This is a genomic window from Nocardia sp. NPDC127526 (assembly GCF_042672265.1).
Taxonomy (GTDB): Bacteria; Actinomycetota; Actinomycetes; order Mycobacteriales; family Mycobacteriaceae; genus Nocardia.
On sequence record NZ_JBHXVO010000003.1, the window covers coordinates 341,786 to 399,456 of the forward strand.

Consider the following 57,671-nt stretch of genomic DNA (forward strand, 5'->3'; position numbering starts at 1 on the left):
GCGCGCCGAACTCCATCGCCCAGGTCTCCTGCGGCTATGTGGCGCTGTCGCAGTGGGCGGCCATCGTGGACGCCGACTCCATCGACTCCCCCGAGGGCGCGCGCGAACTGCCCGAGGGCCGGGTCGGCGAGATCTGGCTGCACGGCAACAATGTCGGCATCGGCTACTGGGGCCGCGCCGAGGAAACCCAGAAGACCTTCCGCAACAAGCTGGCCGACCGCGTCGAGGGCAGCGTCCACACCGAGGGCGTTCCGCTGGACGGCAACTGGCTGCGCACCGGCGACTACGGCGTGTACGTGGACGGCGAGCTCTACATCACCGGCCGCGTCAAGGACCTGGTCATCGTGGACGGCCGCAACCACTACCCGCAGGATCTGGAGTACTCCGCGCAGGAGGCCTCCAAGGCGCTGCGGCCCGGCTTCGTGGCCGCCTTCTCGGTGCCCGCCAACCAGCTGCCCGCCGAAGTCTTTGCCTCCGACAGCCATTCGGGCATCAAGTACGACGCCGACGACGCCTCCGAACAGCTGGTCATCGTGGGCGAGCGCGGCCCGGGCGCCGGCAAGGCCGACCCGCAGCCCATTGCCGACGCGGTGCGCGCGGCCATCTCCACCCGCCACGGCGTCACCGCCCGGGACATCCTGCTCGTCCCGGCCGGCTCGATTCCGCGCACCTCCAGCGGCAAGATCGCGCGTCGCGCCTGCAAGGCGGCGTACCTGGAAGGCACACTGCGTGGTGGTTACACGCAGCAGGCTTTCCCCGATGCTCCCGACGAGGAGTGAGAGGCGAACGCCTCGATGCGAATGGCGCGGGCCGGCTCGGCTCGCGCCATTCACTGCTTGAATCACTGCCGAATCATTGCCGCGCACCGTACACCGACAGGTAGCTTGAGGAACTGATGGCTGAGAACGAGGGCATGACCCCCAACCAGACGACCGAGAACGCTCCAGCGGTGTCCGGCGACGCCGACGCCAAGCCCGCAGGCACCGATATGACGGTGACCGAACTGCGGGAGTGGCTGCGCAAGTGGGTCGCGGACGCGACCGGCCAGCCATTGGAGAACATCACCGTGGACCGGCCGATGGAGGAGTTCGGCCTGGCCTCGCGGGATGCGCTGGCGCTCGGCGGTGATATCGAGGAGCTGACCGGGGTCGTATTGAACGCGACCATCGTGTACCAGCACCCGACCATCGGTTCGCTGGCGGAGCGAATCATCAACGGGGAGCCCGACGTTCCGGCCGAGGCCGCCGACGACTCGTTCTACACCGCGGGATTCACGCCGGACGAGGCGCACGATGTCGCGATTGTCGGGTTGTCCACGCGTTTGCCGGGGGCCGGGGACACGCCCGAATCCACCTGGGAATTCCTGATCAACCGTGGCGACGCCATTCGTGAACTGCCCGAAGGCCGCTGGGACGAATTTACCGGCGACCCGCAGATCGCCGCCGCCGTCGAAAAGGCCAATACCAAGGGCGGCTACCTCGATCAGGACGTGATCAAGGGCTTCGACGCTGAGTTCTTCGCCATGTCGCCGGTCGAGGTGGAGCGCGTCGATCCGCAGCAGCGCCTCATGATGGAGCTGACCTGGGAAGCGCTGGAGCACGCCCGGATTCCCGCCAACACGCTCAAGGGCGAAGCGGTCGGCGTCTTCATCGGCAGCACCACCAATGACTTCGGCTTCATCGCCGCCAACAGCCTGGGCGCGCCGCGCGATCCGAACGTGCCGCTGTCCGCCGAGGCGTACGCGCTGATGGGCTCTTCCACGGCCATCATCCCCAACCGCGTCTCCTACTTCTACGACTTCCGCGGCCCGTCGGTGGCGGTCGACACCGCCTGCTCGTCCACGATCGTGGCCGTGCACGAGGCGGTCCGCTCGCTGCGCAGCGGTGACGCCGATCTGGCCCTGGCCGGCGGCGTGAACATGATCCTCGCGCCCATGGCGACGCTCGGCTTCGAGGCCAATGGCGCCATCGCCAAGGACGGCCATCTCAAGGCGTTCTCCTCGGACGCGGACGGTTTCGTCCGCTCGGAGGGCGCGGGCCTGGTGGTGCTCAAGCGCCTCGCCGACGCCGAGCGCGACGGCGACAAGATCTACGCCGTGATCAAGGGCTCCGCCGTCAACAATGACGGCCGTTCCAACGGCCTGCTGGCCCCGAACCCGGACGCACAGGCCGATGTGCTGCGCCGCGCCTACCGGGATGCCGGAATCGCCCCGTCCACAGTCGATTACATCGAGGCGCACGGCACCGGCACGCTGCTGGGCGACCCGATCGAGGCGGATGCGCTGGGCCGGGTCGTCGGCCGCGGCCGTGAGGCCGACAAGCCGGCCCTGCTCGGTTCGGCCAAGTCCAACTTCGGCCACCTGGAGTCGGGCGCGGGCGCGGCCTCGCTGGCCAAGGTGATCATGGCGTTGCAGAACAACGTCATTCCGCCGAGCGTCAACTTCGCCGGCCCGAACCCGTACATCCCGTGGGAGCAGGCGCACCTGCAGGTCGTCGCCGAGCCCACCGAATTCCCGCGCTACAGCGGCAAGGCCACCATCGGCGTCTCCGGCTTCGGTTTCGGTGGCACCAACGCGCACGTGGTCATCCAGGAGTACGTGCCCACCGCGCCCGCTCCGGAAGCCGCCCCCGAATCCGATTCCATCGCCGAGGCCACCGGACTCGATGCCGAGACCACCGATGTGGTCGCCGAGGCCGAGCGCATCGTCGATGCCGCCGCCCCGGAACCGGAGTGGGGCCACCGCGAAGAGCCGCTGCCGCTCATCCTGCCGGTGTCGGCCTACCTGCCGTCGCGCCGCAAGCGCGCCGCCGCCGACCTGGCCGACTGGCTGGAAAGCGAAGCGGGACAGGCGACTCCGCTGGAGAATGTCGCCCGCTCGCTGGCCAAGCGCAATCACGGCCGCTCCCGCGGCGTGGTCATCGCCAAGAACCACGACGAGGCCATTGCGGGCCTGCGCGCCATTGCCGAGGGCAAGCCGGGCAATGGCGTGTTCACCGCCGACGCCCCCGCCGCCAAGGGCGCGATGTGGGTGATGGCCGGTTTCGGTGCGCAGCACCGGAAGATGGGCAAGCAGCTCTATACCGAGAACTCGATCTTCCGGAAGACAGTCGACCAGGTCGACGAGCTCGTCATGGACGAGGCCGGTTATTCGGTCAAGGAGCTCATGCTCGATGACGCCCAGGATTGGGATCTGGGCACCTCGCAGGTCGGCACCTTCACCATTCAGGTCGGCCTGGCCGCCATTCTGCGCGCGCACGGCGCGGAGCCGGAGGGCGTGGTCGGCCACTCGCAGGGTGAGGTTGCGGGCGCGTACATTTCGGGCGGTTTGAGCCTGGAGGAAGCGGTTCGCGTAATCTGCGCCCGCTCGCGGCTGATGGCCGAGGGCGAGGCCATGATCACCGATGATCAGGTCCGCAATATGGCCCTGGTCGAGTACAGCGCCGAGGCCATTCAGGAAGCGCTGGCCGACTACCCGGATATCGAGGTCGCGGTGTACGCCGCGCCCACCAATACCGTCATCGGCGGCCCGCCGGATCAGGTGGCCGCGATCGTCGCCCGCGCGGAGGCCGAGGGCAAGTTCGCGCGCGTGCTGCAGACCCGCGGCGCGGGCCACACCTCGCAGATGGATGTGCTGCTGGGCGAGCTGGCCGCCGAGCTGGCGGGCATCGAGCCCACCAAGCTCAAGCGCGATCTGTACTCGACCGTGCACAAGGACACCGTGTACCGCGCGGGCCACGCGCCCGTGCACGATGTCGACTACTGGGTCACCAACATGCGTGGCTCGGTGTACTTCACCAATGCCATCCGGCAGGCCGTGGACACCGGCATCACCACCTATCTGGAGCTGGCCCCGAACTCGGTGGCGCTCATGCAGGTGCTGGGCACCACCTACGCGGCGGGCGTCCACAATGCCGCGTTGATCCCGACGCTCAAGCGCAAGGAAGACGAGTCGGCGGGCGTCATCTCCGCGCTGGCGCAGCTGTACGTGCAGGGCCACAAGGTGGATCTGTTCTCGCTGTTGCCCGCCGGTGAGTTCGCGGACGTGCCGCGGACGGCGTTCCTGCGCAAGGAGTACTGGCCCAAGGTCGCCGGTTTCGGCGGCGGCTCCGGGAACACCCGGGTGCCGGGCGCGCAGGTGTCGCTGCCGGACGGCCGCCACGTGTGGGAGGTGCAGGCCGCCGCGGTCACCGACCTGGCCGCGCTGGTGCATGCCGCTGCCGCGCAGGTGCTTTCCGATGTGACCGTCGGCGCCTCCGTCGCGCACGGCGCGATTCCGGCGACCGGCACTCTGACCACCACGCTCACCCCGCATCCGGGCGGCGCGTCGGTGTCGGTGCACGCCAAGGAGGGCAATGCCTTCCGGCCGCTGTTCGACGCGGTCGTCACTTCCACCTCTAGTCATCCCGGCGTGCTTTCGGCCGGGATCCAAGAAGATTCCGGCCAAAAGCACGCCGGAATGACGGAGGCAGCTGCCGTCGCCGAGGTCGCGGTGGCGGAGAATCCCGGTGAGCGCTGGGATCCCGCCGGCAAGCAGACCATCGAGGAGCGCCTGGCGATCATCGTCGCCGAGTCCATGGGCTACGCCGTCGAGGATCTGCCCATGGAGATCCCGCTCATGGAGCTGGGTCTGGACTCGCTGATGGCCATGCGCATCAAGAACCGCGTCGAATACGAATTCGACATCCCGCAGCTGCAGCTGCAGGCGGTGCGCGATGCCAGCCTGCTCGAGGTCGGCAAGGTGCTGCGCTACGCCATCGAGCACCGCGAGGAGCTGGAGGCCGTGGCCGCGCGCCAGGCCGCCGGCGAGGACATCACCGTCGACGCCGATTTCGTCTCCGCCGCGCGGGCCGCCATGGCCGCGGGCACCGATCCGCTGGCGGCGCTGCCGCAGGCGGCCAAGGACAAGCTGGCGCAAGGCTCCGGCGACGCGGTGCCGACCGTGGCGGATCGCCTGGATGTGGTGACCGATGACGTGGTCGCCGAGGCCACCGAGATCACCGAGGACGTCGTCGAGGCCGAAACCGCCACCACTGCGGCCGATTTCGAGGCCGCGCCGCCGGTCACCGAGACCGACAAGGACAATGTCCCGCCGCGCAATGCTCCCGAGCGACTGGTGTTCGCGACCTGGGCGCTGGTGACGGGCAAGTCGGCGGGCGGCATCTTCAACCCGCTGCCGAAGCTCGGCGACGAGCAGTTCGACAAGCTCGTCGCGCGGCTGTCCGAGCGGGCCAAGGCGCAGATCGATCCGGAGGAGATCCGGGCCGCCGCGACCATCGAGAAGCTGGCGGAGGTCGTGGCGAGCTACCAGGAGCACGGCGATGACGTCGAGGGCTTCGTGCGCACGCTGCGCGCGAAGGACGCGGGCTCGGATGCCACGCCGGTCTTCGTGTTCCACCCCTCGGGCGGCAACACTTTGGTCTACGAGCCGCTGCTGAAGCGTCTCCCGGCCGACACCCCGATGTATGGCTTCGAGCGTGTCGAAGGCAGCATCGAAGAGCGTGCGCGCCAGTACATTCCGGAGATCCGCAAGCGGCAGCCGGAAGGCCCGTACGTCTTCTACGGCTGGTCGCTGGGAGCCGTGTTCTCGCTGACCGTCGCCCAGATCATGCGCGCCGAGGGCGCGGATGTGCGCCTGGTGGGTCTGATCGATCTGGCGATTCCGGTTGAGCCGGAGATCAATACGCCGGAGGAGCGGATCGAGCGGATGCGCCGCTACCAGGCGTTCGCTCAGAAGACCTACGGGTTCCAGGGCGAACTCGATGACGAGCAGCTGGAAGAGCTGGCCGCGGCTTCCGATGAGGAGCAGATCCAGATCATCACCGAGCTGGTCAAGTTCGCCGGGGTGAACATCCCGGGTGGTGTGCTCGAGCATCAGCGCACGTCGTTCATCGAGAACCGCGAACTGCAGAAGCTGGAGCTGTCCGACTACGACGGACCGGTGGTGCTCTACCTGGCGGACCGCTACCACGACGGTCTGATCGAACTCGAACCTCGGTTCGGCGATCGCCGCCCCAATGGTGGCTGGGACGAGCACATCTCGGATCTGGAGATCATTCACATCCCCGGTGACCACCTGCAGATCATCGATGAGCCGCGCATCGCGACCATCGGCGCCGATCTCACCAAGAAACTGAACGTGATCAACACGGCCGCGAAATAGCGCCACAGCGAAACGGGTTCTGCGAAAGTAGGTTTTGCCGAAAGGAGTCCAGTTGAGCACCACTGCCGAGAAACTCGCCGACCTGCGCCAGAAGTTGGACATCGCGAGGGAGCCGGCAGGTGAAGCGGGAGTCGCGAAGCGGGCCAGGAAGGGCATTCCCTCGGCCCGCGACCGGATCAATATGCTCCTCGATCCGGGGACGTTCGTGGAAATCGGTGCGCTGGTCCGGAATCCGGGCGACAAGACCGCGCTGTACAGCGATGGCGTGGTCACCGGCCACGGTCTGGTGGAGGGCCGCCCGGTGGCGGTCTTCTCCCACGACCAGACCGTCTACGGCGGTTCGGTCGGTGAGATGTTCGGCCGGAAGGTCGCGGGCATCATGGAATTCGCGGCCAAGGTCGGCTGCCCGGTGGTGGGCATCAACGACTCCGGCGGCGCGCGCGTGCAGGAGGCCGTGACCTCCCTGGCCTGGTATGCCGAACTGGGCCGCCGCCAGGAACCGTTGTCCGGCTTGGTGCCCCAGATCTCCATGATCCTGGGCAGCTGCGCCGGCGGCGCGGTGTACGCGCCCATCAATACCGACGTGGTGGTGGCCACCGAAGAGGCCTACATGTTCGTCACCGGCCCCAAGGTGATCCGCGAGGTGACCGGTGAGGATGTCAGCCTCGAGGAGCTGGGCGGGGCGCGCAGCCAGGCGGAGTACGGCAATATCCACCATGTGGCCAAGGACGAGGCCGCGGCCTTCCAGTGGGTGCGCGACTATCTCGGCTATCTGCCGTCCAGCTGCCAGGAACTGCCGCCGATCGTGAATCCCGGTCTGGAGCCGGAGATCACGGAGTCGGATCTGGAACTGCGCGGCCTCGTGCCGGATGCCGACAATGCCGGCTACGACATGCACGACGTGCTCATTCGCATCTTCGACGACGGCGACTTCCACGAGTTCGGGGAGTCCGCGGGCCGCAATGTCATCTGCGGCTTCGCCCGCGTGGACGGCCGCAGTGTGGGCGTGGTGGCCAATCAGCCCATGGTCTACGCCGGGGCCCTGGACGCGCGCGCCTCCGACAAGGCGGCCCACTTCGTGCGGCTCTGCGATGCCTTCGAGATCCCCTTGGTCTTCGTCGTGGACACGCCCGGGTTCCTACCCGGTGTGGAACAGGAGAAGATCGGCGTGATCAAGCGCGGCGGGCGCTTCATCTTCTCCTTCGTGGAGGCCACCGTCCCCAAGGTCACCGTCGTGATCCGCAAGTCCTACGGCGGCGGCTACGCGGTCATGGGTTCCAAGCAGCTGGGCGCCGATGTGAATCTGGCCTGGCCCACCGCCCGCATCGCGGTCATGGGCGCCGAGAGCGCCGTGACGCTGATCGGCGCGAAGGCGCTGGAGTCCGCTCCCGAGGAGCAGCGGGCCGCCATGCGCCAGCAGATGATCGACTTCTACAACGCCACCATGGCCACCCCGTGGGTGGCGGCCGAGCGCGGCTATATCGACGCCGTCATCGACCCGGCCACGACCCGCCTGGAGATCCGCAAGGCCCTGCATGTGCTGCGCGACAAGAAACTCCCGCGCAATCCCCGCAAGCATCACCTGCTGCCGCTGTAGGCGCGCCCGCACCTGCTGCGGCTCGCCGATTGTGGCGAATCGATCGGGTGCATTGGGTGGGTATGAGAGTCTTCAGCTATGAGTAGCTCACCGAAGGCATTGCTCGAAGGCGGGCCGGACGGCCTGAAGCAGCGGATCGTGCCGATTACGCCGCCCGGGATCGAACTGCGGGTGGCGCACGGGGGCGGGTACGAGCGGTTCAAGGTGACGCCCAGGTGGCAGGAGACGCCCGAGGGAAGCCTGCCGGTGTACGAGTGGGTTGCGCACGTCGACGCCTGAGGGCGCCGGCGAATCAGGAGTGTGCGGCGCGGCGGATGGGCTGGCGCGTCGGAATGGGGTCGCCGGCGAGGAAGTCGGCGACCACGGTGTAGACCTCGGCCGGTTTCTCCATGATCAGCAGGTGTGAGGTGCCGGGGATGACGGACAGTTCGGAGTCGGGAATGGCGCGGTACATCGCGAGGGTGTGCTCCAGCGAGACCGCGTCATCGTCTCCGGACATGACCAGCGTGCGGGCCGTGACGGCCCCGAGGTCGGCGGGGGTGAAGGCGGGCTGGGTGCGGCCCATCTCCAGCAGCTTGGCGGCGACCACCGGGAAGTGGTCCTCGCCGTCGGGGGAGACCTCGGCGTAGCGGCTGCCCAGGAAGCCGATGGTGTCCGCGTCGCCGAAGTCGTCCAGGACGCCCGGCAGCACGCCGTCGTGGTGGAAGTTGCCGCTGATCAGGACCAGTTTGCGGACCAGATCGGGGCGGCGCAGGGCCACGGTCAGCGCGACATTCGCGCCATCGCTGTGGCCGACCAGGTGGGCGGGCTCGCCGACCACCTTCTCCAGGAACGCGATGGTGTCCGCGGCCATCTGCTCATAGGAGAAGGGGCCCTCGACATCGGGGGTGTGGCCGTGCCCGCGGCGGTCGGTCTTGTACACGCGGAAGCGGCCGACCAGGGAGGGCATGGCGGGGGCGAACATGCGGGAGTCGACGAAAGCGCTGTGCAGCAACACCACCGGTGCGCCGTCCCCGTGGACGTCGTACCAGGTTGCCACTTCACCGAGCTGAATATTCGCCATGGGGAACATCCTGCCGGTACCCGCCGCGATCTTCACAGCGGGTACCGGTGTGGTGTGAGCCGCAGCCGGACTCAGACGCGCATCTTGCCCGGCGACCACAGACCCGAGCGGGTCTCGGTGCCGGTCTCGATCTGTGCGGGCTTGGCCGGGTAGTACTGGTCGTACTGCTCCAGCGAGCCCCAGTCCCGATCCCAGTTGTCGTTCAGATAGGTCGGAATGGTCTTGGAGGCCGCCAGCATCTGCGAGAAGCCGAGCGGGCCGCCGAACTCCTCCGCCTGCCAGGTATTGGTGGAGCTGACCGCCAGCGGCCGGTCCGGCAGGATGCGGTAGTTGGGCACCTCGGCCACGCCGTAGCGGTGGTCGAAGGGCCGCTGGCACGGGAACTGCAGGCCCACGGCCCAGTCCAGCAGGATCGGCTGGGTGCGGCCGAGGTAGCTGTCGATGGTCTGCAGCTTCGGCACTCGCGGCGGGGTGAAGGCCAGCCACTGGTCACCGATCAGGATCTGATCGCTGGCGTGGATGCGCACCGTGTCCGCCTCGGCGGGCAGGGCGTCCATGGGCACCCGCAGATTGCGCCACGACGGCGCGGGGCCGATGTCGTAGGGCCGGTATTCGCCCAGCTTGGTGACGCTGCCGTCGGCTTCCTTGTGCCCGTATTCGACCAGCAGCTGCTGCCCGTAGGTCATATTGCCGGTGTCGTCGAAGGACATGATGCGACCGGCGGCCGAGATCACCACCAGCGGGGAATCCGCTGCGCGCGGCGGCAATTCGTACCAGCTGGAGTACATTTCGGCGGGCTGCTGCACGCCGTCCTGCCAGCTGCCCATGACCGGCGTGGTGGCCGGGTCCAGGCCGAAGGGCAGGGCCACGGTGGAGCCGTTCACGCCCTCGGCGCCCTTGCCGCCGCCGGTGCCCGCGCTCTCGCCGTCGGCGAAGGCGGGGCCCACGGTCTGGGTGGAGGTATTGCCGGTGCCCGGCTTCACCTCGACGCTGTCGGCGTCCAGTTTTTCGGGAACACCGTTGGGGGAGAAGCCGATCGGGTTGGCTCCGGCCAGTGCGTCGCCGTCCTTCGGCGGGTTGGCCGGGTCGATGATCGGGGTCAGATTGCCGCCGTTGGGGTCTGCTTCGACCAGGACGTCATTGGCGAGACCGCACGAATTGCCGCTCACCGCATCGAAGTTGGACCGCGCCAGCGAGTAGGCCGGATACTGCGAGGCCGCGCCCTTCACCAGCGACAGCACCTCGAACGCCACCATGAGCGCGGCGACCACGGTCAGCGGAATGGCCGCGAATTTGCGAATCCGCCGCCCGCGCTTGGTCTTCCCGTTCTCCAGCGGTTTGGCGTAACCCTCGCGCAGTGATTGCCACGCGACCACCGCCAGCGCCAGGCCGAACAGCATGAGCATGAGGGTGTTGGACTGATAGCCGTGCAGCGAGACCCGCTTGTCGAACCACGGCACGCCGAAGCTGGACACGTACCAGTAGCCGTTGATGCCCGAGAAGGAGACGGCGAGGGTGAACAGCAGGCCCGCCAGGAAGACCGACCGATTCTTCCTGGACCGCAAGGCCGTTGCCGACACCGCGACCGCGGTCACCGCCGCCAGCGAGCCCGCGATGCCCGCGTACGCGCCGAAGTGGTGGGTCCACTTGGTCGGGTTGAACATCATGAAGAAGATGGTTCCGAACACCACGCCCATGAGCCGCCAGGTCGGCGCGCTGGCAATGCCCGGCACCTGCCGCCGGCGCAGCAGCACCAGCATGGTGGTGATGAGGCAGAGGATCATCACCAGGAAGGCGAAGCGCCGCGACAGCGAGCCGTCCACGGTCTCCACGAACAGGTAGTAGTACCGCAGATAGTCCTCGTACCAGGCCAGATTCGGCCCGGTCGCCTGCCGCACCCGGTTGGCCTCCATGATGCCGGCGAAGGTCTGATCGCCGAAGACGACCACCAGCACCAGGAATCCGGCCGCGGCGATGGGCGCCAGCAGGGCGGTGGTGCCGAATTCCTTGTGGCGGCGCACCACGATGCGAACCAGCGGGCGGATACCCGCCAACAGGGCGGCCACACACATCAAGCCGGTCGGCGCGGCGGCCAGCGTGAACGCCGCGACCAGCACCGCCACGGCGGCGGGCAGCAGGCGCGCGGTGGCAATGGCCCGCTCGATGGACACCCAGGTCAGCAGCGCGCCGAGCGCCACGATCGGCTCCGAGCGCAGGCCGTTGTCATAGGGCAGCCAGAACGCCAGGAACACCAGGCCGCCGGTCCACAGCGCCACCTTCGAGGTGGCGACCCCGCGCCCGAGCCGCGGCACCACCTCGCGGCTGATCACCAGCCAGCACAGGATTCCGCACAGCAGCGCCGGAATGCGCACCCAGGGGCTCGCGGTGGAGATCTCGGCGAAGGCCTGGATCACGTAGTAGTACCAGCCGAACGGCGCCTCCGGCACGCCGAACCAGCGGAAGTAGTTGGCCATGTATCCGGCGTGCGGGGCCACCCGCACCATACTCAGGATGTAGCCGTCGTCGGAGGTGTTGGCGCCCACGAAATGCCACAGCACGAGCGTGCCGATAATGCCGCCGTCCGCCCAGGTCGGCTTGAGCCAGTGCCGGGGGAAGATGCGCCGGTGCCCGCGCCCGTCACTGGTGTCGAGCACCGCCAGCGCGCCCATGGCCAGCAGGGTCAGCAGCACCGCCGCCACAATGGCGCTCAGCTTCAGCACGGTCGGCGTGGAGGAGAACCGCGAGTCCACGTCCATGTGGAACGAAAGACCCTCGGGGACAGCGCCCTTCAGGTCGGTGAAGACGCCCACCACCTGCGGCCGCAGATCGCCGAGCAGCTGCCCCTCGACCGGCACGGTGACGAGCTCGCGCCCGCCGTCCGCGGTCGGCTGCTCCACGGTCCGGGTCAGGCCCTCGAACCGCGCGTAGGTCCGCTTGTTGTCGGAGGTGATCGTGATGGCGGTGCAGTTCGCCATCTCGGCGCGCGGGGCCGTCGCCACCACGGCATTGCGATCCAGCACGTCGACGGTGTCGCCCGACACCCGCACGAACATGGCCTGCAGATCGGCTTCCTTGCCCTGCGGCGGCGCGGTCGAGAGCAGAATGCCGCCGCGCGGATCCAGCTGGTCCACCGCCGAACACGGGATGGTGATCGCCAGATCGGTCGGCACCTGCGACATGAGCGGCGCCTGAATATTGTCCAGCGTCCCGCCCTGCGGCCAGTTCACCACCGCGGTGGTCTGCTTCACCGGCAGGAACGGCGCGGCAATGGCGAAGACCGCCCCCAGCACACCGGCGACGATCGCGATGAGCTTCGCGATCCGGTAGTCGCGCGGCGTCGCCGGTTCAGCGGCGGCCGGGGGATTCGGCTTGGTCAGGACAGCGGAGGCGTCGGGCACGGTTGCTGATGGTATCGGTAGGAGCTGTGAGTGGCGCTCTTCACTCTCGCGCCACGCAGCGTATGCCGAGTCTCAGCGAATTCCGGGTGCGGACCGGCTCACGAAGCGGGCTTGACGAGCCGGTCCGCACACCAAGATCACTTGGCCCGGATGGGGTCGTCCTTGGCCAGTCCGGAGCGGGTTTCGACCGTCACCGACAGCTTCGCCGGATCGGCATCCGGGACATACGGCGTGAACTTCTCCAGCGAGCCCCAGTCCCGGCCCCAGTCGTCATTGAGATACGACGGAATGGTCTGGGACTTCAGCAGCAGACCGGTCCAGCCGAGCGGGCCGCCGCCGATATCGTCCTGCCAGGCATTGGAGGCGTCCGCGCCGACGCGGTCGGGCAGGATGCGCCATTCCGGGACCTCGGCCACGCCGTCGTGGTGGTCGAAGGGCCGCTGGCAGGGGAAGGCCAGGCCGACGTGCCAGTCCTCCAGCACCGGAGCGGTATGCCCGACAACGGAATCCAGAGTGGCCAGCCGCGGCAGGCGCGGCGGGGTGACGGCCAGCCACTGCTTGGGGGTGATGTCCGGGTCATTGGCGACCAGGCGAATGGCATTGGCGCCCACCGGGATCTGATCCAGCGGGACGCGCAGATTGCGCCAGGACGGGGCCGGGCCGATATCGATGGGGCGGACCTTGCCGACATTGCTCACGGTGCCGTCGGCCGCGCGGGTGCCGTATTCGACGAACAGGTCCTGGCCGTAGGTTTCGACGCCGTCCTTGTCGATGGCGCGAATGCGGCCCGCCGCGGTCACCACCAGCACCTTGTAGGCCGGATCGGCGCGCATGCCGTCGGTCAGGTCGAGGCGGTACCACTCGGTGGTGAGCTTGGCGGTGGCCTGCTCGCCCTCGGTGTAACTGCCCATGACCGGCGTGCGCGCCGGATCCAGGCCGAAGGGCAGGGCCACGGTGGAGCCGTTCACGCCGGCCTGGGCGGTGGTGCCGCCGCCGGTGCCGGCGCCGGTGGTGTTGGTGGTCTTGTTGTCGGAGTCCTTGTCGACGGAGTTGGCGCCGCCGGTCACGGTCTCCTCGGCGTCGGCGGTGAGGTCGGAGGCCACGCCGTCGGGGGTGAATCCGGTGTTCTCCGCGGCCAATCCGTCGGCGACCGAACCGGTCCAGGGTTGCAGCAGCGAATCGGCGGTATCGGTCTCGACCAGCACCTCGTTGGCAAGGGCGCACGAATTGCCGGTCAGCGCACGCAGATTGGATTCGGCGACCGAGTAGGCCGGGTACTGGGTGACGGCCGCTTTAGCCAGCGACGCCACCTCGAACAGCACCAGCACGGCGGCCGCGATGGTCAGCGGCATGGTCGCGAACTTGTCGAAACCACGCACCGGCTTGGGCGTCGTGTACGGCTCGCGGTAGTGCTGCCAGGCCGCGATGAGCAGGCACAGCACCGCCAGGCCGAGGAACAGCGTGGAGAAGCCCTTGCCCGCGACCAGCGGCGCCTTGTCGAACCACGGCACGCCGTAGGACGACACGTACCACCAGCCATTGGGGCCGGTGAAGGTGATGGCGAGCAGGAAGAACACGGCCGCGGTGAACAGCGTCCGATTGCGCGGCGAGCGAATCCCGTTGACCCCCACCGCGACCGCCGCCAGCGCGGCCACCGAGCCGGCCAGCCCGGCGTACACGCCGAAGTGGTGGGTCCACTTGGTGGGCGTGAACATCATCAGGAACAGCGACATGAAGACGATGCCGAGAATCCGCACCGCCGGGCCGCGCGAGGTGCCCGGGATGCGCCCGTTCTTGCGCAGCATCACCATGACGCACACGAACAGGCACAGCAGCATGGCGAGAATGCCGAAGCGGCGGGCCAGCGAGCCGTCGGGAGAGAGCATGAGCAGCGAATCCCAGCGCGTGCGCTCGTCGAACCACGCCACATTGGGTCCGATGAGGGTGCGCACCCGGGTCGCCTCCATGATCGAGGCAATGGTCTGGTCCGCGAAAACGACCACCAGCACCAGGCTTCCGGCCGCGACCCCCGGCGCGAGCAGCGCGGCGTAGCGCAGCAGCGCCGCGCCCTGCCCCTTGGCGCGTTTGATGATGACCTGCAGGACCGGCCGGGATCCGGCCACCAGGGCGGCGATGCAGATGAGCCCGGTCGGCCCGGCCGCCAGCGAGAAGGCCGCGATGAGCACCGCCACCGCCGCGGGCAGCAGTCGCCCGGTGGCAATGGCGCGTTCGATGGAGCACCAGGTCAGCAGTGCTCCCGCGGCAATGAGCGGTTCGGGGCGCAGCCCGTTGTCGTAGGGCAGCCAGACGGCCAGGAACACCAGCGCCCCGGTCCAGATGGCGACCTGATCCCGGCGCACCCGGGCGCCCAAGCGGGGCAGCACTTCCCGGCTGATCACCAGCCAGCAGACAATGCCGGCCAGCAGCGACGGCAGCCGCATCCACGGGCTGGCATCACTGATCCGCGTCATCCACGCCAGCAGTTCGTACGGCCAGCCGAACGGCGCCTCGGCCACGCCGAACCAGCGGTAGTAGTTGGCCATGTACCCGGAAGCCTTGGAGGCGCGGGCCATATTCAGGATGTAGCCGTCATCGGAGGTGTTGGCGCCGATGAAATGCCACACCACCAGCGTGCCGAGCACCGTCACGTCGGCCAACCGGAACCGCCACCAGTGCGCGGGCAGGAAGCGGCGGGCGCGGCGGCCGTCGCTGGTGTCGAGCAGGTGCAGGGCGAACAGCGCGATGAGGGTGAACACCACCGCGCCGAGGATCGCGGCCCGCTTGAGCCAGCTCGGGCTGGAGGTGAAGCGCGCGTCGATCTGGGCGGAAGCCGTTGCGGTCCCGAGCTGTTCGCGGGTCAGATCGGTGAACATGCCGACCACCTGCGGGCGGTTGTCGCCGCTGACCTGGCCGGTGAACGGGGTGCCGTCCTGCCGGGTGACGCCGGTGAACTCGACCCGGGTCTGGTTCACGTCCGAGTGCAGCGTGAGCGCCGCGCAGTCCTGGACCTCGGCCAGCGGGGCGGACAGCAGCGGGATGAGCCGATCGATCACCGACACCGTGCGCCCGGTCCCGGCCTGGTCCTCGATCTTGATGACCACGCCCTTGTCGGCCGCCTGCCCGGAGGCGGCCGGGATGGTGGAGAACAGCGTCCCGTCCGGCGCGTCCCGCAGCACCTGGCAGGGCAGGTTCACACCCAGGCTCAGCGGCACGTACGACACCAGCGGGGCGTCGATATTCGCCGTCTCGCCCTGCGGCCAGTCCAGCGTGGGCCGATCCTGCCGCACCGGCAGGATCGGGGTCAGCACCGCCAGCAGGAATCCCAGCAGCCCGGAAACAATGGCCACCAGCCGGATGCGATGAAACCCTCGAGTGTCTGCGCGCACGGGTCCCGACTCTATCGACCGGATCCGGTCGACCGGTCCACGACTCGACGTCCGGCCCTCGAACACCTCGTAGGATGGGGGTTATCCGAACTGGGCGAGGGGCCGGGCCGGGAGAACGTACGAGGAATCAATGACCGAGCTGCGACCGGGCGAAGTGCTCGCCGGGTATGTCATCGCGCGGCGAATCGGGTCCGGGGGATCGGGCGTTGTCTATGCGGCGCGGCATCCGCGCCTGCCCAGGCTGACCGCGCTCAAGGTGCTCGAGCGCGATGAGGCGCGCGGTGACGACGAGGTGTGGCGGCGCTTCGAGCGCGAGGCCGATATCGCCGCGCACTTCGATCATCCGAATATCGTGCAGGTCTACGACCGGGGCGTGGCCGAGGACCGGTTCTGGATCTCCATGCAGTACATCGACGGCTCGGATGCCGGTGACCTGCAGGGCATCTCACCGGATCGGGCGCTGCGCATCGCCGGGGAGATCGGCGCGGCGCTCGACTACGCGCACGGGAAGGGCGTGCTGCACCGGGATGTGAAGCCCTCCAATATCCTCATCGCCGATCCCGACAGCGGCCGCCCGGAACGGGCCCTGCTCACCGATTTCGGCATTGCCCGGCTGCGCGACGAGACCACCCGGCTCACCCACACCGGAAATATCTCCGCCACTTTCGCTTTCGCGTCGCCCGAGCAGGTGTCGAGTAAGCCGGTCGGGCCGCGCTCGGACCAGTATTCGCTGGCCTGCACGCTTTTCGTGCTGTTGACCGACCGCCGCCCGTTCACCGCGGATACGCCGATCGGCTGGGTGCACGCGCACACCCAGGAGCCGCCGCTGCGGGTCAGCACGGTGCGCCCGGATCTGCCCGAGGCGCTCGACTCGGTGCTGGGGCGCGCCCTGGCCAAGGATCCGGAGGACCGGTTCCCCAGCTGCGCCGAGTTCGTGACGGCCGCTACCCAGGCCTATTACGCGGACCCGGCCATGGCGGTGACGGCCCCCGCCCGGCCGATCCCGGCGCTGCCGCCGCCCGTCGAGAAGCGGCGAAAGCGGCTGGGGCAGCGCCTGTTCCGCAGGCAGCTCCTCATTCCGGCGATCGTCGCCGCCCTGGTCGGCGCGGGTGTGGGATTCGCGCTCTCCCGGCACGATTCGCCCCCGCCGCCGGAAAGCCTGGTGCCGGACGAATTCCTCGGCACCTGGCTGGCCACCGAAGGCCAGACCAACTATCGACTGGAGCTGGATCAGGGGCGGCCCGGCGATCACGTGCTGTCCAGCATCGTGGACGGGGTGCTGCCCAATGGGTCCGCCTTCCACTGCGAGTTCTCCGCGCCACTGGTCGCGGTGCCTTCCGAAGGCGACCGGCTGCTCATCGGGCCCTCCGAAATCATTACCAGCGATCCGGCGAATGCCTGCCGCGCCAATCGGCCCACCACCCTCACCTTGCTCGACGACGGGCGGGTGAGCCGGAAAACCGATGTGAGCGGGCTGATCACGTATACGAACGCGGACGAGCTGGCGAGCTCCTGGGGTGACGGGCACGCCGCCATCGCACAGGCCTTCCCGAGCCTGGTGGGGCAGCTGGCCTCCAATGGCCGCTCGGTGGGCTGGCAGGGCGCGGGCTGCCAGAAGCGCGATCCGGGTCCCGGCGATGCCGAGACCGCGCAGGGTGCGCGGCGCATCCTCTGCAATGCCCAGGACGACACCGGGCAGGTGCGCTTCGACTTCTTCGACTTCGGCACGCGCCCACCGCAATCCGCCGGTGCGCTGTTCTTCGGCGGTACCGCGGACGCCACCACGGTCACCCATCAGGATGTGGCGGGCGCGCTGACCGTCACCACCGACAGCGGCATCGATGCCGACCAGCCCGATACCGAGGCGCGCCGGATCCTGACCGCCGTCACGTTTCCCGATGGCGATCCGAGATCTCGTTTCGTCCTGGTGGTGCGCTGGCCGGAGCACACTGTAAATGCGGTACTGAGCGAATGGCTTTCGCGTGCGCCGTTGAAGTAGGAGTGCGGACCATGGCCGACCTGGCACCGGGTGCGGAGATCGCCGGATACGTCATCGTGCGCCGGGTCGGGTCCGGTGGTTCGGGAACGGTGTACGTGGCGCAGCATCCGCGCCTGCCGCGGCTGGCCGCGATCAAAGTGCTCGATCCCAGTGGGGTGACCATAGATCGGGAGGCGTGGCGGCGCTTCGAGCGGGAGGCCGATCTCACCGCGCGCTTCGACCATCCGAATATCGTCTCGGTCTACGACCGGGGCGTGGACGCGGGCCGGCTGTGGATCGCCATGCAGTTCGTGGAGGGCGCGGATGCCGAAACCCTCAGGGGCATACCGCCGGACCGGGCGCTGCGGATCGCCGGCGGGATCGCGTCGGCGCTGGACTACGCGCACGGCAAGGGCGTGCTGCATCGCGATGTGAAACCGTCCAATATCCTGCTCTCCCCGGCCGAGGACGGCCGCGCCGAGCGAGCGTTGTTGACGGACTTCGGGATCGCGCGGCTGCGTGACGAATCCACCCATCTGACCCGGACCGGGAATATCGCGGCCACCTTCGCTTTCGCCTCGCCGGAACAGATCCAGGGCCTGCCGCTCGATCCGCGCACCGACCAGTACTCCCTCGCCTGCACGCTGTTCGTACTGCTCACCGATCAGAAACCGTTCGTGGCCAATGACCTGTTCAGCTGGATCCACATGCACACGCAGGTGCCGCCGCGGCGCATTACCGAGGTGCGGCCGGAGCTGCCCAGAAGTTTCGACGCCGTCTTCGAGCGGGCGCTGGCCAAGAGTCCGGACCAGCGATTCGGGGGCTGCACCGAATTCGTGAACACCGTGTGGCAGGCGTGGGATGCCGAATTCGGGCGGGCCACAACGGGTCCCGTGCATTTCACGGCCGGGCCCGGGACGAGAGCGCCGACGACGGTTCCGGCCCGGCCGCCGAACGAGGTGCTCCAGCCGCCGCCGGATGCCCGTCCAGCGCATCGGGCGCCACCGCCCGCGCGCGACCGCGCCGGCGGGCGGATGGTCGCAGCGATCCTGTTCGGGGCCGCCGCGGTACTGCTGGCCGGGGCCGCGTTCCTGGTCACGGTGAAATTGGAAAGCGGTGGGAAGCCCAGTGGCGCACAGACCACCGGCGGGGTGACCAGTGTGGTGGCTACGGGATTCCCGCAGCCGGGCAGCACCACGACCGTGGCGACCGGTCCGGTCGTCACGGTCCCGCCGGTGGCGGCGGGGCAGGTTCCGGCGGGCTATGTGGGCACCTGGTCGGGCACCAGCAGCAGCAACAGCGACGACTACCGGCTCACTATCTGGCAGGGGAATCTGAACGAGGTGATCATGACCTCGACCGTCTTCCGGGGCGGAAGCGTGTTGTGCACCATCGATTATCGGCTGTTGGACGTGTCCGCCTCGGGCGCTGTCACCGTCGGCGACGGCGTCCTGCAGGCCGGGGTCGCGGGCTGCGTTGTCCAGGGGACGCAGACGCTGTGGTTGACCGACGGCACCATAGTGCGCGATCTGTCCGTCAGCGGCCGGGTGACCTATTTCCGGGTGGGCTGAACCGCGCTCAGATCAGGGCGCGCACATCCCACACCCATACGCCGTCCACCTGCTGCGCGGGGAAGCCGAGCAGCTGATCCATGGTGAGGCGCAGCGCCGTGCTGTTGTCGGTCGGCGGCAGCACCACCACATCGGCCTGCCAGTAGCGCAGATCGGCGAAGGCCTGATCGCGCATGGCCTGGTCGATGACCGGAACCCGGTTGGCGCGCTGCGCTTTCGCCAGCAGGCTCGCCGTCGGGCGATCGTCGGGACCGTAGCGGCCCTTCTTGTCGGTGCCGGTCGGTCCGACGAAATAGCCGCCCGCGAGCGGGAAGTCGAAACCGGAGTCGAGCTGCCAGCGCAGGGCGCGGGCATCCGGCGGCGTGGGCGGCGGCACGATCACCACCGAACCGTCGTTCACGTACCGGTTCACGGTGCCGTCGGTGAAGAACGGCGGGGTGGGCGCGCGCTCCACCACCGGCAGGATGGTCGGCGCGAGCGGCAGCAAGGCACAGGCCAGGGCGGCGAACCAGGCGAGCGGCCGCCAGTCGGTGGCGGATTCGCGCCAGTAGTCCAGGGCGCGCTGGGTGGCCACGGCCAGGATGAGCGCGATGGCCGGGATGGCGGCCATGGTGAACCGCGATTCCAGCACCGTATTCAGCAGCGGCACCGACTCCAGCCACCGCCACGGCAGCGCGATTCCCGTGTCGTCCTTGCCGATCACGAGCGTCGAGCCCAGCGACAGGAATGTGAACAGCGCGATCACCACGGCGGCGGCCCGCACCACGCGCTCCCGCCGCAGCAGAGCGGTGGTCACGGTGACGAGCAGCAGTAGCGGCCAGCCGAAGTAGGAATTCTCCTCGGTCGGATTGATGGCGACGTTCTGGCCGTGCATGAGCAGGCCGCCCAGCGATTCCGACGGGAACTGGAACAGCGCCTTGAGATCGTTGCCCATGGGGCCGTGGTCGATCATGCGGTAGGACTGCGGCCCGAAGAACTGCCACCACAGCGGAATCTCGGTGAGCGCCACCGTGATCAGGGCCGCCAGCAGCACGGTCGGGGTGACGGCGCGCAGGGTGCGCAGTCCGGCGCGCGGGCTGTGCAAGTGGTAGACGAGGGCGAAAAGGCCGAAGGACAGCGCGAAGATGAGCAGCGGTTCCTCGCCCAGCGCGATCTGCATCGCCACCAGCAGGCCCAGCACGAAGGCATCGCGCAGCCGCCGCGCCTTGCGGACCTCCGGGGCGTTGTTCGCCCGCTTGGCCATTCGGATGATCTGCAGGGCGATCAGCGGAAGCAGTGCCAGCACCACGAAATTCGGGTGCGCGTTGGCGTGCGAGATCATGGCGGGCGCGAAGCCGCAGCACAGCCCGCCCACCGCGGCGGCGAACCGGGAGCTCACCAATTCCCGCGAGAACAGCCAGTACCAGGCGAAGGCGGTGCCGAACAGGCCGAGGGTGAGGACCAGGACGAAGGTGACGGTCGGCCCGAACAGCAGCGTGACCGGCGTGAGCGGCACGCCGACGCCGAACATGGCGGTATTGGCCATCATGTTCACGCCGTCGGGATAGTTCTGCAGCAGCGTGCCGAGCGGGTTCTCCAGATTCGCGACCTTGTGCGCGGTCACGGCGAAGAACCATTCCCACATGGTCTGGTCCTGACCGCTCTTGATCAGGTACCCGTTCGCCGGATGCCGCCACTGGCCGGAGAGCACCAGCACCGCCAGCGACAGATATCCCGTCGCCGCCACCAGATCCGCCCGCGCGAGCCGGACGCGCCGGGCGACCCGCCGCGGCCGGGATAGCTTGGGGGAAGCCGCTTCCGGTGCGATCCGATCCGGAACCGCTACTTGCCCCTGTGCCACGCGATAACTCTCCTCTTGCCCGATAAATCAGCGGCCCACGCTACCGGGCACGACTGAGATTGCGCTGGCAAGTAGATGAGTTATCCACAGAAAACCGCATCCATCCACAGATTCCGCCCCGGTTCTGTGGATAAGTGATGCAGATCTCGCTTAGCGCTTCACCGCCGGACGACCAGCGTGAACGGCCCGATATCGGTGATCAGGAACTGTGGATCGGTGAACAGATCCCGTGGTAGCGCAACTGTATACCGCTTCACATTCGGGTCATTGGGATAGACGTCCTTCGACAGCCGCAACGTGTACTCATCCCCCGAGCGACGGAACAAGAACGCATCCGGCGCCCGCCACGGGCAATGGTTCAGGGCATCCACGAACTCCGCCGAAGTCTTCATCTTGCTCCACCGCTCGATCTCGGCGGACCGCGCCGCGAAGTCGGCCAGCGGATTCGCGTAATGCGAAGTGAGCGCCTGGAATCCGAAGTACGGATAGATCGCCAGGAAACTGGTGTCCGCGGTCAGCACCACACTGCCGTCCGCCGGCCGCCCCGTCTGCTCCCGCAGCTTCGCGTCGATCTCCTTGTAATACGACACTGCCGACGGCGGCCGCTTGTCCGCCCGCTCACCGTTCCCGTCGGTATCGGTGTACGCGGTGGTGATCTCCGCATCGAGCACATGCGGAATCTCCTGACTGAACGCGATCGCTCCCACCAGCGCCAACACGGCTACGACCGGCTTGAATCGCGCCGGCTCGTGCAGCACCTGATAGACCGCCCGGGCCCCCTCGACGAAGCCGAACGACCCGGCGGCGGCGAGCAATGCCAGCAGAATCGGCTCCAACCGGAAGGACAGCAGCGTGGTCCCGGCGGCGGTAGCCGTCATGGACAGCAGACACCACAGATAGACGGCCACCACACCGATGCCGAGCGCCTGTGCCCGCCGCGACGACCCGACCCGCAGCACCAGCCAGATGATCCCCAACAGGCAGAACGCTCCACGCAGCGAGAACTCGGTCATAGGCAGCGGCAGTTCCGAACCTGGTTCAGGCAGATAGTGGAACGCGGTGCCACCATCGGGCATCTGCCCGCTCAGCAGCTTCAGTAGGAAGGGCAGCCACACGGTGAGCGCCAGGAGACCGGCGATGACTCCCATACTGATCAGCCGCACCAGGATCGGCCGCACGACATGCGAGCGACCGGGCACCGAACCGCTCGCCACCGGGGCCTGTTCCGCCTGCCCGCCCGACGTGCTGCGCGCCGCCGCCGCACGATGCCACTGAGTCCGCAGCGCCGAATTCCGTTCCCGCAGCATCAGACCGGCGGCAATAACGGCCATGAGGCAGACAGTGAACACCGCTTCCGCGAAGTACAGGGTGTAGAAGGTCGCGGCCACTCCCAGAAACAGACCGGTCCCGATCACCGCGCCCCAGCCACCGGCGGTCCGATCTACGTCACCCGAGAGCTGTGCGGGTCGGTACAGCGCCCCCCATGCCAGCAGCAACGCTGGTCCGATGAGCAGCACCAGTACCGCGCTGTACGCCTCCGGTGCGCCATAGGCCAATGTCAGCGCGGTGGTGGCCGCCGCCACGGCGATCGCCCAGTCCGCGCGAATCAGATTCGACCACAACACAAGTGCGACCGCCGCCGCCACTGCCAGCCCGATGATCGCGTACGGCTTGAACGCTTCCCATCCGTCGAGCCCGGCCAGATTCGCGAACCGTCCGCCGAACCAGAACCATCCGGCCGGATAAAACGGCGGCAACTCCGCATAGTTCATATCCCGCAGCGCCGCACTATCGGTCAGCCGCGTCAGATACTGCGTCCGAAACTCCTGATCCACCGAAAGCCCGAACAGATACAACTTCGTAGCAGCCAGCGGCATCCCCAACGTCACCGTCACGAACGTCGAAATCCCGCCCCACGACAGCAATTTCGCCAGCCAGGCCCACTTGTGCATCCGCACGAGCGCGATGGCCGCCACCAGCATCGCCAGCGCCACCACCTGGCCCACGGTCGTCAACGCCCGAGTCACATTGGACGAATTGAACGCCGGCCAGTCCACCATCGAGAACGCCACCAGCCCGACCCCGGCCACGATTGCGGCGAGCACAGCTGCCAGCACGGCCTCCCCGACCGCATTCCCGGCCTGCCGCGCCAACAACGCCCCCCGGCCGCCCGCCCGCTCGCTCATTCGCCCTCGCCTCCGGATTCGTCTCCATGGACCGCTGCGAGCCTAGCCACTGCCCCGCCCCCAATCATGTCGCCAGGCCACCGCTACGCGAACCACCACATGATCACCCTGGTCAGCGGGACACCGATCCCGAATGGCGCGAAGCCGTTCTAAGGCAGCCGGTCGACATCGACGCCGGCATGGAGTCGGAGCAATAGGGGTCCACGAGCAGTCGCCACCGGCCACTCGCGGTGAGTCGCCTCCGCGACAACCTGGCGGCCGACACCTTGCTGAATAGATCACCGGATGGGATCGAGCGGCCCATCGTGCACGTTGCGTTGGCGCAGTTCGGTGGCCAGCCGCGCGGCGGTGACGAAGTCCGCGTCGTCATGTACGACGACAAGGCCGTGATATGCGGCGGTTGCGCAGATTTGCAGATCGACTGCGGAAAGGCACCGATGGCTGCCGCTTTCGGCCGCGCGGTACTGTAGTCCGGCGATCCACAGTCCGGCGGATTTGGGAACGGAAACGTCGTCGTAGAGTGCGTCGAACATTCCGCAGAAGTCGGAGTACTCCTTCAGATTGCGTGCCGAACGCATGAACTCCGCTCGTTGTGGGTAGCAGGAGCGCAGCTCACCTTCGGCTGTCGGAGAATGCCAAAGCTCGAAGACAGTGCGATCGCGCAGGATGCGCCACAGCGCCGAGGAATCGAGCAGATATCCGATCACTGCGCGGGTGGCTCCTTCTCCGTCCGGTGAGCGGACTCGGCACCTTCAAGGTCCCAGTCCTGCGCCAGTTGAAAGTAGTGCTCATACGCTGCGGCTCGTGAGAGCCGCTTGTTGTATTCAGAGAGAGCGGCGGCGACGGCTGCTGTCTTCGTCCGATGCCCGCCCAGCTTCTTGGCCGTTTCCAGAGTGTCGTCGTCGATCTCGATATGGGTTAGCGACATGACCAGCTCCTGTACATAACTAGGCCCATTTGGCTGGGATTATTGTACATTCTCAGGGGTTGGGTCCGCTGCCGACAGTTGCTGTTCTGCGTGCGATCGCCCAGGTGGGCGGTCGTCCCTGAGTTCGTGGAGCACCTGAGCTATTCCTGCGGAAACTCTTCGGCGAGGCTCGGCTGCGGGTTGTTCCGCTCGAACTCGGCGAGGCTGCGCAGGTCTTCTTCCAGCAGTCGCTGACGCGTGGCGCGGGCGAGGTATCCCGATATGCCTTCAGCTGCGAACTCCGGGTCTCCGGCATTCATATCGAAGTGCTATGCCGCACATGCGACGAGCGGTGGCCGAATCGGCCACCGCTCGTCGGTGTTGACCGGGGTTTCAGGGGCTTGCCCCTGAGAGTCCCGAGAGTTGGCCCGTCCCTAGATGGGCAGGCGGCGGAAGATCGCGCGGGGGATGTGGCGCAGGATCATCATGACGTAGCGGAAAGTGCCGGGGGCCCAGACGATTTCCTTGCCCTTTTCGGAGGCGGCTACGGCGAGCGCGGCCACGTCTTCCTTGTCGACGGTGAGGGGGGCCTCGTCGACGTGGGCGGACATGCGGGTGCGGACCTGGCCCGGGCGGATGACCGTGACGCGGGGGCCGTGCGGGCGGAGAGCTTCGCCGAGGCCCAGGTAGAAGCCGTCCAGGCCCGCCTTGGTGGAGCCGTAGACGAAGTTGGAGCGGCGGACGCGCTCACCGGCCACGGAGGACATGGCGATGATGCGGCCGTAGCCCTGGGCCTTGAACTTCTCGCCGAGCAGGACGCCGACGGAGACGGCGGCGGTGTAGTTCAGCTCGGCGGCGATGACGGCCTTGCGCTGGTCCTGCCAGAGTTCCTCGGCATCGCCGAGCATGCCGAAGGCCACGATGGCGACGTCCACGTCACCGTGCGCCCAGGCCTGGTCGATGACCTTGGGGTGGGAGTCCATCTCCAGGGCGTCGAAGTCGATGACCTCGACCTCGGACGCGCCGGCCGCCTTCATCTGGGCGACGGCGTCCTCGCGCAGCGGGTCGCCGGGCAGCGCCGCCAGAATGATGCGGGCGGGACCCTTCTTGAGGTACTCGGCGCAGATCGCGAGACCGATCTCCGAGGTGCCGCCGAGCAGCAGAATGGACTGCGGATTTCCTACCGCGTTGATCACTGAAGCTCCAGCCTTCGCGCCATATCGGACATGAAAACGCCTGTGGGATCGACACTTCGGCGGATCTTGATCCACTCGTCGATCCGGGGGTACATCTGGTGGAAGGTTTCCGCGGTGGTGCGGGAATCCTTCGCGGTGTAGAGGCGGCCGCCGAACTCGAGGACACGGCGGTCCAGTTCGGTGACGAGCTCATTGAGACCCGGCCGGATCGGGAAGTCGCAGCAGATGTTCCAGCCCGGCATCGGGAAGCTCAGCGGAGCCGGATTACCCGGGCCGAAGAGCTTGAAAACGTTGAGCGCGGAGATGTGCCCGGAGGCCTGGATGTCGATGATGATGTTCTTGAACTCTTCGACGGCCTCGGTCGGCACCACGAACTGGTACTGCAGGAAACCCGCAGGTCCGTACGCCCGGTTCCACTCCGCGATCATGTCCAGCGGGTGATAGAACTGCGTCAGGTTCTGGATCTTGCCGGTGTAGGTGCCGCCCATGGCGTAGTACGCCTCGCCGACCGCGCCGAGGGTCAGCTTGTTGGCGGTGAAGCTCGGGAAGATGTTCGGCACCGTCAGCAGCTGCGGGGCGTCGAACTTCAGCGGATTCTTCTGCTTCTTCTTCGGCAGTTCGTCCAGCTTCGCCAGCCGGCCGCGGGTGATGCAGGCGCGGCCCAGCTTGGGCAGCGGGTTCATCACATCGAACCAGGCGCTGGAGTAGGTGTAGTTCTCTTCGCTGCCGTCGCTGTGCGCCGCGATGGTCTCGTCCAGCGTGGTGGTCTTCACGCCGTCATTGATGAAGTAGGCCGTCTCCGTCGGCGCCATCTCGATGGTGGCGCGCAGGATGATGCCGGTCAGGCCATTGCCGCCCACGGTCGCCCAGAACAGCTTGGCGTTCTTGCGCGGCCCGATGTGCTGCACGGTGCCGTCGGCGGTCAGCAGGTCGATGGACCGCACATGATTGCCGAACGAGCCCTCGGAGTGGTGGTTCTTGCCGTGAATATCGGAGGCGATGGCGCCGCCGATGGTCACCTGCCGCGTGCCCGGTAGCACCGGCACCCACAGTCCGAACGGCAGCGCCGCCTTCATGAGCTGGTCCAGGCTGACGCCGCCGTCCACGTCGACCAGGCGGGAATCGCGGTCGATGCGGTGGATGCGGTTGAGCGCCGGCATGTCGATGACCAGGCCGCCCGAGTTCTGCGCGTGGTCGCCGTAGGAGCGGCCCAGGCCGCGGGCGATGACGCCGCGGCGCAGGTGCGCGGGCTTGGAGTCGTTGTCCTCCGCGACCATGGCGACCGCTTTGGCGATCAGCTCCGGGTCACTGGTGGAGAGCACTTCGGAGGTGGTGGGTGCGGTGCGACCCCATCCGGTCAACGTGCGAGTCCGCGTCGGCAGTTCGTGAGAAGAGCCGGTCGACGCTGTGTCCGCACCTTCGCTCGCCGAGCTGTCGGCGGCTTCCGTGGTGGTCTGAGCTTTCGTGGACATCGGCATAGAGACTACAGACATAACCGGACAGCGGGCTTGTGTCGCTCATCGCGGGGGCTAGTCTTTCGGCTTGTGACCGCGGAACCCCATCTGCCCCTCCCGCCCGAGCTCCCCCTGGTAGACGAACCGGGCGGTACGGACGTTGACCTCAAAACGCAGATCATCCGCTTCGGCCTCACCGGCGGGTTCTCCGCCATTGTCGACTTCGGCCTCTACACCCTGCTGTTCCAACTGCTCGGTGTGCCCTTGGCCATAGCGAAGTCGATCAGTTTCATCGCGGGAACCACCACCGCCTACCTGATCAACCGCCGCTGGACCTTCAAGGCCGAGCCCAGCCGCAAGCGTTTCGTGGCGGTGGTGATCCTCTACGCGCTGACCTTCGCCCTCCAGGTCGGCATCAACCAGGTCTGCTACTACGCGCTGCCCGATGCGTGGTGGCGCATCTGGCTGGCCTTCGGCATCGCCCAGGGCACCGCCACGGTGATCAACTTCATCGTGCAGCGCGCGGTCATCTTCAAGATTCACTGAAGCGGGTCCGGACATGCCTCGCCCCCTGCCGAGGGCAGGGGGCGAGAGCCATGGGGGTCAGTATTCGACGAGCGCGGCGCGGGCCTCTTCCTTGGCGTGGAAGTAGTCGCCGCCCTTGGCGCGAATATTGTCGGTGCCCCATTGGCGGGCCTCGCGGCGGGCGGGGACCAGATGGGGGATGTGCTTCCGGCAGTGGATGTAGGCCTCTTCGATATCGACCACCACCCAGCGCTCGGGAATGCGGCCGCGTTCGTTCGGGGGGAGGTCCGGAATGCAGCGGCGCATGAGGGGGTCGTCGACTATGCGGGCGGTGCCATTGATGTGCAGGCCGATGAGATCCTGCACGAAGTCGATCATGAGGATGCCGACGTGCGGGTTCTCCAGGACATTGCCCAGGCTGGCCATGACGCCGTTGCCGCGGTATTCGGGGTAGGCGACGGTGCGGTCGTCGACCACGTGCAGGAAGCCGGGCTGCCCGGCGCGGAAGCTGCAATCGCATTCGCCGTGTTTATCGGAGGTCGCGATGAAGGCCATGTCCATCCGGCGGATGAAATCGATCATGTGGGTGTTCAATCGATTTCGGACTTGATCGGAGTAGAAGCGGTCCGCGCGGTCCTGTGTACCGTAGCGCTCCTGTAGTTCCCGTTCGCCGTCGCTGCCGTTTCTGATACCGGGCATCGTGCGCCCCCTTTGGTAGCTGAATACCGGATGGAAGAGGCTCGGCCACGAACATCGGCCATCCGAAATCCTATACGGTTTAACAATTTTAATGTGGCGAATGAGTGAACCGGCATATCTGCCCTGATGGGGCGCGGTCGACTGGCGCCGGACAAACCTTCCCGAGCGAGGATCCTCCCGGATGAAAGGGTCCGCAAGGGACCAAAGTCGCTTAGCTGTGGGTGCGCTGACCTTGATTTCGGGGCGCGGGTCGCCGAGATCCCCAGTGGGGGTTTCGGTTTCGCAATCCTGATTTATCCCTTTTGCATAGTTTTGTCCGTATTTCGCACGACGACATCCCCCTTGCATGCGCCGATCATGGTGCGCCCGAAGAAATTAAAAGACCGACCACCCGGAATCTAACGCGCCTTCTTCTCCAATCGGGCGCGATCGATCACCGTCACCGCACCGCGCCCCAGTCGCACCACGCCCTGATCCTCCAGCTCGCGCAGCACCTTGTTTGCTGTGGCGCGGGTGGTGCCCGCCATGGACGCCAGATCCTCTTGCGTCAATCGGATGAGCGAGGGTTTGCCGCGCTCGTCCCCGTACACGGTGGCCAGGTGCGCCAGCCGCCGCAGTACCCGCGTCTCCACCGGCAGGTACAGCGCCTCCAGCACCGCCGCCGACAGGCGCCGCACCTGCGCGGCAAGCGATGTCGTCAGGAAGCGCTCCACTTGCGGATACTCCGCCCGCAGCTTTTCCAGCTGCGAGCGGTTCAGGGTCAGTGTCTGGGCGTCGGTCACCGCCACGATGGTCGCGGTCCGGCGCGCGTCCGGGCTCAGCAGCGCCTGCTCGCCGAACATCTCGCCCGGCCCCAGGATGGTCAGCGTCGCGGTGTGCCCGAGTGGCGTGGTGACCCGCACGATGAGCCGTCCCGCCGCGATCAGGTGCAGGCTGTCGCCGGGATCGCCCTCGTGGCAGACGATATCGCGGCGCCGGAACTTGCGCGGCGTGCAGGCGGCGATGAACTGCCGCCGTTCCTCCGGCGAAAGCCCTTCCAGCAGTTCGAATCTCATCGCAGCGCCACCAATTCGTACACAGCGACCGGTTGGCTCTTGCCTTTGATGTCGAAGTCGCCCAGATCTTTCACCTCGGCCCGCGCCCCGAGCCGCTCCCGGGTCACCGGGCCCACCACCACCGAGCCCGGATCCGCCAGCGCCTCCAGCCGCGCCGCCAGATTGGTGGTGTCGCCGATGGCGGTGAAGTTCCGCATTTCCCGCGCACCCACATTCCCGACAATGGCGGGCCCGGTGTTCACCCCGACCCGGAACATGGGCCAGGACATCTCCTCCGCGCCGCCCACCCGTCTCCCACCGCCGCCCTCGACGGGCAGCCCAGGGGCCGGCTCACCCTTCTGCCGCTCTCGCACGGCAGCCGTCGCCCGCTGCAGCGCGAGCCCGGCCCGCGCCGCCCGCAGCGCGTGATCGTGTTGCCGCACCGGCGCATTGAAGATCGCCATCACCGCATCGCCCACGAACTGCACCACGGTCCCGCCCTCGGCCAGGATCTCCGGCACGATGGCCCCGTAATAGGTGTTCAGCATCCGCATGACCGCCGCCGGGCCCGCCTGCTCCGCGAACGGCGTGTACCCGCGCAGGTCCGCCATCAGCACGCTGACCTCGTGCACCTCCCCGCCCAGCCCGGCCTGCGACGGGTCGGCCAGCAGCGTCGTCGCCACCTGTGGCGACATGTACGACCGGAACAGCCCGTCCAATTGCTGGTACAGCCGCGCGTTCTCCAGGACCACCGAGGCCTGCGCCGCGAAGGACCGCGCCACCGCGTGCTCCGCCGGTCCGAGTCCGGGATTCGGCTCCCCGTAACTGGTTTGGGCGCCGTAGATCGCATCGATCGGCGTCTGCTGCGGTGCGGGCCGCCACCCGAAACCCTGCCGCGGCGCACCCGGCCTGCCCGTCGCGATCAGCGCGGGGACCGAGGTGCCCGCGCGGGCCAGCTCCAGCACACCGGCCTGTATTCCCTTGACGGTCAAGGGAAAAGCGAACGCGGCGGGATTGGGCGGCCCGCCGTCGCCGAACACCAGCCGGCCGCGTTGCACGATCCCGATGCGGACGGCATCGCGTTCGAAGGCGTACCCGGCCAGCTGCTGGATCTCGGTGAGCAGCTCGAGTTCCCCGCGAATCACATTGGCCCGCTCGCCGACCGCCACCAGTGCGCCCAGCCGCCGCACCTGCTCGCGTTCGTCGCCCACGGCGCGCGCACTCTGCTGCAGCACCGCGACCTGCCGTTCGGTGAGCCCGAACCGCCGCGCCAGCTGCTGCCCGACCGCGCCCAGCGGTTCGGCCGCGGATACGCCGCCGCTGGCCCGCTGATCGAGCGCCGCGACCATCTCCTCCAGCGCCCGCGCGTAATCGCGCTGAATGGCCGCCACCGTACTGCGCTGGGTGACACTGTCGAACAGCCCGCGCACCGACCCTTCCCGCCGGAAATTGCGATGCACGCTGACGGCGATGAGCGCGAACGCCACCCCCAGGAGCACATGCCATTCCCACCAGGAGACCCGCCAGCTGCGCCCGAAACCGACCGCGAACATGGCCTCGGCCAGCAGGACGAAGGCGGTGAGCACGCTGAGCAGCACCGTGCTGCGATTGCGCAGATACTGCACGGCATACGCGCCGGCCGCGATGAGATAGCCCGCGCCGCCGACGAAGGCGGCCGCCACCAGCGGCCCCTGCGCCTCGGACGGATCGGGCACGATATCGAAGGGCGGCACCCGGGTCAGCGACAACAGGGCCCAGACGCCCATGAGCGTGAGCGGCAGCACCGCGAGCACCTCGGTGAAGCCATGCGCTCGCCCGGAGGGCCCGTAGTCCACCACCGAGGCCAGCGCCGCCACACTGCCCAGGATCATGCCGACCGGCACGGCCACGGTGAAGCCGACATTCGCCGTGTCCACAATGATTCCGGGCGTGGCCAGCGCGTGCAGGCCCAGGAAGCCCGAATTCAATTGGAACACCAGCGAAACCAGAATCAATCGCATATCCCGGTGCGCGCGGGCGGCGCGCAGCATGAGCACGCCCAGCGCCAGCGACAGCAGGGCCGCACCCAGGATGAGCCAGAAATGCACACCGCGATGCTGGAATTCGTGATCCAGGTGCGGCCGCGCCACCAGCAGCGCCAAGCCCGCGGCGGGCAGCGCGACGTGCACCGCCCACAGCAGTACCCGCAGGAAGGACATGCCCCCGCTCCCCGGATCAGGCGGGACTGAGCGTCACCGGCACACCGTTGAACACGGCATTGCCGGAGGGCACGTCCACGAGCGAATCATCGGTCAGCGCATTGGCGTTCACCCCGGCGTGCGCCCGCGCCACCCGCTGGTCGCTGTCGCCGTGGCCCCAGCCGTGCGGCAGGCTCACCACGCCGGGCATGAGGTCCTCGGTCGGCTCGATATCCACGGTGAGCGTGCCCGCCGCCGACTTCACCACGGCCCGCCCGTTCAGCCCGAGCCGGAGCACGTCCTCGGGATGGATCTGCAGCGTGCACCGATTCGACCCGCCGACCAGCGGCGCCACATTGTGCGACCAGCTGTTGTTGGAGCGCAGCTGCCGCCGCCCGACCAGCACCATCTCCGGTTGCTCCGCCACCAGCCGGCCGCGCAGCCGCTCCACATCGGCGAGCAGCTGCGGCGGCGCCAGTTCCACCTGCTTGGACGCGGTCCGCAGCACCCCCGGTAGCCGCGGTTGCAGCGGTCCGAGATCGATTCCGTGCGGATTGTCCAGCAGCGCTTGCAGAGTCAGCTCCCCGCCGTTCCACGCGCCGTAGGGTCCGAGCCGCAGCATCATGTCGATGCGCTGTTCGGTGGTGTTCGCGCCGAGCAGTTCCTCGCGCCGGTCCGCCATCCCCGCCTTGTGCAGCGTTCCGGCGATGACGATCTCGTCCACCACCGTCAGCGGATCCAGACCGGGCTGCGGCTCCTGCCCGCTCACCGCCAGTGCCAGCCGCGCCAGCACCGCCGCCTCGGACGGCCGGTCGCCGAGCGGCACCAGCGGGCGGGAGTACCGCGCGTAATTGCGCACCGCGAACTGCAGCAGCGCGAAGTCGTAGTGCGGGGACTGCACGATGCGCGGCGGCGGCAGGATGACATCGGCGTGCCGGGTGGTCTCGTTGAGATACCGGTCCACGCTCACCATGAATTCCAGCCCGGCGAACGCGGCGTCCAGTCGCGCACCGCTGGGTGCGGACAGCACCGGATTCCCGGCCACCGTCACCATGGCCCGGATCCGTCCCTCGCCCGGGGTGAGGATCTCATCGGCCAGCGTGGCGACCGGCAGCTCGCCGAGCGCCTCCGGCAGCCCGCGCACCCGGCTGGCCCAGCGCCCGGGCCGGAACGGGCGGCTGCGCACGATGCCCAGCGCCGCGCCATTGGGGAACATGGCCCCGCCGGGGGAGTCCAGATTGCCGGTCAGCACATTGACGACATCCACCAGCCACTGCGTGATCGTGCCGAATTCCGCTGTACAGGTGCCGATTCGCGCATAGACGGCGGCGGTCGGCGCGGCGGCCAGCTCGCGCGCCAGCCGGACGATGGTGGCTTCGTCCACGCCGGTGCGCGCCGCGACCACCTGCGGCGGGAAAGCCGCTGCGGCAGTGCGCACTTCCTCCAGCCCCCGCACATCGACGCGAATATCGGTGAGCCCCTCCGCGAACAGCGTGTGCACGATGCCGAACAGCAGATAGGCATCACTGCCGGGCCGGATGAACAGGTGCTCGTCGGCCAGCTTGGCGGTCCGCGTCCGCCGTGGGTCCACCACCACGAACTTCCCGCCCCGCGACCGCAGCGCCTTCAACCGTCCCGGGAAATCCGGTGCGGTACACAGCGACCCATTGGATTCGAGCGGATTCGCCCCCAGCATGAGCAGGTAGTCGGTCCGATCCAGATCCGGCACCGGCACGGTGAGCGGATCGCCGAACATGAGCCCGCTCGACACCTGTTTGGGCATCTGGTCGGCGGTGCTGGCGGAGAACATGTTCCGCGTCCCCAGCGCCCGGATGAGCACCGGCACGTACAGCGCCCCGGCCACGGTGTGCGCATTGGGATTGCCCAGATACAGTCCGACGGACTGGTTTCCGTGCGCCGCGGTGATCTGCGGCAGGCGCTCCCGGATGACCCCGAAGGCCTCCTCCCAGCTCGCGGCCCGCCAGCGCCCGGTGGCGCGATCGCGAATCATGGGTTCGGTGAGGCGATCCGGGTCCTCGTCGAGGTGCCCGAGCGTGGCCCCCTTGGGGCAGATGAAACCGCGACTGAACGGATCGGCCTGGTCGCCCCGTATGGACGTGATGTGATTGTCGGAGTCCAGGGTGAGCTCGAGCCCGCACACGGCCTCGCAGAGCGGGCAGGTGCGCAGCAGTTTCCGGGTGCTTTCCGTGGCGGCGGTCATAATCAATGATCGCGCGCCGGCGGGCAAGACGTATCACTTCCGCATCAACCGCGCCGCGGGTGACCTGATCTCGCCATGTCGCCGGACGGATAGCGCAGTTGTGTCAGCGTGTTGACACTCGGCGTGTGCGCGCGCGGACAGACCCGCGGCGTCGCCGGGACCAGGCTGGCCTCATGCGATTCCTGGACCGGACACAAGCACTGGATGCCCTGCACACTGCCCGGGAGGATGTGGCGGCGGGCGCCGCCACGGTGGTCGCGGTGACCATCGGCGGCGCGCCCGGCCTGTTCGTCCGCACCCCGGAGCCCACCTCGCCCGACGCGGCCGCGGCCGCGAGCCTGCCGAAACTCACCTCGCGGCAGCGCGATGTGCTGGATCTGCTCTGCGCGGGCCTGACCAATGCCGAGATCGCCGAATACCTGGTGCTGTCCATCCGCACCGTGGACCATCACGTGTCGGCGATTCTGCGCAAGCTGAATGTGCGCACCCGGCGGGACGCGCGCGCCCTGGTGCTGAATCAGGCGCTGCCGCGCCGTCTGGGTCATGCGGTGCGCCCCAGAACGGCACTCCTGCATCAGAATTCACACCCGTCGCGAATCATCCGCCACAGCGCGTGATCTGTGTCCGAAGGACGCTCTCACCTCGCCGCATATCGAACATCGATCACAAAGCAACGTTTCATCCCACGTACGCGAAAACCGCGGGTGCCGGGGAGCACCCGCGGTTTTCGCGGTTCAACGCCTACTTATGAAGCGATACGAGACACCTGCGGCATGACACCCTTGGCGGCGGCGCGCACGGCCGCGGCAATGGCCACCACCGGCGGCACCCAGCGCGCCTCGTGCGGAGCCACTTCCCAGCTAGCGGAGCCGGCCGACAGCTGGGTCGGCGGCAGCGGGATGCCCGCGCCGTCGGTGTAGATGACCGCACCGGTCGCGCGCAGCGCCTCGAGGGCCATGGCGGCCTTGCCGACGCCGGTGACCAGGTGGATCTCGCGGCGCTCGGCGCCCGGGATCTCGATGATCGGGCCCGTCATGTCATTGGCCCGCAGGAAGCGGCGGACGAAAGCGGCCGTCTCGCCGGTGACCTCGATGCCCGCCACCTGGTCGTCGGTGATCAGGCAGATGCCGTTGGCCGTTTCGGCGACCGTCCAGCCACGCTGGATGCAATCCTGCGCAGATGCGGCCACCGCGGCCGCCGTGACGGAAGACGAAAACGTCGTGCGCACTGGTTTCTCCATTCCCCGGTAGAACTTCTGTGATGCTCTGTGCGGGGTATCGGAACGGGGTGTTCACGGCGTTACACGTTCTTTTTCCTACGGGTTCGCTTGTCGCCCTTATCGAGACCTCTCATAGGTTCCGAGACTCGAAAGTGACGCTGTCGCATCCACGACATAAACCTGATCCACCGCCACTGCCTGCGATAACGCCGTCAAGCCCGGTATCGCGACGGTTCGCGATCGCATAGCGCCCGTCCGAGACAGTGTTGTAGAACACATCTCGCACCTGGTGCGCCGCGCCTGCGATACCGGTGACACTTCGCATGGCCGAATCAGCCTGTGCGAGAGGAGATCGACGGCATGACCGACCATTCGGGCGGAAGCGCAGCGGAGCTCGAGGATTTCGAGGAACCCGTCGAACCCTTCGCCAGCCCGGGCGCTTTCCGTTCCTGGAGCATCGAGGCCGCACGCGCCCTGCTGGACCTGCAATTTCATCGCGCCGCCACCCGCACCCTGCTGCCGCTGGCCTACATGCTGGGACTGCTGGGCGCGTTCGCCGTCCCGATCACCTGCACGGTGCTGCTGTGGCGGGTGTCGATGCTGCTCGGCCTGGCCTTCGGGCTGGTGGTCGCGCTCCCGCTGGGCCTGGTCATCGCCGCCGTGGTGCGGCTGCTGCTGGAGTTCGTGCTCAATGCGTCCCGGCTGGCCGCGCGGGTGGAGCACATCTCCGAACTGGCCGACGATTTGTTCCAGGCACTGTCGGATGTGGCGGAACCGGTCAATCAGCTGTCGGAAGATGTTCGTGCGGTGCAGTTCTGGCGCTTCCGGGGCCGTTCGTCACGGAAATAGCAGGCCGCGCGGGAAGATCAGGATGATCTCGCTGGGCAGGCGGTCCGTGGATCGGTGAGTTTTCCTGTGCAACAATGCGATCGCATAACTCGTAAGGGGGAGGGATGGCATTACCTCAGGGGATCACCGGATCCACCATGCCACGGCGGCAGCTCGGCCGTCATCTGCGCGATCTGCGCAACCGCGCGCGCATGACGACCAGGGTGGCGGCCCAGCGGCTGGAATGGTCGGAAGCCAAGATCTGGCGCATAGAAACCGGGCAGACCTCGCTGCGCAGCCTGGATGTCGAGGCCATGTGCCGCATCTACGGCGCGCCCGAGGACGCCATCGAACCGCTCACCGCCCTGGCCCGGGAAACCAAGGCGCGCGGCTGGTGGACCGAATACAGCGATGTCATCGACGAGGGGTACGAGGTCTACATCGGCCTCGAGGAGGCCGCGGCCCGGCTCACCACCTATGAGAACGAGCTGGTGCCGGGGCTTTTGCAGACCGAGGCGTACTACCGGGCGGTGCTCGCGGGCGCGTACCCGGGCATCTCGGCCGATCAGGTGGACCGCCGCGTGCGGGTCCGGCTGGCCCGCCAGGCCCTGCTCACCCGGCCCGAATCCCCGCTCCAGCTGGATGTGGTGATCTCCGAGGCCGTGCTCTGGCACCGCATCGGCGGCGAGGAGGTGACCCGCGGCCAGCTCGACCGCCTGCGCAAACTGGGCGAACTCCCGAACGTGCGGCTACGCCTGGTGCCCGCCGACTGCGGTTACCACCACGGCATGGACGCCGGCCGCTTCGTGCTGCTCGAGTTCCCGGGCAGCCCGGACCGGACCGCGGAACCGCCGGTGGTGTACGTCGAATCGCTGACGGGCGCGTCCTACCTGGACAAAGACCACGATGTGGAGCGCTACCGCGAAGCCTTCGCGGCCGCGACCGCGCTGGCAGTGGACGCACTGCCGATGATCGAGACCACGCGCGACTCGCTCTGAAAGAAGGGGGGTTGGGGGCCTGGCCCCCAACCCCCCCAAGGGGTTTCAGGGGCAGGGCCCGGCGGGCCCCGGCATCGTGCCGCCCAAGGGGTTTCAGGGGCAGAGCCCCCGCGGGCCCCGGCATCGTGCCGCCCGAGGGGTTTCAGGGGCGAAGCCCCTGAGAGCCCCGCGAGTTGGGTTCAACTCTGGACTGGGTTCAGCTCAGTTCTTGTTCCAGCACCGCCCGGTGCGTGGGCAGCGCGTCGCTGTGCACCGCGCGCCCCTTGTCGGTGAGACAGACGAAGATCGCTCGCCGGTCGAATTCGCACATGCTGCGCGAGACCAGCCCCTCGCGCTCCAGCCTCGCCACCGCGCGTGACAGCGCGCTCTGACTCAGGTGGATATCGCCGGCGAGATCACTCATCTTGTAACTCTCGGCCCCCGCGTCCACGAGGCGGTCGAGGGTTTCGAATTCGCTGAGCCCGATGTGGTGGCGGCCTTGCAGCTCCTTTTCGAGGGCGCACGAGGTCGTCGCGTGCCGGGCCAGCAGATCGCGCCATTCGGCGACCAACCCGCTGGTGGCGGGCCGTTCGACAGGCGCTGTCGACTTCGGCATGACCAGATCCTAGTCGTTCCGGTCAAAACATGCAACCGCATTTAATGCTTGTGCAATTGATGCGTGTGCATGTACTGTCCGATCTTGTGACTTTGACCGAGACCCGCGCCGCAGTGAGCAACGCGGCCGCAGATTCCACACAGTGGCCGATTCGCCTCTGGGGCATGCTCATCACCCTGTGCATCGTGCTGTTCCTGGACGGCCTGGACGTGTCGATGATCGGCGTCGCCCTGCCGTCCATCGGCGCCGAACTCGACCTCTCCCACTCGACCCTGCAGTGGCTGGTCAGCGGCTATGTGCTCGGCTACGGCGGCCTGCTGCTGCTGGGCGGGCGCACCGCCGACCTGCTCGGGCGCCGCAAGGTGTTCCTGATTGCCCTGGCGGTCTTCGCCCTCGCCTCCCTGGCGGGCGCCCTGGTCAGCTCCGGCCCGCTGCTGATCCTGACCCGATTCATCAAGGGCCTGGCCGCCGCGTTCACCGCGCCGACCGGTCTGTCCATCATCACCACCAACTTCGCCGAGGGACCGGCGCGCAACAAGGCGCTGTCCATCTACACCGTGTTCGGTGCGGGCGGCTACTCCATGGGCCTGCTCTTCGGCGGCCTCATGACCGGCCTCGGCTGGCGCTGGACCTTCCTGCTGCCGGTGCCCGTCGCGCTCGCCGCCCTGGTCGCCGCGATCTACCTGGTGCCCAAGGACAAGCCCGCCGAAGAAGGCGGACACGATCTGTTCGGTGCGCTGCTGTCCACCGCCGCCATGCTGCTGCTGGTCTACACCGTGGTCACCGCGCCCGAGGTGGGCTGGGCCTCGGCCCGCACCATCGTCTCCTTCGTGGTGGCGGCCGCCCTGTTCGCCGGCTTCGTCGCGGTCGAGAAGCGGGTGCGGTACCCGCTGATCCGCCTCGGCATCCTGAAGAAGAGCACCCTGGTGCGCGCCAGCCTCGCCATCATCGCGGTGGGCGGCTCCTACTTCAGCTGGCAGTTCATCACCACGCTGTACCTGCAGGAGACCCTGGGCTGGTCGCCGCTGAAGCTGGCCCTCGCCCTGCTGCCGGTCGGCCTGCTGGTGGTGGCCTCGGCCTTCGTCTCCGACAAGCTGGTCGATCGCTTCGGCACCGGGCCGATCATCGGCGTCACCATGGCGATCATGGCCGTCGGCTACCTGCTGTACCTGCGGCTGGACACCGACCCGAACTACCTGACCATGCTGCTGCCCGCCGTGCTGCTGATCGGCATCGGCTGGGTCGGCTTCCCGGCCATCAATATTCAGGCCACCAGCGGTATCGACGATGACGAGCAGGGCCTGGCGGCCGGCGTGCTGCAGACCGCCATGCAGGTCGGCGCGGCCATCGTGCTCGCGGTGACCACCGCCATCATCACCTCCGGTTCGATCACCGACGCCACCCCCACCGAGGTGCTCGACGTCTACCGCCCGGGTCTGGAATTCGCCGCCGGCGTCTCGATTGTCGGCGCGCTGATCGCCCTGTCGGTCTACCTGCCCAAGCGGCGGGCCCGCCAGGAAGCGCAGCAGCGGGAGCTGGAGGTCGAGCTGGTCGGCTGACATTCCTACCGGCCGGTCGGGCGCAGCTCACACGACCGACCGGCCTGACCGAAAGGATTGGGGCGCATCGCTAACGCGATGCGCCCCAATGCTGTTGGGGGGGAAGGCGGGGGCTGAGCCCCCGAACCCCCTTAGGGCTGCGCCCGCGGACCAAGGGCTGCGCCCCGGACCCTTGGGGGCTGCGCCCCGGACCCCAATAACGCTGCGGGCCTGGACCTCTGGGCTGCGCCCTGAGGTCCTTGGGCTGCGCCGCCGACGCTTGGGCTGCGCCGCCGACCATTGGGCTGCGCCGCCGACCATTGGGCTGCGCCGCCGGACCCTTGGCCGGGGCTGCGCCTACAGGTCCGCCAAACGTGGTGCGGCTGCGTCTTTCGCCGAGCGGATGAAGGTGAGTGGCTCACCGTCGCGGCCTACCGTCGGCCACTCGATGGCCAGGTCGGGGTCGAAAGCGTCCAGGTCGCGGTCGAATTCGGGGGTGTATTCGAGGGAGCACAGGTAGTTGACGGTGGAGTTGTTTTCGAGGGAGAGCAGGGCGTGGCCGAGGCCTTCGGAGAGGAAGACGGAGCGGCGGTCGATGTCGTCGAGGAGCACGCCGTCCCAGCGGCCGTAGGTGGGGGAGCCGGGGCGCAGGTCCACGACCACGTCGAGGAAGGCGCCGCGCAGGCAGGTCACGTATTTGGCCTGGCCGGGCGGGTTCTCGGTGTAGTGGATGCCGCGCAGCACCCCGGCGGCGGAGGTGGAGGTGTTGACCTGCAGCAGGTCGAAGGGGCGGCCGACCGCCTTCTCGAATTCCGAGGCCTTGAACGTCTCGACGAAGATTCCGCGCTCATCGCCGCGCAGCACCGGTGTGAATTCCCATGCCCCCGGCACCGCCAGTTCGCGAATCCGCATTATTCGTCCCGTCCCTGATCCAGCAGGCCCAGCAGATAGGAACCGTACCCGGAGCGCACCAGCGGTTCGGCCAGTTCGCGCAGTTCGTCATCGCTGATGAAGCCCCGCCGCCAGGCCACCTCCTCCGGTACGCCGATCTTGAGGCCCTGCCGCTCCTCGATGGTGCGCACGTAGTTGGCGGCATCGAGCAGCGAATCGAAGGTGCCGGTGTCCAGCCAGGCGGTGCCGCGGCGCAGCACGTCCACCTGCAGCCGGCCCTGCTCCAGATAGGCGCGGTTGATATCGGTGATCTCGTATTCGCCGCGCGCGGACGGTTTCAAGCCCCGGGCGATCTCGATGACGTCGTTGTCGTAGAAGTACAGCCCCGGGATGGCGTAGTTGGACCGCGGCGCCTTCGGCTTCTCCTCGATGGAAATGGCCCTGCCGTCGGCGAATTCGACCACGCCGTAGGCGGTCGGGTCGGACACCCGGTAGGCGAAGACCGCCCCGCCGTCCAGCTTTTCGAACCGCGCCAGGCTGGTGCCCAGGCCCGGCCCGTGGAAGATGTTGTCGCCCAGCACGAGTGCCGCGGTGTCGGCGCCGATGTGGTCGGCGCCCAGCACGAACGCGCGGGCCAGCCCGTCGGGTTCGGGTTGCACGACATAGCGCAGGGAGAGCCCGAACTGGCTGCCGTCGCCGAGCAGGCGGGTGAAGGCCGGGGCGTCCTCGGGGGTGGTGATCACCAGGATGTCCCGGATCCCGGCCAGCATGAGGGTGGACAGGGGGTAGTACACCATCGGTTTGTCGTAGACCGGCACCAGCTGTTTGCTCACCCCGCGCGTGATCGGGTGCAAACGCGACCCGGTGCCGCCGGCCAGGATGATTCCGCGCATGTCACAGCAGTCTGCCAGTTCGGTCCCGGACAGGTGCGGGGAGGTTCCGAGTGGACGGCGAATCGATCACGGCCGTTTACCCGCATACCGATCGGGTGATTAGTGTTGCGTAGGTCACGTTCCCCATGGTGTTCTGAAACGGCACTATGTGAGATCTCAGCGCCGAGACCTCCGCGCCGGGCGCCGGGCTGTTGCCGGTTCCCCTCGTCGATGGCTCGGCGCGTCAGCGGGAGGTAGGTGCGCTATGGCAGCCACCGGCAATGACGGCGTCGTGAATCCGGATGGGGGCAGCCGCTATTCGCAAGCCCTGGCACTGGGCTGCCGAGCCTTGATGATCAAGCCGCTCGGCGAGACGGTGCCCGTCACCGCCGCCACCATGCCCATGGTCGCGGGAGTCATCAACGGACTGGCCAGACTTCGGCCCACCCCGCGCGGCGTGGAACGGGAACAGGTGCGGCTCAACGGCTTCCGCATGGAGATCGTGCGACCGGCGGGCGCGCGGCGCTCGCTGCGCGACGGGGCGGTCATGTACCTGCACGGCGGCGGGTTCTTCCTGTGCGGCCTGGACACCCACCGGCCCGTCGTGGCCGCGCTGGCCCGCCGCACCGGGCTGCCGGTGGTGAGCGTGGAATACCGGCAGCTGCCGGAGACCGATTTCGCCGGGGCGATCGGCGATTGCCTCACCGCCTACCGCTGGCTGCTCAGCCATGGCGCGGACCCCGCGCGCATCGTCTTCGCGGGCGATTCCGCGGGCGGCTACCTGACCTTCGCGACCGCCTTGCGGGCCCGCGACGCCGGGCTGCCGGTGCCGGCGGGCCTGGTCGGGCTGTGTCCCGCACTGGATCTGGACTGCACCGAGAAGCGCGCGCACCCGAATCTGCGCCGGGACGCGCTGATTCCGCTGTCCGCGCTGGAATCGGTGGTCAAGCTCGGGGCACAGGTGAACGGCCGCCTGGATCCGGAACTGTCACCGGTCAATGCCAGTCTGGCCGGCCTGCCGCCGGCCCTGCTCATCGTCGCCGAGGACGAGGTGCTGCGGCACGACAGCGAGATCATGGCGCAGCGGCTGGCGCGGGCGGGAGTGCCTGCCACGCTGGAGATCTGGCGCGGGCAGGTGCACGCCTTCATGGCCATCTTCCCGAATATGCCGGAGAGCCGGGCCGCCCTGGCCCACGTCGCGCAGTTCGTGCGCGCCCGCATCGGCGTCGAAAGCGTCGCGCGCACCGCTTGATCCAACGGGAAGCCGGGAAAAGAGCGAAGCCCCGCCTGGGTGGTCCAGACGGGGCTTCGCCGCGCAATACCTGCCGGAATTACTTGGCCGGCGGGGTGAAGGGCTGGTTGACCGTGGTGAAGTACTGCACGGCGGCCAGGATCGCGACCGGGGCGGTCACGAAGATCTGGCCGGCCAGGGTGCCCAGGAAGCCGACCAGGCTGGCGCCGACGAGGCAGCCGCCCAGCGGGCCGGCGCCGAACATGAGCAGCAGCGGGGTGGTGGCCGCGAACGCGACACCGGCGCCGATGACGCACCCCAGGGCCGCGCCGCCGATGCCGCCGGCCAGGGTGCCGATGGTGGCGCCCATGCCGATGGTGTCCTTCAGGCGGTTGAAGGCCGCGACCTCACGGTCGTACTCGGACTTCCAGGGGGCCTGGTTCTCGTACGGCAGGGCGACCGGCTTGTAGACGGCCTTGTCGACCTCGAACTCCGGGGTCAGGGTCGCGGTGCGGTCGGTGATCTCGGCCGCGATCGGGAACTCGAAGTCGTCCACGCGGAACTTCAGCTCGGTGCCCGCGACGGTGGTGCCGTCGGCGGCCTTGATCTTGAAGACGCCGTCCTCGACGACCATGGAGCCCGCATCGGTCCGGATGATGGTGGACTTCTCGGTGTTGGTGGCGGCGTAGTTGATCACGCCGTTCTCGGCCTCGGCGGGCGCGGCGTTGACGGTGCCGGCGGTGACGCCCAGGGCGGCGATCAGCAGCGCCGACGTGGCGGCGAATTTCCTCATCAGCATTTGGTGAAAACCTCATCGAAGAGCTCGGGGGGACAGGGGAATCGAAATCCAGGGCAGCTAACGTGCGGTGAACCGGCTGTGACCATTCGTTCAAAATCCGTTCACCGAGCGGACTTTCCGTTTGGTGGGATTCCGGAAATATGCAGCGTGCGTAAGGTTTTGGTGCGCTTCAACCCGTCCGAGCAAGGTAACCTGATGGTCTGTTTGTGACGAAGGTCACAGCGATAGTTGATGAATTGCAATGGATTTCGGTTCGAAAGTCGCGGGCCTGCCACGAAATTGCGACATTTGGGATCGGAGGCGTGTTTCCGGGCCGCGGAATTTGTTTCCTTTTGATGTCCGATTACGCATAACCGGGGCCCGGCGGCGGTGTGCGGAACGCAACGTGCCCGGGCCGGTGCCGTGACCCGCCGCGCGCTCGACGTAGGGTTTCTCCTTGTGCGACTGCTCGTAACCGGCGGCGCCGGCTTCATCGGCGCGAACTTCGTCCACCAGACCGTGACTCGGCGTCCCGGCGTCCAGGTCACCGTGCTGGACAAACTCACCTATGCGGGCAATCGGGCCTCGCTCGACCCGATCGCCGATCGCATCGAGTTCGTGCACGGCGATGTCGCCGACACGGCGCTGGTGGATCGCCTCGTCGGCGGCGTCGACGCGGTGGTGCATTTCGCGGCCGAATCGCACAACGACAATTCGCTCGCCGATCCGTGGCCGTTCGTCCAGACCAATATCGTGGGCACCTATTCACTGCTGCAGGCGGTGCGCAAGCACGGGGTGCGCTACCACCACATCTCCACCGATGAGGTCTACGGCGATCTGGAACTCGACGCGCCGAAGCGATTCACCGAAGACACTCCGTACAACCCGTCGAGCCCGTATTCGGCCGCCAAGGCCTCCAGCGACATGCTGGTGCGCGCCTGGGTGCGGTCTTTCGGCGTACAGGCCACACTGTCGAACTGCTCCAATAACTATGGGCCGTATCAGCATGTGGAGAAATTCATCCCACGTCAGATAACCAATCTCATCGACGGTGTGCGGCCGCGCCTCTACGGCGCCGGACATCAGGTGCGCGACTGGATCCACGTGGACGACCACAACTCCGCGGTGTGGGAAATTCTGCAGCGCGGGCGGATCGGGCAGACCTATCTCATCGGCGCCGACGGCGAACGCGACAACAAATCCGTGGTGCGCATGATCCTGGAGGCCTTCGGCCGCGATCCCGACGACTTCGACCATGTCACCGATCGGCCGGGGCACGATCTGCGCTATGCCATCGATGCCGGGCTGCTGCGCACCGAACTCGGCTGGGAACCGGAATACCGGGACTTCCGCAAGGGACTCGAACAGACCATCGGCTGGTACCGCGACAACGAGTCCTGGTGGCGGCCGATGAAGGCCGCCACCGAGAACGCGTATTCCGCGGCCGGCGAGAAAGTCCTGTAGCCAGGACTGGCGTCAGCCCCAGACGATGCTGCAGTACTTGGCGATGGCGGCGATCAGGGCGACCGCGGTCGCCGCGGTCACCGCGATGGCCGGGCCGCGTGCAGGCGTGCGGCCCCGGGCATCGGTGAGCCGCAAGGGCATCCAGCGCAGGATCACCGCGAAACCGAGCAGCGCCAGCGGCACGAAATAGCGGCCCTGCACACCGTCGATGATGTAGTAGCCGACCGGCGTGAACGACATGTAGAGCGTCACGTAGATCATGGCCACGCTGGCCAGAATGGTCAGCGCGATCAGCCAGGTGCGCACGGAATTCGCGCTCGCGGCGCTCATTCGATCGGAGATGCCGAAGCTCACCGCGAAGGCCAGCAGGCAGGCCAGAATGGTGATCGCCGGGACGTCGATATAGGCGAAGCCGAGCTCACCGAAGAACTGGGTGAACCAGCGCTGATCGCGCAGGGCGATGCTGTCGCCGAAGACGCTGAGGAAATGCAGCGGATCGCCGAGGATGTCCTTCAACTGATCGCCGGGACGCACCGTGCCCCACTGGTGTTCGGGCCGCATCAGGCTCATGCCGTCGCCGGTCGGGGCGGCGATCCGCATCCACGCCGCGAAGGCCGCGCCGCCGATGGCCGCGCACAGCCACGGCAATACCCGCTGCCACCGGGCCGGGCGTTCGCCGTCGCCGAAACCGAAGCGGCGCGCGGGAATCAGCACGGTGAGCATGGCCAGCAGCACGTAGGTCGGCTTGCACACCGGTAGTAGCACGGTCGCGGCGAAGGCGGCGACGGTCTCCGGGCGGCTCAGCCGCTCACCCAGGAACAGGCCCTTCACGATGAGCGCCGACACCAGCAGCGCCAGCGCGTTGGTCACCGTGTCCGCGGTGACGGTGCCGGCCTGGAACAGCGCGATGGGCAGCACCGCCACCGTCAGCGCCAGCCACTGGATGCGATGCCCGCGCAGGATCCGGATGGCGAAGCCGACGATCACCAGATAGGCGAGCAGGCCCGCCCAGCGGGTCGCCATGATCATGCCGCCGACGCTCAGATCGAGCGCCTCGGCAATGCGGATGCCCGCGGCCGGAGGCAGATACGGAATCGGGGAGTACGCGGCGGTATTGGTGAACCAGACCTCGGAGGTCTTGGCCGATACCGGCGCGGCGCCGAGCCGGTCGTAGGCGCCCGCGTCCGCCACCATCGGATCCGGCTCCTCCGGATTCTGCTGGTAGTCGTGGAAGGCGTAGCTCATGAGGGCGTCGATGCTCACCGGCACCTGGCCGCCCCAGGCGGGCCCGCGCGTGTCGTGGATCTGCTGCGGGGTGATCCCGCCGTGCGCCACCTGGTAGGCGCGGCCGAACTGGGTGATCTCGTCATGACCCCAGAACGGCGGCGTGACCACGGAGAACACCGCGCCGAACACACCGGCCAGCAGTACGAAAACCAGAGTCGCCGAACCGAATCGCCGCTCGATCCCGGCCAGCGTCCGGCGCAGTCCGCCGGTCTCGGCCGGCGTCGCGGCGGGCGGGACCTGTGCGGGCGGCGCGACGACCGTCCCGGTCTTGTCGAGCGTGCCGGAGCCGTTGCTCGTCACGCCGGTATCCGGGTCACCCGGAGCAGCCGTGCCGGTTTCGTCCGTTGTTTCCACAACGTCTGATTCTGCAGTGTCGGCGGGCAATCGCGGTTCCTCCCCGGGCAGTGTGGCGTCCGGCTCGGTCCGGACCGTCATCGCCGGGTACCGCCCGGGCGTTCGGTAGCGGGTTCCTCGGCCCCGACGGCGGAATAGCGCAGGTAGACCAGGCGCGCCGCCTCGTGCCGGGACCGGCGGATGCCGTCCAGCACCAGGCCCGCGGTCCAGGCCAGCGAGCCCAGCAGCAGCAGGGTGAAGCCCAGGAACAGCGTCGGGAAGCGCGGCACCTCGTGGATCCGGTAGAACTCGATCACGATCGGGGTGATGAGCACGACCGAAAGAATCCAGGCCAGGGTGCCGAACAGGCCGTAGAAGGCGACCGGCCGCTCGTGCCGGGCCAGGCCGATGATCAGGTTCAGGATCTTGAAGCCGTCGTGATAGGTGCGCAGCTTGGATTCGCTGCCCGCCGGGCGATCCTTGAAGCCGACCGGCACCGAGGTCTGCGGCACGCGCAGATGCAGCGAATGCACCGTCAGCTCGGTCTCGATCTCGAATTCCTTCGACACCGCCGGGAAGCTCTTCACGAAGCGGCGGGAGAACACCCGGTAGCCGCTCAGCATGTCCTCGACGTTCTCGCCGAACACCTGCGCGACCACGCCGTTGAGCACCTTGTTGCCGGTGGCGTGGCCCGGGCGGTACGCGGACTCGCCGGCCTGTTCGCGGCGCACGCCCAGCACATGGTCGTACGGCCCGGACAGCAGCGCCTCGATCATCTTCGGGGCGGCGAAGGCGTCATAGGTGTCGTCGCCGTCGATCATCAAATAGATATCGGCCTCGATATCGGCGAACGCGCGCCGCACCACATTGCCCTTGCCCTTGCGGTATTCGCTGCGCACGATCGCGCCCGCCTCGGCCGCGCGCACCGCGGTGGCATCGGTGCTGCGGTTGTCGTAGACGTAGACGACGATTCCGGGAACGGCGGCCTTCAGGTCGGTGACAACCTTCGCCACCGCTGCCTCTTCGTTGTGGCACGGCACTATGGCGGCAATGCGAAGCTCGGTGGAGTCCACCCGGTCAATCCTCTGATCGGAAGGCGAATACGAACACGGGGAGGGTACCCGACCCGTTGGGATATATGGGTGGGGCGGGGCTGCGGTAGCGTCGGGCCGGTGTCCAGCAGTGAGTCGACCGCGGTGAGCGAGCAAGACCCCGAAACCCTCGTCACCAAGGTCAAGGCGTTTCTACGGCAGAGCGGCGCCTTCCTCGTCGTCGGCGCGATCGGCTTCCTCGTGGACGCCGGCACCTACAACCTGCTGGTGTTCGTCGGTCCGGGCGGCGAAGGGCTGATGTTCGAGCAGCCGCTGCCCGCCAAGATCATCGCCATCGGCGTGGCCACGGTCGTCACCTATTTCGGCAATAAATTCTGGACCTTCTCCCACAAAGAAGGCGGAAGTCCGGCGCGCGAATACCTGCTCTACGCGGTGTTCAATGTCGTCGCCATCGGCCTGCAACTGGGCTGCCTGGGCTTCTCCCGCTATGTGCTGGACCTGTCGAGTCCGTTGGCGGACAACATCTCCGGAACACTTATCGGCCAGATCGTCGCCGTGGTGTTCCGTTACTGGGCCTATGACAAATTCGTCTTCACCGGGACGCGGGAAAACGATCGTTAGCGCGGGTTCGCACTGCTGCTTGGCGAGTCGGTTGGTATTCTCGCCCCGCCGTGCGTGACAGTGGAGGTGCGTTCCACGCGTCGGGTGTGCCGGTGTCTGTTGTGATCGAGGGATGTCGAGGGATTCATGGATGCGTCGGCTGGACAAGCCGTGACCGAAATCAATGACCGGCAGACCGCCGGAGCCCCTGCGACGCTGCGCGCCGACCATGCGGCGCCCGAGCGGCTGGTGCTACAGCGCGGTCTGTTCCACGGTCCCGCCCCGCGGATCAGCGAGGAGCTGTACGCGGTGGTGAAGGGCGGCAAGGCGCACCGGGAACGGTTCAGCCTGCGCCTGGACAAGGGCGCCAGCGCGCACACCAATACCTACTTCGGCCGGTTCGCCGCCGCGTACTGGCAGCGCTGGACCACCGTCACCGCCGTCGAGGTCGGCATGACCCTCGAGGTCGCCGGCAAGACCAAGGTGCGGCTGGCGGCCTCCGATATCGCCGGGCATCGGCGGGTGGTGGCCACCGCGGAGACCCGGGAGACCGGGCGCATCGTGCTCAGCACGAACCTCGACATGTACATCGACGGCGGCGCCATCTGGGTGGAGGTCGACGCCATCGGCGGCGAGGTCACCATTACCGATCTGGAGTGGACCGCGGTCGCGCCCGATCACGTGCGGCCGGTCGCCATTGCCATCTGCACCTTCAACCGGGCGCCGGACTGCGCGCAGACGGTGGCCGCGCTGGCCTCGGATCCGACCGTGCTGGCGGCCATCGACGCCGTGTACGTGGTCGATCAGGGCACCGATCTGGTGCAGGATCAGCCGCTGTTCGCCGAGACCGAACCCAAGTTCGGCGACAAGCTGCGCTATATCCGGCAGCCGAATCTCGGTGGGGCGGGCGGTTTCACGCGCGGGCTCTACGAGGTGTCCGCCGCCAATGAGCACGCCGATGTCATCCTCATGGACGACGACATCCTGTGCGAGCCGGAAACCGTGTTGCGGCTCAATGCCTTCGCCAATATGACCGTCGAGCCGACGCTGGTCGGCGCGCAGATGCTGTTCCTCTACAACCCCGACTACCTGAATGTCGGTGCGGAGGAGACGAATCTGGGCAAGCTGCGCCACGGCCAGAAGGTGTCCAAGGCGCTGCGCAACACCAGCATGCTCAAGAAGAACCAGGAACGCCGCGTCGACGCCGGCTACAACGCCTGGTGGACCTGCCTCATCCCCGCCGAGGTGGTGGCCCGCATCGGCCTGCCGGTGCCGATCTTCTTCCAGTGGGACGACGTCGAATACGGCCTGCGCGCCCGGGAGAACGGTTTCGTCACCGTCACCCTGCCGAACGCGGCGGTGTGGCACGCCGACTTCTACTGGAAGGATTTCGACGACTGGGCGCGCTACTTCTCCTCGCGCAACTCGCTCATCGTCTCCTCCCTGCACGCCGACCTGGACCCGAAAGCCATTACCCGCCAGCTCTTCCGGGAGATCGGCGAATACCTGGTCGGCATGCAGTACGGCCTGGCGCACACCACCCTGCAGGGCATCGAGGACTACCTGAAGGGCCCGGAAGCCCTGCGCGACGGCGGTATCGCCGCCCTGGCCGCCGCCCGCGGCTCCCGCGCGGACTACCCGGAGACCATCAAACACCCCGCCGCCACCGCCCCGGTCCCCAACGCGCACATTCATTTGCGCCGCGCCGGCGGTGAACCCAGCCGCCCCCTGCTGATCCTGCTCAAGCGCGCCCTCAACCAGTGGACCGGCCGCACCCAGCACGGCCTGGTCGGCATCACCCGCGAAGACGCCCACTGGTGGCACGTCTCCCTCTTCGACCACGTGGTCGTCACCGACGCCTCCCAATCCGGCGTCCGAATCCGCAAGCGCGACAAGGCCACCGCCCGCCGCCTCCTCCTCCGCGCCTACAAACTCCTCAAACAACTCCGCAAGGACCTCCCCACCCTCCAATCCCGCTGGCGCGCCGCCATGCCCGAACTCACCAGCCGCGAAAACTGGGAACGCCTCTACGGCATCAACGAAAAGTCGTAGCGGCGCAGGCGCGGGCGGTGCGGGTGTTTGCGCGTCGCGGGTGCGGGCGGTGCCGTGGGCCCGAGCGTCGCGCCGCAGGCCGAGGGGCTTTGGGCTCAGCCTCGCTCTCTCAGCGCCGCAGGCTAAGGGGGTTTGGGGGCTTAGCCCCCAACCCCCCTTCCCTTTTCAGGGCCGCACGGTGAGCAGTGTGCGGGTGGCGGCCGCGATATCCGCATCGAGCCAGTCCGGCATCGCCTCGGCGTGGGCGTGGCGGCGCAGGGTGGCATAGGGCAGGTCGACGATCGCCCTCGACACGGCGTCGGTCTCGCGCGGCCCGGTGGAACCGTAGACGCCGAGGGTGACGCGGTGCAGTTCCTCGATGAGCGGGGCGTTCATGGTGGCCAGCCGTTCGCGGAACTCGGTATCGGGGGCGCCGTCGAGCAGGTCGCTCACCCGCAGGTTGAGCAGTAGTTTGGCGTCTTCCTGGCATTCGCGGCCGAAGGTGATGGACGCGGCGCTCATGGCCACGCCGGCCTCGAGGGGGTCCTCGTTTTTCGCGGCGGCGGCGAGCACCCGGGATTGGAAGCGTTCCAGCGCGCGGATCCACGCGGCGGTGAGCACGCCATTGCGGTTGCCGAAGCGGTGGTAGAGCGTGCCGACCGGCGCGCCGCTGGCGTCGGCGATGGCGGCGACGCTGGCCGCGCGCGGGCCGTCGCGCAGCACCAGGGTGCGCGCTGCGTCGAGGATCACGTCGGTGTCGTGCTTCCGGGGAGGTGCCATGAACTAGTACAGTCCTTCTATATGGAGCGTTTGCCCTATATTGATTCGCATTCCAGGATAGTAACCGCAAATCCCGCGCAGACATGGGCCGCATTGCTACGCACGACCTGCAAGAACCCAGACGATCTCAGCACACTGCCCTCCGGTTTCACGCTGGACGAGGCCGATCCACCCCACCGATTGGCGGCGAAGGGGCAGCACCCGTTCTCCCGCTACCGGCTCACCTTCCTGCTCGACGAGGTCGAACCGGGCCGCACCCGCCTCACCGCCGAGAGTCACGCGGCCTTCCCGGGCATCCTCGGCCGCATCTACAGGGCCCTGGTGATCGGTAGCGGCGGTCACGCCCTGCTGGTCCGGAACATGCTGCGCCGCATAGCCGATGAAGCGAGGAACACGAAATGATCACCCCCGGCCAGCGGTGGGGCGTGACCCCCGCCGAACTCACCATGGACCTGCCGTGTGACGACGAGGTCTCCGGCGGCGTCGTGGTCTGCGACCGCGCCGTCTCGATCGACGCGCCGCCGCCCCTGGTCTTCGCCTGGCTCTGCCAGCTGCGGGCCGCGCCCTACAGCTACGACCTGCTGGACAACTGGGGCCACCGCAGCCCCCGCCGCCGCGATCCGGAGCTGACGGAACTGGCTGTGGGGCAACGGTTCATGAGCGTCTTCGCCCTGGAGAACTTCACCCCCGATGTGCAGATCACGCTGCGCACCGGGGGAGTTGCCGTCACCTACGCGGTGCGCCCGGCCGAGACCGGCAGCCGGCTGCACGCCCGCGTCCGCTTCCGCGGCCCGTCCTGGCTGCTGCCACCGGTGATCTTCGGCGACTTCCTGATGATGCGCAAACAGCTGCTCACCCTGAAAGAGCTTGCCGAGCAGGAGAAACGGGCCACGATGTAGACCGCCCACGATCCGAACCGCCGCCCGCCTTCCGCATCAGCCGGCGGACCCGGTGTTCGGCCGCGGATTGTTGTCCACCACCGCGCGCACGTGCTCGATGGACTCCACATGCCGGGACACGGTGTCACCCGGCTTGTGGACCGCCGGATCCTGCACCCATTTGCCCGGGCTGTGGTGGCCCGGCTCCCTGGTGCCGTCCGGATTCATGCGGCCCGGCACCCATTCGCCCGGTTCCCAGCGGGGCGGCGGGTTTTCGAAGGTCCCCGGCTCGGTATAGGCGGGGCAATCCACCAGGATGTTCCGCTTGCTGTGGGCGGGGACATAGGTCGTCGCATCGACGACGACCGCCGGCACGCCGATTCTGTCGCAGGTCACCCTGTGGGTGATGCGATAGGTGTCATCCGTATCGTTCCAGCAGGCGACCCGGTCGCACGAGACGCCCGGCGCCAGCTCCACCGTCTCGGCGGCGGCTTGCGGGGCCGCCAGGCCGACGGCGGCCGCGAACAGGCCGGCGGCAATGCCGAATCCGGCGGCAAATCGTTTCTGTCCCAATGAACTCTCCTCGATTCGTTATCGCCCCCGAAAAGCGCAGGGAGACCGCGTCTCCCGGGGGCATATCGGCGATCGAGTCGAATTCGCTACAGAATTGCGTTCTCGCGGAATGTCTTTCGAATCACAGGAACAGATCCGTGGTGAGCGGCCCGTCGCCCGGCGTCACCCGGTACTTGTCGAGATCGGTGATTCCGTGCGCCGCGAGCACCTCGTCATCGATGAAGAAATTGCCGGTGGTGTCCTTACCGGGCGAGGTGAGCACCAGATACGCGGCGTCGGCGTAGATATCCGGCGTGCGGGAGGTGGAGATCATCTCCTCCCCGCCGAGCAGATTCTTCACCGCGGCCGTGGCAATGGTGGTGCGCGGCCACAGCGAGTTCACGCCGATCCCGTAGGTGCGCAGTTCCTCCGCCAAACCCAGTGTGGTCAGCGACATTCCGTACTTGGCAATGGTGTAGCCGAGCGCCATGCCCGCCCACTTCGGATCCAGGTTCAGCGGCGGCGAGAGCGTGAGAATGTGCGGATTCCGCCCCGCCTGCGCGGAGTCCTTCAGCGCGGGGATACACAGTTTCGACAGCAGGAAACTGCCGCGGCAGTTGATGTCCTGCATGAGGTCGTATTTCTTCATGGACAGGATCTCGGTGGGCGAGATGTCGATGGCGGAGGCATTGTTCACCACCATGTCGATGCCGCCGAAGTTCGCGATGGTCATTTGCACGGCCTGCTGCACCGCCGCGTCGTCGCGCACATCGCCGACGAACTTCAGCACCGTGCCGCCGACCGCCTCCAGCTCCGCCGCCGCGGTGTGAATGGTCCCCGGCAGTTTGGGATGCGGCTGATCGGTCTTGGCGATGAGCGTGATGTTGGCCCCGTCGGCCGCCGCCCGCTTGGCGATCTCCAGCCCGATTCCGCGACTCCCGCCGGACATGATCATGGTCCGGCCCGCCAGCGGCTTGGATGCTTCCGTCATGGTCAGCTCCTGTTCCTTGCTTTCGCCCCGGTTCCGATGATCCGCGCATCCATGGCGGCGTGAGGCGAAACCCGCTTCCGACAGTAGGCGCCGATCCGTACCTATGCAACTAGTTGCACAACTCCGGTAGTGCAGGCACTACCCCGCAGGTTCGGTTTCCGATACCCGAAACTCGGGCGTGCGCGCTATCGGCAGCGAGAGATTGTCTTCCTAGGCTCGAAAGAGCCGGGCACACCCGGCCTGAACAGGAGGAATGCACCGATATGCGCACATCCCGGCGGTCCCGCGCCGCCCTGGCCGGTCTCGGCATCGTCGCCGTCCTCGCCGCCTCGGCCTGCGGCGCCGACAGCTCGGACGCCACACCCAGCGGTGTGCCCAGCAGCGCGAGCGCCACTCCCGATGGCGCGGGGGCCGCGCTCACCCAGACCCTGGATGCCTTGGTGCGCAATGGATTTCCGGGTGTGCAAGTGGTGATCGACGGCCCGGGCGGCCACCGGGTCGTCACCAAGGGCGCGGGCGATCTCGCCACCGGCGCTCCCATCGCCGACGACGCCCGCGTCCGAATCGGCAGCAATACCAAGACTTTCGTCTCCACCGTGGTGTTGCAGCTCGTCGCGGAAGGCAAGGTCGAACTGGACGCACCGGTCGAGCGGTACCTGCCCGGCGTGGTGCGGGGCAATGGCAACGACGGCAATCGCATTACCGTGCGCCAGCTGCTGCAGCACACCAGCGGCCTGCCGGAATACCTCGCCGGGGGCAACCCGGAAATCAAGGCGGCGCCGAATACGCCGCAGCTGGAAGTGCTCACGGATGCGGTGCGCTGGCGGACCTACACACCGGAGGAGCTGGTGCGCGTGGCCATGTCCATGCCGCCGCAGTACGAGCCGGGCGCGAAATCGGTCTACACCAATACCAATTACATTCTGCTCGGCATGCTGATCGAGCAGGTCACGGGCCGGGCCACCGCCGAGGAGATCAGCACTCGCATCCTCGAGCCGCTCGGCCTGCGTGACACCTACACGCCCGCGCCCGGCGAGACCGGTATTCGCGGACCGCACCCCGTCGGCTATCAGGACATCGACGGCACGCGAGTCGATTTCACCGAGGAGGATCCGTCCTGGGGCGGGACCGCCGGCGACATGATCTCCACCGGCGCGGATCTGAACCGCTTCTTCACCGCGCTGCTGACCGGAAAACTGCTCCCCGCCGCGGAACTCGAGCAGATGAAGCGGACCGTCCCCTTCGACCGGGAGGCCCGCAACTCGTACGGATTGGGACTGATCAGGCAAAACGTCTCGTGCGGCAAGGAAGTGTGGGGCCACGGCGGCAGCATTCCCGGCTTCGGCACCCATACCGGCGTCGCCGCCGACGGCACCGCCGTCGCGCTGACCGTGAACCAGCTCCCGACCAGCGAAGCCACCGCCGAGGTCGTGGACCGGGCATTCGACGCCGCGTTCTGCGGATGAAGGAGAAGACGATGCGCATCGGAAAACTCGCCCGCTCGCGCCGGGCGGTGACGGCGGCCGCGGCGGCCGCCCTGGTCGGTCTCACCGGCGCGGCCTGTTCGCCCGCCGCCGACGGTGACACCGCCTCGGACCGGTTCACCGGCCAGCAGGTGAGCTGGCGGGGATGCGATGACGAGCGCCTGGACAAGGCGGGCGCGCAGTGTGCCGACATCACTGTTCCACTGGACTACGCTGCCCCGCAGGGCGAGACGATGACCGTGGCCATCTCCCGCATTCCGGCCACCGATCCGGCGCAGCGGCGCGGCATCATGCTCTCCAATTCGGGCGGGCCGGGTGGTCCCGGCCTGGATTTCATGATCGATATCTCCGGCGCCATGACCCCCGACGTGCGCGCCCGCTACGACCTCATCGGCATGGATCCGCGCGGCGTCGGCCGCTCGACCCCGGTGAATTGCGACTGGCCGCGCGGCTTCGGCCTGCAATCGGCCGGACCGGATGCGGCGAGCTATGCCGAAACCGTTGCCACCCAAGCCGATCTGGCCGCCCGCTGTGCCGCCACCGAAGGTGATCGCCTGCGGCACATCACCACCCGCAATACCGCCCGCGACATGGATCTCATCCGCACCCTGCTCGGCGCGGAGCGGACCAGCTACTTTGGCACCTCCTACGGCACCTACCTGGGCGCGGTCTACCTCCAGATGTTCCCCGAGCGCGCCGATCGCTTCGTGCTGGACAGCGCGGTCGATCCCGCCCGCTACGGCGCGGTGCAGATGCTGCAGGACATGGGCCCGGCCAATGAGGCCGCCACCGACGCTTGGGCCGACTGGACCGCGGCCCGCGACGGCGAGTACCACCTGGGCGCCACCCGGGAAGCGGTGCGCGCCACCGTATCCGACCTGGTGCGCCGGGCCGGCGAACGCCCCATCCGGTTCGGCGAGTTCGATCTCACCGAGCATGAGGTGCCGCTGCTGCTGTTCACCACGCTCGATGATCCGCGCAACTACGCCACGGCCGCCGGGCAGATCCGGCTGCTTGCGGACGCCGCCGCGGGCCGGGCCGTCGAACTCGATCCGGAGCTGACGAAGAGTCTCGACTTCCTGCTGCGCGCCGAGCCGCAGGACAATTCGGCACAGATGGCGATTATGTGCGGCGACGTCGCCGTCAACCGCGATCCCGACTGGTACTGGCGCAATATCGAAGCGGCCCGCGCGACCCAGCCGCTGTACGCCGATTTCGCCAACAACATCACCCCCTGCGCCTTCTGGCCCGAACCCGCGGAACCGGCCACCGTGGTGAACAACGCGGTCCCGGCCCTGATCGTGCAATCCACCGGCGACACCCGCACCACCTACGCCAACGCACAGGGCATGCGCCGCGCCCTCACCGGTTCCCGCCTGGTGACCCTGGAGAACGTCGCCATCCACCACATCTTCGGCCGCTACCCCAACGCCTGCGTCTACGACGCGGTGAACGCCTACTTCCGCGACGGCACCCTCCCCGAATCGGACTACAGCTGCCGAGATGACAGCTGAGCCACAACGGAATTCGAGTGCCCCGCCCGCACGGTCGGGGCATCCGAACCACGTCCGCACCGTAAGCCGCGTCGATTCCCGTGCTCATGCGGGCTCGGTCGATCCACGCCGAGGAACGCCGAGCCCCGTCTGCCGACTCCCCTTGACTCGAAGTTGTCGGCACGATGCCGTCTCGTCATCCCGGCGTGTTGCCGGCCGGGACCCACTCCGCAACGCGGCAACCCGTGCGCGGCGCGTGGTGCCGCGTCGCTGTCTCGGCAACGTGTCCGGCGAGGCGATCCGCCGGCACGCACAGCAGCCGGTGGCGGGAGCGGAGGACAGGTCTCCTCACCGCCGGATTCACCTGGACAGATGTTCACCGGGAACTGGTGGCGGCATTCGCCGAGAGGCCACCGCCACCAGTTCCCGGTCGATGGTGTTTCGGACTCTGGCGCGGAACGCGGCGCCTGTCGCCGGCTCGGCGAGCGGTCGCGGGGGCACGGGCGGCGAGCGTCGAGGAACCGCGGTGCGGCATATCGGTGTTCGCTCGCGGCTTGGCAGGCATCGTGCTCGCCGTCGGCCGCGAGCACGCGGATGGCGCGGGCCGGTGTGCGCGGGGCGCCGGGGGAAGGATCGGTTGCGAATGCGGTGGATAGGTTGGTGGGATGAGCTGGGATGACGTGGCCGGTGCGACCGGGAGGCGGCGGCCGTGACGGCGTGGATCGGCAGGCAGTTGCGTGGGCTGCCCGCTGCGCTCGGTTATCTGCTGGGCGGCGTGGTCACCGGTCTGGTGGCGATGTTCGCCCTGATCGGATTCGGCTTCGTGCTGGGGTTGAGCGTGATCGGGGTGGGGATTCCGGCGGTACCGGAAGCCATTCGGCTGCTGCGGCCGCTGGCCCGGCTGGAGCGGCGGCGGACGGCGGCTTACCTCGGCGAACCAATCGAGGTGGCCTATCAGCCGATGGACGGTGATCTCATTCAGCGGCTGCGCACCATGTTCCGGGATCCGGCCAATCGGCGCGATATCGGATATCTCTGCCTGCATGCGGTCTTTGGGACGCCGCTGGCGCTCATCCTGGTGGCGCTGCCGCTGAGCGCGCTGAATCAGCTTGTGATTCCGGCGTATTGGAAGCTGTTGCCGCCCGGCACGGTCGACAATTTCGGGATCGCGGTCGATTCCTGGGCGACGGCGGGCGTGAGCGTTCTGTTCGGCGTGCCGGTCGCGGCGCTGGCCCTGCAGGTGCCGCGGTTCGCCCGGTGGCAGGCGCTGGCGGCGCGGGCGCTGCTCGGACCCGCCGAGGGCACGGTGCTGGCGCACCGGGTCGCCGAGCTGACCGAGACCCGGGCGGCGGCCCTGGACGCGCACGGTGCGGAACTGCGCCGCATCGAGCGCGACCTGCACGATGGGGCGCAGGCCCGGATCGCCGCGGTGATCATGCAGCTCGGGCTGGCGGGGCAACTGCGCGAGCGCGATCGTGAGGCGTCGGACGACATGGTGCGGAAAGCGCAGGACACCGCCGTCGCGGCCTTGGCCGAGCTGCGCGATGTGGTGCGCACCGTCTACCCGCCGGTGCTCGCGGATCGCGGCTTGGCGAGCGCGGTGTCGGCGCTCGCCGCGCGGAGCCCGATTCCGTGTGTTCTGGATGTCGGCCCCTCCGTCGCGCCGGACGGTCCGGGCTCCGTGGTGGCGGACAGCGCGGCGCGACCTGCCCAGCGGCGGCCGGCGGCGGTGGAGGCGGCGGCCTATTTCGTCATCGCCGAGGCGCTCACGAATGCCACCAAGCATTCCGGGGCGCAACAGCTTTCGGTGCGGCTCGGCGGCCCGCCGGAACTGCTCGTGGTCGAGGTGTCCGATGACGGGGTGGGCGCGGCGCGGGAGATCGAAGGCGGCGGGCTCGCGGGTATCCGGCGTCGCGCCGAGGCCCTGGACGGGCGCATGCTGCTCAGCAGTCCGCCGGGTGGGCCTACCGTGGTACGAGTGGAGCTGCCATGCGGGTCGTGATCGCCGAGGATGATGCCCTTCTCCGGGAGGGGCTGGCATTGCTGCTGAAAACCGCGGGCATCGAGGTGGTCGCGGCGGTCGACAATGCCGACGATCTGCTGGCCGCGGTGACCGCCGACCGCCCGGACGCCCTGGTGGTGGATGTCCGCATGCCGCCCACCTTCACCGATGACGGACTGCGAGCAGCGGTGCGCGCCAGGCGGATTCACCCGGGACTGCCCGTGCTCGTGCTCTCCGCCTGGGTCGAGGACAGCTATGCCGGCGAACTGCTCGGCGACGGTGCGGGCGGGGTGGGCTATCTGCTCAAGGAGCGCGTCGGCAATGTGGAGCGCTTTCTCGATTCGCTGCACCGGGTCGCGGCGGGCGGCACCGCCATGGATCC

Annotated in this window: 45 protein-coding genes (2 of these 45 running past the window's edge); 21 read left to right on the forward strand and 24 right to left on the reverse strand. The window is 68.0% G+C overall.

Annotation, left to right across the window (positions count from 1 at the left end; translation table 11 throughout):
- The 4 genes from fadD32 to ACFVIV_RS07755 form a co-directional block, all read left to right on the forward strand.
- Positions 1-779, forward strand: partial view of a long-chain-fatty-acid--AMP ligase FadD32 gene (gene fadD32, locus ACFVIV_RS07740; protein WP_379194000.1) — the end only. Its footprint begins 1,144 nt before the window's first position; the window shows 779 of its 1,923 coding nt (coding positions 1,145-1,923); its start codon lies beyond the left edge, outside the window; it ends in the stop codon at positions 777-779.
- Positions 780-895: 116 nt separating this feature from the next.
- Positions 896-6,160 (forward strand): polyketide synthase Pks13, encoded by a 5,265-nt coding sequence (gene pks13, locus ACFVIV_RS07745; protein WP_379194001.1) that lies wholly within the window; start codon positions 896-898, stop codon positions 6,158-6,160.
- A 52-nt stretch (positions 6,161-6,212) separates the two neighbouring features.
- Positions 6,213-7,757 (forward strand): acyl-CoA carboxylase subunit beta, encoded by a 1,545-nt coding sequence (locus ACFVIV_RS07750; protein ID WP_379194002.1) that lies wholly within the window; start codon positions 6,213-6,215, stop codon positions 7,755-7,757.
- A gap of 78 nt (positions 7,758-7,835) precedes the next feature.
- Positions 7,836-8,036 (forward strand): DUF5988 family protein, encoded by a 201-nt coding sequence (locus ACFVIV_RS07755; protein ID WP_379194003.1) that lies wholly within the window; start codon positions 7,836-7,838, stop codon positions 8,034-8,036.
- A 13-nt stretch (positions 8,037-8,049) separates the two neighbouring features.
- Here ACFVIV_RS07755 and ACFVIV_RS07760 read toward each other — a convergent pair whose 3' ends face one another.
- From ACFVIV_RS07760 to ACFVIV_RS07770, 3 genes are all read right to left on the reverse strand, one after another.
- Entirely contained in the window at positions 8,050-8,820 is a 771-nt protein-coding gene (locus tag ACFVIV_RS07760) for an alpha/beta fold hydrolase (RefSeq protein ID WP_379194004.1), read from the reverse strand.
- A 71-nt stretch (positions 8,821-8,891) separates the two neighbouring features.
- Entirely contained in the window at positions 8,892-12,218 is a 3,327-nt protein-coding gene (locus ACFVIV_RS07765; protein WP_379194005.1) for an arabinosyltransferase domain-containing protein, read from the reverse strand.
- Between the two features lie 137 nt (positions 12,219-12,355).
- On the reverse strand, positions 12,356-15,619 hold the full coding sequence (locus tag ACFVIV_RS07770; RefSeq protein ID WP_379194207.1) for an arabinosyltransferase domain-containing protein: 3,264 nt from the start codon (positions 15,617-15,619) through the stop codon (positions 12,356-12,358).
- A 115-nt stretch (positions 15,620-15,734) separates the two neighbouring features.
- Between ACFVIV_RS07770 and ACFVIV_RS07775 the strand changes: the two genes are divergently transcribed.
- Both ACFVIV_RS07775 and ACFVIV_RS07780 read left to right on the forward strand, forming a co-directional pair.
- Positions 15,735-17,603 carry a serine/threonine-protein kinase gene (locus ACFVIV_RS07775; RefSeq protein ID WP_379194006.1) on the forward strand — a complete coding sequence of 623 codons (1,869 nt, stop codon included), beginning with the start codon at positions 15,735-15,737 and terminating at the stop codon, positions 17,601-17,603.
- 11 nt (positions 17,604-17,614) lie between these two features.
- Positions 17,615-19,153 (forward strand): serine/threonine-protein kinase, encoded by a 1,539-nt coding sequence (locus ACFVIV_RS07780; protein ID WP_379194007.1) that lies wholly within the window; start codon positions 17,615-17,617, stop codon positions 19,151-19,153.
- Positions 19,154-19,160: 7 nt separating this feature from the next.
- Here the strand turns inward: ACFVIV_RS07780 and ACFVIV_RS07785 are convergent, their stop codons facing one another.
- The 7 genes from ACFVIV_RS07785 to ACFVIV_RS07815 form a co-directional block, all read right to left on the reverse strand.
- Complete coding sequence (locus ACFVIV_RS07785) at positions 19,161-20,993, reverse strand: glycosyl transferase (RefSeq protein ID WP_379194008.1); 1,833 nt, start codon at positions 20,991-20,993, stop codon at positions 19,161-19,163.
- A 158-nt stretch (positions 20,994-21,151) separates the two neighbouring features.
- A complete protein-coding gene (locus tag ACFVIV_RS07790; RefSeq protein WP_379194009.1) occupies positions 21,152-23,179 on the reverse strand; it encodes a galactan 5-O-arabinofuranosyltransferase in 2,028 nt (675 codons plus the stop codon).
- Between the two features lie 278 nt (positions 23,180-23,457).
- A complete protein-coding gene (locus ACFVIV_RS07795) occupies positions 23,458-23,886 on the reverse strand; it encodes a PIN domain-containing protein (protein ID WP_379194010.1) in 429 nt (142 codons plus the stop codon).
- A complete protein-coding gene (locus ACFVIV_RS07800; RefSeq protein ID WP_379194011.1) occupies positions 23,883-24,107 on the reverse strand; it encodes a type II toxin-antitoxin system VapB family antitoxin in 225 nt (74 codons plus the stop codon). Before ACFVIV_RS07800 ends, ACFVIV_RS07795 begins: the two co-directional genes overlap by 4 nt.
- A 140-nt stretch (positions 24,108-24,247) precedes the next feature.
- Positions 24,248-24,406, reverse strand: coding sequence for a hypothetical protein (locus tag ACFVIV_RS07805; protein WP_379194012.1), 159 nt, complete (start codon positions 24,404-24,406; stop codon positions 24,248-24,250).
- A gap of 114 nt (positions 24,407-24,520) precedes the next feature.
- Positions 24,521-25,282 (reverse strand): decaprenylphospho-beta-D-erythro-pentofuranosid-2-ulose 2-reductase, encoded by a 762-nt coding sequence (locus ACFVIV_RS07810; protein ID WP_379194013.1) that lies wholly within the window; start codon positions 25,280-25,282, stop codon positions 24,521-24,523.
- On the reverse strand, positions 25,279-26,760 hold the full coding sequence (locus ACFVIV_RS07815) for an FAD-binding protein (protein ID WP_379194014.1): 1,482 nt from the start codon (positions 26,758-26,760) through the stop codon (positions 25,279-25,281). Before ACFVIV_RS07815 ends, ACFVIV_RS07810 begins: the two co-directional genes overlap by 4 nt.
- Positions 26,761-26,826: 66 nt before the next feature.
- On the opposite strand from ACFVIV_RS07815, the gene ACFVIV_RS07820 reads away from it, so the two are divergent.
- The gene (locus ACFVIV_RS07820; RefSeq protein ID WP_379194015.1) at positions 26,827-27,282 is read left to right on the forward strand and encodes a GtrA family protein; all 456 of its coding nucleotides are present in this window, start codon (positions 26,827-26,829) and stop codon (positions 27,280-27,282) included.
- A gap of 57 nt (positions 27,283-27,339) precedes the next feature.
- Here the strand turns inward: ACFVIV_RS07820 and ACFVIV_RS07825 are convergent, their stop codons facing one another.
- From ACFVIV_RS07825 to ACFVIV_RS07840, 4 genes are all read right to left on the reverse strand, one after another.
- On the reverse strand, positions 27,340-27,960 hold the full coding sequence (locus ACFVIV_RS07825; protein WP_379194016.1) for a pyridoxamine 5'-phosphate oxidase family protein: 621 nt from the start codon (positions 27,958-27,960) through the stop codon (positions 27,340-27,342).
- Positions 27,961-28,358: 398 nt separating this feature from the next.
- The gene (locus tag ACFVIV_RS07830; RefSeq protein WP_379194017.1) at positions 28,359-29,015 is read right to left on the reverse strand and encodes a Crp/Fnr family transcriptional regulator; all 657 of its coding nucleotides are present in this window, start codon (positions 29,013-29,015) and stop codon (positions 28,359-28,361) included.
- Positions 29,012-31,192 (reverse strand): adenylate/guanylate cyclase domain-containing protein, encoded by a 2,181-nt coding sequence (locus tag ACFVIV_RS07835; protein ID WP_379194018.1) that lies wholly within the window; start codon positions 31,190-31,192, stop codon positions 29,012-29,014. The genes ACFVIV_RS07830 and ACFVIV_RS07835 overlap by 4 nt, the downstream gene beginning before the upstream one ends.
- Before the next feature lie 16 nt (positions 31,193-31,208).
- Positions 31,209-33,392 carry a molybdopterin-dependent oxidoreductase gene (locus ACFVIV_RS07840; protein WP_379194019.1) on the reverse strand — a complete coding sequence of 728 codons (2,184 nt, stop codon included), beginning with the start codon at positions 33,390-33,392 and terminating at the stop codon, positions 31,209-31,211.
- A 173-nt stretch (positions 33,393-33,565) separates the two neighbouring features.
- Between ACFVIV_RS07840 and ACFVIV_RS07845 the strand changes: the two genes are divergently transcribed.
- Positions 33,566-34,009, forward strand: coding sequence for a response regulator transcription factor (locus ACFVIV_RS07845; RefSeq protein ID WP_379194020.1), 444 nt, complete (start codon positions 33,566-33,568; stop codon positions 34,007-34,009).
- A gap of 128 nt (positions 34,010-34,137) precedes the next feature.
- On the opposite strand, the gene ACFVIV_RS07850 is transcribed toward ACFVIV_RS07845, so the two are convergent.
- On the reverse strand, positions 34,138-34,620 hold the full coding sequence (locus ACFVIV_RS07850) for a hypothetical protein (protein WP_379194021.1): 483 nt from the start codon (positions 34,618-34,620) through the stop codon (positions 34,138-34,140).
- A gap of 351 nt (positions 34,621-34,971) precedes the next feature.
- Between ACFVIV_RS07850 and ACFVIV_RS07855 the strand changes: the two genes are divergently transcribed.
- Together ACFVIV_RS07855 and ACFVIV_RS07860 are read left to right on the forward strand one after the other, a co-directional pair.
- On the forward strand, positions 34,972-35,460 hold the full coding sequence (locus ACFVIV_RS07855; protein ID WP_379194022.1) for a DUF4282 domain-containing protein: 489 nt from the start codon (positions 34,972-34,974) through the stop codon (positions 35,458-35,460).
- 104 nt (positions 35,461-35,564) lie between these two features.
- Positions 35,565-36,437: a helix-turn-helix domain-containing protein gene (locus tag ACFVIV_RS07860; RefSeq protein ID WP_379194023.1), complete on the forward strand. Its 873-nt coding sequence runs from the start codon at positions 35,565-35,567 to the stop codon at positions 36,435-36,437.
- Positions 36,438-36,633: 196 nt separating this feature from the next.
- Here ACFVIV_RS07860 and ACFVIV_RS07865 read toward each other — a convergent pair whose 3' ends face one another.
- Positions 36,634-37,032, reverse strand: a complete 399-nt coding sequence (locus ACFVIV_RS07865) for a MarR family transcriptional regulator (RefSeq protein WP_379194024.1) — start codon at positions 37,030-37,032, stop codon at positions 36,634-36,636.
- Positions 37,033-37,076: 44 nt separating this feature from the next.
- Here ACFVIV_RS07865 and ACFVIV_RS07870 point away from each other — a divergent pair, with 44 nt between their 5' ends.
- On the forward strand, positions 37,077-38,591 hold the full coding sequence (locus ACFVIV_RS07870) for an MFS transporter (protein ID WP_379194025.1): 1,515 nt from the start codon (positions 37,077-37,079) through the stop codon (positions 38,589-38,591).
- A gap of 336 nt (positions 38,592-38,927) precedes the next feature.
- Here ACFVIV_RS07870 and ACFVIV_RS07875 read toward each other — a convergent pair whose 3' ends face one another.
- Entirely contained in the window at positions 38,928-39,482 is a 555-nt protein-coding gene (locus ACFVIV_RS07875; RefSeq protein ID WP_379194026.1) for a dTDP-4-dehydrorhamnose 3,5-epimerase family protein, read from the reverse strand.
- Positions 39,482-40,354, reverse strand: coding sequence for a glucose-1-phosphate thymidylyltransferase RfbA (gene rfbA / locus ACFVIV_RS07880; RefSeq protein ID WP_379194027.1), 873 nt, complete (start codon positions 40,352-40,354; stop codon positions 39,482-39,484). The genes ACFVIV_RS07875 and rfbA overlap by 1 nt, the downstream gene beginning before the upstream one ends.
- Before the next feature lie 244 nt (positions 40,355-40,598).
- Between rfbA and ACFVIV_RS07885 the strand changes: the two genes are divergently transcribed.
- Entirely contained in the window at positions 40,599-41,585 is a 987-nt protein-coding gene (locus tag ACFVIV_RS07885; RefSeq protein ID WP_379194028.1) for an alpha/beta hydrolase, read from the forward strand.
- 79 nt (positions 41,586-41,664) lie between these two features.
- Here ACFVIV_RS07885 and ACFVIV_RS07890 read toward each other — a convergent pair whose 3' ends face one another.
- Complete coding sequence (locus ACFVIV_RS07890; RefSeq protein WP_379194029.1) at positions 41,665-42,363, reverse strand: hypothetical protein; 699 nt, start codon at positions 42,361-42,363, stop codon at positions 41,665-41,667.
- Positions 42,364-42,801: 438 nt separating this feature from the next.
- On the opposite strand from ACFVIV_RS07890, the gene rfbB reads away from it, so the two are divergent.
- Positions 42,802-43,806: a dTDP-glucose 4,6-dehydratase gene (gene rfbB / locus ACFVIV_RS07895; RefSeq protein WP_379194030.1), complete on the forward strand. Its 1,005-nt coding sequence runs from the start codon at positions 42,802-42,804 to the stop codon at positions 43,804-43,806.
- Positions 43,807-43,818: 12 nt separating this feature from the next.
- On the opposite strand, the gene ACFVIV_RS07900 is transcribed toward rfbB, so the two are convergent.
- Positions 43,819-45,447: a DUF2142 domain-containing protein gene (locus ACFVIV_RS07900; protein ID WP_379194031.1), complete on the reverse strand. Its 1,629-nt coding sequence runs from the start codon at positions 45,445-45,447 to the stop codon at positions 43,819-43,821.
- 77 nt (positions 45,448-45,524) lie between these two features.
- Entirely contained in the window at positions 45,525-46,499 is a 975-nt protein-coding gene (locus ACFVIV_RS07905) for a glycosyltransferase (RefSeq protein WP_379194032.1), read from the reverse strand.
- A 99-nt stretch (positions 46,500-46,598) separates the two neighbouring features.
- On the opposite strand from ACFVIV_RS07905, the gene ACFVIV_RS07910 reads away from it, so the two are divergent.
- Together ACFVIV_RS07910 and ACFVIV_RS07915 are read left to right on the forward strand one after the other, a co-directional pair.
- Positions 46,599-47,099, forward strand: coding sequence for a GtrA family protein (locus ACFVIV_RS07910; protein WP_379194033.1), 501 nt, complete (start codon positions 46,599-46,601; stop codon positions 47,097-47,099).
- Positions 47,100-47,225: 126 nt separating this feature from the next.
- Positions 47,226-49,130 (forward strand): glycosyltransferase, encoded by a 1,905-nt coding sequence (locus tag ACFVIV_RS07915; RefSeq protein ID WP_379194034.1) that lies wholly within the window; start codon positions 47,226-47,228, stop codon positions 49,128-49,130.
- Positions 49,131-49,295: 165 nt separating this feature from the next.
- On the opposite strand, the gene ACFVIV_RS07920 is transcribed toward ACFVIV_RS07915, so the two are convergent.
- A complete protein-coding gene (locus tag ACFVIV_RS07920; protein ID WP_379194035.1) occupies positions 49,296-49,889 on the reverse strand; it encodes a TetR/AcrR family transcriptional regulator in 594 nt (197 codons plus the stop codon).
- A gap of 93 nt (positions 49,890-49,982) precedes the next feature.
- On the opposite strand from ACFVIV_RS07920, the gene ACFVIV_RS07925 reads away from it, so the two are divergent.
- Positions 49,983-50,291, forward strand: coding sequence for a hypothetical protein (locus ACFVIV_RS07925; protein WP_379194036.1), 309 nt, complete (start codon positions 49,983-49,985; stop codon positions 50,289-50,291).
- Positions 50,288-50,788, forward strand: coding sequence for a hypothetical protein (locus ACFVIV_RS07930; protein WP_379194037.1), 501 nt, complete (start codon positions 50,288-50,290; stop codon positions 50,786-50,788). The genes ACFVIV_RS07925 and ACFVIV_RS07930 overlap by 4 nt, the downstream gene beginning before the upstream one ends.
- A 36-nt stretch (positions 50,789-50,824) precedes the next feature.
- On the opposite strand, the gene ACFVIV_RS07935 is transcribed toward ACFVIV_RS07930, so the two are convergent.
- The gene (locus tag ACFVIV_RS07935) at positions 50,825-51,340 is read right to left on the reverse strand and encodes a hypothetical protein (RefSeq protein ID WP_379194038.1); all 516 of its coding nucleotides are present in this window, start codon (positions 51,338-51,340) and stop codon (positions 50,825-50,827) included.
- Between the two features lie 121 nt (positions 51,341-51,461).
- Entirely contained in the window at positions 51,462-52,310 is an 849-nt protein-coding gene (locus ACFVIV_RS07940) for an SDR family oxidoreductase (protein ID WP_379194039.1), read from the reverse strand.
- A gap of 263 nt (positions 52,311-52,573) precedes the next feature.
- On the opposite strand from ACFVIV_RS07940, the gene ACFVIV_RS07945 reads away from it, so the two are divergent.
- The 4 genes from ACFVIV_RS07945 to ACFVIV_RS07960 form a co-directional block, all read left to right on the forward strand.
- Entirely contained in the window at positions 52,574-53,776 is a 1,203-nt protein-coding gene (locus ACFVIV_RS07945) for a serine hydrolase domain-containing protein (RefSeq protein ID WP_379194040.1), read from the forward strand.
- Between the two features lie 11 nt (positions 53,777-53,787).
- The gene (locus ACFVIV_RS07950; RefSeq protein WP_379194041.1) at positions 53,788-55,308 is read left to right on the forward strand and encodes an alpha/beta hydrolase; all 1,521 of its coding nucleotides are present in this window, start codon (positions 53,788-53,790) and stop codon (positions 55,306-55,308) included.
- Between the two features lie 688 nt (positions 55,309-55,996).
- On the forward strand, positions 55,997-57,289 hold the full coding sequence (locus ACFVIV_RS07955; RefSeq protein WP_379194042.1) for a sensor histidine kinase: 1,293 nt from the start codon (positions 55,997-55,999) through the stop codon (positions 57,287-57,289).
- Positions 57,277-57,671: the 5' portion of a response regulator gene (locus ACFVIV_RS07960; protein WP_379194043.1), read on the forward strand. The gene runs 250 nt beyond the window's last position; the window shows 395 of its 645 coding nt (coding positions 1-395); the start codon lies at positions 57,277-57,279; its stop codon lies off the right edge, out of view. Before ACFVIV_RS07955 ends, ACFVIV_RS07960 begins: the two co-directional genes overlap by 13 nt.

What these genes read in the sequence shown, in the direction of transcription:
- rfbA (WP_379194027.1), bottom strand. Translation starts at nt 40,354, where the DNA reads ATGCGCGGAATCATCCTGGCCGGCGGCACCGGGTCGCGTTTGCACCCG.
- ACFVIV_RS07760 (WP_379194004.1), bottom strand. Translation starts at nt 8,820, where the DNA reads ATGGCGAATATTCAGCTCGGTGAAGTGGCAACCTGGTACGACGTCCAC.
- ACFVIV_RS07940 (WP_379194039.1), bottom strand. Translation starts at nt 52,310, where the DNA reads ATGACGGAAGCATCCAAGCCGCTGGCGGGCCGGACCATGATCATGTCC.
- ACFVIV_RS07825 (WP_379194016.1), bottom strand. Translation starts at nt 27,960, where the DNA reads ATGCCCGGTATCAGAAACGGCAGCGACGGCGAACGGGAACTACAGGAG.
- ACFVIV_RS07835 (WP_379194018.1), bottom strand. Translation starts at nt 31,192, where the DNA reads ATGTCCTTCCTGCGGGTACTGCTGTGGGCGGTGCACGTCGCGCTGCCC.
- ACFVIV_RS07860 (WP_379194023.1), top strand. Translation starts at nt 35,565, where the DNA reads ATGGCATTACCTCAGGGGATCACCGGATCCACCATGCCACGGCGGCAG.
- ACFVIV_RS07790 (WP_379194009.1), bottom strand. Translation starts at nt 23,179, where the DNA reads ATGAGCGAGCGGGCGGGCGGCCGGGGGGCGTTGTTGGCGCGGCAGGCC.
- ACFVIV_RS07775 (WP_379194006.1), top strand. Translation starts at nt 15,735, where the DNA reads ATGACCGAGCTGCGACCGGGCGAAGTGCTCGCCGGGTATGTCATCGCG.
- ACFVIV_RS07870 (WP_379194025.1), top strand. Translation starts at nt 37,077, where the DNA reads ATGCTTGTGCAATTGATGCGTGTGCATGTACTGTCCGATCTTGTGACT.
- ACFVIV_RS07855 (WP_379194022.1), top strand. Translation starts at nt 34,972, where the DNA reads ATGACCGACCATTCGGGCGGAAGCGCAGCGGAGCTCGAGGATTTCGAG.
- pks13 (WP_379194001.1), top strand. Translation starts at nt 896, where the DNA reads ATGGCTGAGAACGAGGGCATGACCCCCAACCAGACGACCGAGAACGCT.
- ACFVIV_RS07830 (WP_379194017.1), bottom strand. Translation starts at nt 29,015, where the DNA reads ATGAGATTCGAACTGCTGGAAGGGCTTTCGCCGGAGGAACGGCGGCAG.
- ACFVIV_RS07950 (WP_379194041.1), top strand. Translation starts at nt 53,788, where the DNA reads ATGCGCATCGGAAAACTCGCCCGCTCGCGCCGGGCGGTGACGGCGGCC.
- ACFVIV_RS07755 (WP_379194003.1), top strand. Translation starts at nt 7,836, where the DNA reads ATGAGTAGCTCACCGAAGGCATTGCTCGAAGGCGGGCCGGACGGCCTG.
- ACFVIV_RS07780 (WP_379194007.1), top strand. Translation starts at nt 17,615, where the DNA reads ATGGCCGACCTGGCACCGGGTGCGGAGATCGCCGGATACGTCATCGTG.
- ACFVIV_RS07920 (WP_379194035.1), bottom strand. Translation starts at nt 49,889, where the DNA reads ATGGCACCTCCCCGGAAGCACGACACCGACGTGATCCTCGACGCAGCG.
- ACFVIV_RS07945 (WP_379194040.1), top strand. Translation starts at nt 52,574, where the DNA reads ATGCGCACATCCCGGCGGTCCCGCGCCGCCCTGGCCGGTCTCGGCATC.
- ACFVIV_RS07815 (WP_379194014.1), bottom strand. Translation starts at nt 26,760, where the DNA reads ATGCCGATGTCCACGAAAGCTCAGACCACCACGGAAGCCGCCGACAGC.
- ACFVIV_RS07845 (WP_379194020.1), top strand. Translation starts at nt 33,566, where the DNA reads ATGCGATTCCTGGACCGGACACAAGCACTGGATGCCCTGCACACTGCC.
- ACFVIV_RS07865 (WP_379194024.1), bottom strand. Translation starts at nt 37,032, where the DNA reads ATGCCGAAGTCGACAGCGCCTGTCGAACGGCCCGCCACCAGCGGGTTG.
- ACFVIV_RS07840 (WP_379194019.1), bottom strand. Translation starts at nt 33,392, where the DNA reads ATGACCGCCGCCACGGAAAGCACCCGGAAACTGCTGCGCACCTGCCCG.
- ACFVIV_RS07915 (WP_379194034.1), top strand. Translation starts at nt 47,226, where the DNA reads ATGGATGCGTCGGCTGGACAAGCCGTGACCGAAATCAATGACCGGCAG.
- ACFVIV_RS07805 (WP_379194012.1), bottom strand. Translation starts at nt 24,406, where the DNA reads ATGAATGCCGGAGACCCGGAGTTCGCAGCTGAAGGCATATCGGGATAC.
- ACFVIV_RS07875 (WP_379194026.1), bottom strand. Translation starts at nt 39,482, where the DNA reads ATGCGGATTCGCGAACTGGCGGTGCCGGGGGCATGGGAATTCACACCG.
- ACFVIV_RS07930 (WP_379194037.1), top strand. Translation starts at nt 50,288, where the DNA reads ATGATCACCCCCGGCCAGCGGTGGGGCGTGACCCCCGCCGAACTCACC.
- ACFVIV_RS07885 (WP_379194028.1), top strand. Translation starts at nt 40,599, where the DNA reads ATGGCAGCCACCGGCAATGACGGCGTCGTGAATCCGGATGGGGGCAGC.
- ACFVIV_RS07890 (WP_379194029.1), bottom strand. Translation starts at nt 42,363, where the DNA reads ATGCTGATGAGGAAATTCGCCGCCACGTCGGCGCTGCTGATCGCCGCC.
- ACFVIV_RS07800 (WP_379194011.1), bottom strand. Translation starts at nt 24,107, where the DNA reads ATGTCGCTAACCCATATCGAGATCGACGACGACACTCTGGAAACGGCC.